58 protein-coding genes and 2 pseudogenes (1 of these 60 only partly in view) are annotated in these 50,892 nt (G+C 57.8%); 27 read left to right on the top strand and 33 right to left on the bottom strand.

Annotation, left to right across the window (positions count from 1 at the left end; translation table 11 throughout):
* The 5 genes from QD409_RS13705 to QD409_RS13685 all read left to right on the top strand — a co-directional run.
* Positions 1-306 (top strand): hypothetical protein (locus QD409_RS13705; protein ID WP_430762910.1); only part of this gene is annotated, 306 nt, incomplete at its 5' end.
* A 423-nt stretch (positions 307-729) separates the two neighbouring features.
* On the top strand, positions 730-1,260 hold the full coding sequence (locus QD409_RS13700) for a phage tail protein (protein ID WP_092852198.1): 531 nt from the start codon (positions 730-732) through the stop codon (positions 1,258-1,260).
* Between the two features lie 36 nt (positions 1,261-1,296).
* Entirely contained in the window at positions 1,297-1,827 is a 531-nt protein-coding gene (locus QD409_RS13695; RefSeq protein WP_092852196.1) for a phage tail protein, read from the top strand.
* 29 nt (positions 1,828-1,856) lie between these two features.
* The gene (locus tag QD409_RS13690; RefSeq protein WP_092852194.1) at positions 1,857-2,390 is read left to right on the top strand and encodes a phage tail protein; all 534 of its coding nucleotides are present in this window, start codon (positions 1,857-1,859) and stop codon (positions 2,388-2,390) included.
* Positions 2,391-2,395: 5 nt separating this feature from the next.
* Complete coding sequence (locus tag QD409_RS13685; RefSeq protein WP_280949831.1) at positions 2,396-2,974, top strand: GNAT family N-acetyltransferase; 579 nt, start codon at positions 2,396-2,398, stop codon at positions 2,972-2,974.
* Here the strand turns inward: QD409_RS13685 and QD409_RS13680 are convergent.
* The 5 genes from QD409_RS13680 to QD409_RS13660 form a co-directional block, all read right to left on the bottom strand.
* Positions 2,967-3,260: a DUF6916 family protein gene (locus QD409_RS13680; RefSeq protein WP_092852191.1), complete on the bottom strand. Its 294-nt coding sequence runs from the start codon at positions 3,258-3,260 to the stop codon at positions 2,967-2,969. The two genes, QD409_RS13685 and QD409_RS13680, sit on opposite strands and share 8 nt — an antisense overlap.
* Before the next feature lie 867 nt (positions 3,261-4,127).
* The gene (locus QD409_RS13675; RefSeq protein ID WP_425348548.1) at positions 4,128-5,312 is read right to left on the bottom strand and encodes an alpha/beta hydrolase; all 1,185 of its coding nucleotides are present in this window, start codon (positions 5,310-5,312) and stop codon (positions 4,128-4,130) included.
* A gap of 120 nt (positions 5,313-5,432) precedes the next feature.
* Positions 5,433-8,483: an efflux RND transporter permease subunit gene (locus QD409_RS13670; RefSeq protein WP_092852187.1), complete on the bottom strand. Its 3,051-nt coding sequence runs from the start codon at positions 8,481-8,483 to the stop codon at positions 5,433-5,435.
* 12 nt (positions 8,484-8,495) lie between these two features.
* Positions 8,496-9,566 (bottom strand): efflux RND transporter periplasmic adaptor subunit, encoded by a 1,071-nt coding sequence (locus QD409_RS13665; RefSeq protein ID WP_430762909.1) that lies wholly within the window; start codon positions 9,564-9,566, stop codon positions 8,496-8,498.
* A complete protein-coding gene (locus QD409_RS13660; protein WP_092852183.1) occupies positions 9,563-10,639 on the bottom strand; it encodes an efflux RND transporter periplasmic adaptor subunit in 1,077 nt (358 codons plus the stop codon). The genes QD409_RS13665 and QD409_RS13660 overlap by 4 nt, the downstream gene beginning before the upstream one ends.
* A 106-nt stretch (positions 10,640-10,745) precedes the next feature.
* On the opposite strand from QD409_RS13660, the gene QD409_RS13655 reads away from it, so the two are divergent.
* Complete coding sequence (locus QD409_RS13655; protein ID WP_092852181.1) at positions 10,746-11,387, top strand: TetR/AcrR family transcriptional regulator; 642 nt, start codon at positions 10,746-10,748, stop codon at positions 11,385-11,387.
* A 469-nt stretch (positions 11,388-11,856) separates the two neighbouring features.
* On the opposite strand, the gene rpsU is transcribed toward QD409_RS13655, so the two are convergent.
* On the bottom strand, positions 11,857-12,099 hold the full coding sequence (rpsU, locus tag QD409_RS13650) for a 30S ribosomal protein S21 (protein WP_092852179.1): 243 nt from the start codon (positions 12,097-12,099) through the stop codon (positions 11,857-11,859).
* 120 nt (positions 12,100-12,219) lie between these two features.
* Here rpsU and QD409_RS13645 point away from each other — a divergent pair, with 120 nt between their 5' ends.
* Complete coding sequence (locus QD409_RS13645; RefSeq protein WP_092852177.1) at positions 12,220-12,447, top strand: hypothetical protein; 228 nt, start codon at positions 12,220-12,222, stop codon at positions 12,445-12,447.
* Positions 12,448-12,454: 7 nt separating this feature from the next.
* On the opposite strand, the pseudogene QD409_RS13640 reads toward QD409_RS13645, so the two are convergent.
* Positions 12,455-12,663, bottom strand: a pseudogene (locus QD409_RS13640) (cold-shock protein).
* A 422-nt stretch (positions 12,664-13,085) separates the two neighbouring features.
* Positions 13,086-13,970: a LysR family transcriptional regulator gene (locus QD409_RS13635; RefSeq protein WP_430762908.1), complete on the bottom strand. Its 885-nt coding sequence runs from the start codon at positions 13,968-13,970 to the stop codon at positions 13,086-13,088.
* 164 nt (positions 13,971-14,134) lie between these two features.
* Between QD409_RS13635 and QD409_RS13630 the strand changes: the two genes are divergently transcribed.
* From QD409_RS13630 to QD409_RS13615, 4 genes are all read left to right on the top strand, one after another.
* The gene (locus QD409_RS13630) at positions 14,135-15,679 is read left to right on the top strand and encodes an MFS transporter (RefSeq protein ID WP_092852224.1); all 1,545 of its coding nucleotides are present in this window, start codon (positions 14,135-14,137) and stop codon (positions 15,677-15,679) included.
* A gap of 262 nt (positions 15,680-15,941) precedes the next feature.
* Positions 15,942-16,571 carry a GntR family transcriptional regulator gene (locus tag QD409_RS13625; protein WP_092852175.1) on the top strand — a complete coding sequence of 210 codons (630 nt, stop codon included), beginning with the start codon at positions 15,942-15,944 and terminating at the stop codon, positions 16,569-16,571.
* A complete protein-coding gene (locus tag QD409_RS13620) occupies positions 16,568-17,026 on the top strand; it encodes an OsmC family protein (protein ID WP_092852173.1) in 459 nt (152 codons plus the stop codon). Before QD409_RS13625 ends, QD409_RS13620 begins: the two co-directional genes overlap by 4 nt.
* 201 nt (positions 17,027-17,227) lie before the next feature.
* A complete protein-coding gene (locus QD409_RS13615) occupies positions 17,228-18,202 on the top strand; it encodes a magnesium transporter CorA family protein (RefSeq protein WP_092852171.1) in 975 nt (324 codons plus the stop codon).
* Positions 18,203-18,271: 69 nt separating this feature from the next.
* On the opposite strand, the gene QD409_RS13610 is transcribed toward QD409_RS13615, so the two are convergent.
* Entirely contained in the window at positions 18,272-19,156 is an 885-nt protein-coding gene (locus QD409_RS13610) for a hypothetical protein (protein WP_092852169.1), read from the bottom strand.
* A 162-nt stretch (positions 19,157-19,318) separates the two neighbouring features.
* Between QD409_RS13610 and QD409_RS13605 the strand changes: the two genes are divergently transcribed.
* Positions 19,319-19,501 (top strand): hypothetical protein, encoded by a 183-nt coding sequence (locus tag QD409_RS13605; protein WP_430762907.1) that lies wholly within the window; start codon positions 19,319-19,321, stop codon positions 19,499-19,501.
* A gap of 178 nt (positions 19,502-19,679) precedes the next feature.
* On the opposite strand, the gene QD409_RS13600 is transcribed toward QD409_RS13605, so the two are convergent.
* Both QD409_RS13600 and QD409_RS13595 read right to left on the bottom strand, forming a co-directional pair.
* Entirely contained in the window at positions 19,680-19,829 is a 150-nt protein-coding gene (locus QD409_RS13600; protein ID WP_092852167.1) for a LuxR C-terminal-related transcriptional regulator, read from the bottom strand.
* A gap of 42 nt (positions 19,830-19,871) precedes the next feature.
* Positions 19,872-20,168 carry an adenylate cyclase gene (locus tag QD409_RS13595; protein ID WP_092852165.1) on the bottom strand — a complete coding sequence of 99 codons (297 nt, stop codon included), beginning with the start codon at positions 20,166-20,168 and terminating at the stop codon, positions 19,872-19,874.
* A gap of 332 nt (positions 20,169-20,500) precedes the next feature.
* Here QD409_RS13595 and QD409_RS13590 point away from each other — a divergent pair, with 332 nt between their 5' ends.
* The 7 genes from QD409_RS13590 (at position 20,501) to QD409_RS13560 (ending at position 26,475) form a co-directional block, all read left to right on the top strand.
* Complete coding sequence (locus QD409_RS13590; protein WP_092852163.1) at positions 20,501-21,316, top strand: DUF2189 domain-containing protein; 816 nt, start codon at positions 20,501-20,503, stop codon at positions 21,314-21,316.
* 103 nt (positions 21,317-21,419) lie between these two features.
* Positions 21,420-21,806, top strand: a complete 387-nt coding sequence (locus QD409_RS13585) for a c-type cytochrome (RefSeq protein ID WP_092852161.1) — start codon at positions 21,420-21,422, stop codon at positions 21,804-21,806.
* A gap of 233 nt (positions 21,807-22,039) precedes the next feature.
* Positions 22,040-22,855: a cytochrome c oxidase subunit II gene (locus tag QD409_RS13580; protein ID WP_092852159.1), complete on the top strand. Its 816-nt coding sequence runs from the start codon at positions 22,040-22,042 to the stop codon at positions 22,853-22,855.
* 56 nt (positions 22,856-22,911) lie between these two features.
* A complete protein-coding gene (locus tag QD409_RS13575; RefSeq protein WP_092852157.1) occupies positions 22,912-24,690 on the top strand; it encodes a cytochrome c oxidase subunit I in 1,779 nt (592 codons plus the stop codon).
* The gene (locus QD409_RS13570; protein ID WP_092852155.1) at positions 24,687-25,391 is read left to right on the top strand and encodes a cytochrome c oxidase subunit 3; all 705 of its coding nucleotides are present in this window, start codon (positions 24,687-24,689) and stop codon (positions 25,389-25,391) included. Before QD409_RS13575 ends, QD409_RS13570 begins: the two co-directional genes overlap by 4 nt.
* 12 nt (positions 25,392-25,403) lie before the next feature.
* Positions 25,404-26,126: a heme-copper oxidase subunit III family protein gene (locus QD409_RS13565; protein WP_092852222.1), complete on the top strand. Its 723-nt coding sequence runs from the start codon at positions 25,404-25,406 to the stop codon at positions 26,124-26,126.
* Between the two features lie 10 nt (positions 26,127-26,136).
* Positions 26,137-26,475 (top strand): cytochrome C oxidase subunit IV family protein, encoded by a 339-nt coding sequence (locus QD409_RS13560; protein WP_092852153.1) that lies wholly within the window; start codon positions 26,137-26,139, stop codon positions 26,473-26,475.
* 130 nt (positions 26,476-26,605) lie between these two features.
* Here QD409_RS13560 and QD409_RS13555 read toward each other — a convergent pair.
* The 11 genes and pseudogenes from QD409_RS13555 to QD409_RS13505 all read right to left on the bottom strand — a co-directional run.
* Positions 26,606-26,907 (bottom strand): annotated as a pseudogene (locus QD409_RS13555) (ISL3 family transposase); the annotation flags it as partial.
* A gap of 67 nt (positions 26,908-26,974) precedes the next feature.
* Complete coding sequence (bigR, locus tag QD409_RS13550; protein WP_092852151.1) at positions 26,975-27,310, bottom strand: sulfite-sensing transcriptional repressor BigR; 336 nt, start codon at positions 27,308-27,310, stop codon at positions 26,975-26,977.
* The gene (gene blh, locus QD409_RS13545; protein WP_092852149.1) at positions 27,304-28,599 is read right to left on the bottom strand and encodes a bifunctional sulfur transferase/dioxygenase Blh; all 1,296 of its coding nucleotides are present in this window, start codon (positions 28,597-28,599) and stop codon (positions 27,304-27,306) included. Before blh ends, bigR begins: the two co-directional genes overlap by 7 nt.
* 191 nt (positions 28,600-28,790) lie before the next feature.
* Complete coding sequence (locus QD409_RS13540; RefSeq protein ID WP_425348546.1) at positions 28,791-28,985, bottom strand: 3-keto-5-aminohexanoate cleavage protein; 195 nt, start codon at positions 28,983-28,985, stop codon at positions 28,791-28,793.
* A gap of 18 nt (positions 28,986-29,003) precedes the next feature.
* Positions 29,004-29,447 carry an MFS transporter gene (locus QD409_RS13535; RefSeq protein ID WP_245298064.1) on the bottom strand — a complete coding sequence of 148 codons (444 nt, stop codon included), beginning with the start codon at positions 29,445-29,447 and terminating at the stop codon, positions 29,004-29,006.
* A 34-nt stretch (positions 29,448-29,481) separates the two neighbouring features.
* Positions 29,482-30,012: a hypothetical protein gene (locus QD409_RS13530; protein WP_092852145.1), complete on the bottom strand. Its 531-nt coding sequence runs from the start codon at positions 30,010-30,012 to the stop codon at positions 29,482-29,484.
* Positions 30,013-30,062: 50 nt separating this feature from the next.
* Positions 30,063-30,935 carry an NmrA/HSCARG family protein gene (locus tag QD409_RS13525; protein WP_092852143.1) on the bottom strand — a complete coding sequence of 291 codons (873 nt, stop codon included), beginning with the start codon at positions 30,933-30,935 and terminating at the stop codon, positions 30,063-30,065.
* Between the two features lie 80 nt (positions 30,936-31,015).
* Positions 31,016-31,603, bottom strand: a complete 588-nt coding sequence (locus QD409_RS13520) for a YceI family protein (RefSeq protein WP_092852141.1) — start codon at positions 31,601-31,603, stop codon at positions 31,016-31,018.
* Positions 31,600-32,214: a cytochrome b gene (locus QD409_RS13515; RefSeq protein WP_092852139.1), complete on the bottom strand. Its 615-nt coding sequence runs from the start codon at positions 32,212-32,214 to the stop codon at positions 31,600-31,602. The genes QD409_RS13520 and QD409_RS13515 overlap by 4 nt, the downstream gene beginning before the upstream one ends.
* A gap of 4 nt (positions 32,215-32,218) precedes the next feature.
* Entirely contained in the window at positions 32,219-32,851 is a 633-nt protein-coding gene (locus tag QD409_RS13510; protein WP_245298063.1) for a YceI family protein, read from the bottom strand.
* 75 nt (positions 32,852-32,926) lie between these two features.
* Positions 32,927-33,538, bottom strand: coding sequence for an FMN-dependent NADH-azoreductase (locus QD409_RS13505; protein WP_092852220.1), 612 nt, complete (start codon positions 33,536-33,538; stop codon positions 32,927-32,929).
* A 168-nt stretch (positions 33,539-33,706) separates the two neighbouring features.
* On the opposite strand from QD409_RS13505, the gene QD409_RS13500 reads away from it, so the two are divergent.
* The 6 genes from QD409_RS13500 (at position 33,707) to QD409_RS13475 (ending at position 38,582) form a co-directional block, all read left to right on the top strand.
* Positions 33,707-34,654 (top strand): LysR family transcriptional regulator, encoded by a 948-nt coding sequence (locus tag QD409_RS13500; RefSeq protein ID WP_092852135.1) that lies wholly within the window; start codon positions 33,707-33,709, stop codon positions 34,652-34,654.
* A gap of 300 nt (positions 34,655-34,954) precedes the next feature.
* Positions 34,955-35,440, top strand: coding sequence for a nuclear transport factor 2 family protein (locus tag QD409_RS13495; RefSeq protein ID WP_092852133.1), 486 nt, complete (start codon positions 34,955-34,957; stop codon positions 35,438-35,440).
* A gap of 20 nt (positions 35,441-35,460) precedes the next feature.
* Positions 35,461-36,354: a LysR substrate-binding domain-containing protein gene (locus QD409_RS13490; RefSeq protein ID WP_208858666.1), complete on the top strand. Its 894-nt coding sequence runs from the start codon at positions 35,461-35,463 to the stop codon at positions 36,352-36,354.
* A 126-nt stretch (positions 36,355-36,480) separates the two neighbouring features.
* Positions 36,481-37,179 carry a pirin family protein gene (locus QD409_RS13485; protein ID WP_092852129.1) on the top strand — a complete coding sequence of 233 codons (699 nt, stop codon included), beginning with the start codon at positions 36,481-36,483 and terminating at the stop codon, positions 37,177-37,179.
* Between the two features lie 61 nt (positions 37,180-37,240).
* Complete coding sequence (locus tag QD409_RS13480; protein WP_092852127.1) at positions 37,241-37,672, top strand: DoxX family protein; 432 nt, start codon at positions 37,241-37,243, stop codon at positions 37,670-37,672.
* Between the two features lie 88 nt (positions 37,673-37,760).
* On the top strand, positions 37,761-38,582 hold the full coding sequence (locus QD409_RS13475; protein WP_430762911.1) for an aldo/keto reductase: 822 nt from the start codon (positions 37,761-37,763) through the stop codon (positions 38,580-38,582).
* A 203-nt stretch (positions 38,583-38,785) separates the two neighbouring features.
* Here the strand turns inward: QD409_RS13475 and QD409_RS13470 are convergent, their stop codons facing one another.
* The 5 genes from QD409_RS13470 to QD409_RS13450 all read right to left on the bottom strand — a co-directional run bounded on the left by QD409_RS13470 (position 38,786) and on the right by QD409_RS13450 (position 44,169).
* Complete coding sequence (locus tag QD409_RS13470; RefSeq protein ID WP_092852123.1) at positions 38,786-39,850, bottom strand: ABC transporter ATP-binding protein; 1,065 nt, start codon at positions 39,848-39,850, stop codon at positions 38,786-38,788.
* A 19-nt stretch (positions 39,851-39,869) separates the two neighbouring features.
* Entirely contained in the window at positions 39,870-40,670 is an 801-nt protein-coding gene (locus QD409_RS13465) for an ABC transporter permease (protein WP_092852218.1), read from the bottom strand.
* A gap of 10 nt (positions 40,671-40,680) precedes the next feature.
* Complete coding sequence (locus QD409_RS13460) at positions 40,681-41,565, bottom strand: ABC transporter permease (protein ID WP_430762906.1); 885 nt, start codon at positions 41,563-41,565, stop codon at positions 40,681-40,683.
* A gap of 5 nt (positions 41,566-41,570) precedes the next feature.
* Positions 41,571-42,611 carry an ABC transporter substrate-binding protein gene (locus QD409_RS13455; protein ID WP_092852121.1) on the bottom strand — a complete coding sequence of 347 codons (1,041 nt, stop codon included), beginning with the start codon at positions 42,609-42,611 and terminating at the stop codon, positions 41,571-41,573.
* An 88-nt stretch (positions 42,612-42,699) separates the two neighbouring features.
* Positions 42,700-44,169: an aromatic amino acid lyase gene (locus QD409_RS13450; protein WP_159432177.1), complete on the bottom strand. Its 1,470-nt coding sequence runs from the start codon at positions 44,167-44,169 to the stop codon at positions 42,700-42,702.
* Positions 44,170-44,454: 285 nt separating this feature from the next.
* On the opposite strand from QD409_RS13450, the gene QD409_RS13445 reads away from it, so the two are divergent.
* Positions 44,455-45,219 (top strand): DNA-binding transcriptional regulator, encoded by a 765-nt coding sequence (locus QD409_RS13445; protein WP_159432176.1) that lies wholly within the window; start codon positions 44,455-44,457, stop codon positions 45,217-45,219.
* Between the two features lie 12 nt (positions 45,220-45,231).
* Here the strand turns inward: QD409_RS13445 and QD409_RS13440 are convergent, their stop codons facing one another.
* From QD409_RS13440 to QD409_RS13430, 3 genes are all read right to left on the bottom strand, one after another.
* On the bottom strand, positions 45,232-46,110 hold the full coding sequence (locus QD409_RS13440) for an amidohydrolase family protein (RefSeq protein ID WP_092852115.1): 879 nt from the start codon (positions 46,108-46,110) through the stop codon (positions 45,232-45,234).
* 82 nt (positions 46,111-46,192) lie between these two features.
* The gene (locus tag QD409_RS13435) at positions 46,193-47,002 is read right to left on the bottom strand and encodes a hypothetical protein (protein WP_092852113.1); all 810 of its coding nucleotides are present in this window, start codon (positions 47,000-47,002) and stop codon (positions 46,193-46,195) included.
* A 10-nt stretch (positions 47,003-47,012) separates the two neighbouring features.
* A complete protein-coding gene (locus tag QD409_RS13430) occupies positions 47,013-47,663 on the bottom strand; it encodes a flavin reductase family protein (RefSeq protein ID WP_092852111.1) in 651 nt (216 codons plus the stop codon).
* 255 nt (positions 47,664-47,918) lie between these two features.
* On the opposite strand from QD409_RS13430, the gene QD409_RS13425 reads away from it, so the two are divergent.
* Complete coding sequence (locus QD409_RS13425; RefSeq protein ID WP_092852109.1) at positions 47,919-48,704, top strand: HpcH/HpaI aldolase family protein; 786 nt, start codon at positions 47,919-47,921, stop codon at positions 48,702-48,704.
* A gap of 66 nt (positions 48,705-48,770) precedes the next feature.
* Here the strand turns inward: QD409_RS13425 and QD409_RS13420 are convergent, their stop codons facing one another.
* The 3 genes in view from QD409_RS13420 to QD409_RS13410 are tightly spaced (at most 18 nt apart) and all read right to left on the bottom strand, a layout consistent with a single transcriptional unit that may run on beyond the window.
* On the bottom strand, positions 48,771-49,853 hold the full coding sequence (locus QD409_RS13420; protein ID WP_092852107.1) for an ABC transporter ATP-binding protein: 1,083 nt from the start codon (positions 49,851-49,853) through the stop codon (positions 48,771-48,773).
* Between the two features lie 18 nt (positions 49,854-49,871).
* Positions 49,872-50,756: a carbohydrate ABC transporter permease gene (locus tag QD409_RS13415; protein ID WP_208858664.1), complete on the bottom strand. Its 885-nt coding sequence runs from the start codon at positions 50,754-50,756 to the stop codon at positions 49,872-49,874.
* On the bottom strand, positions 50,753-50,892 hold the end of the coding sequence (locus QD409_RS13410) for a carbohydrate ABC transporter permease (protein WP_092852212.1). Its footprint extends 763 nt past the window's final position; the window shows 140 of its 903 coding nt (coding positions 764-903); its start codon lies beyond the right edge, outside the window — the gene reads right to left on this strand; the stop codon is at positions 50,753-50,755. Before QD409_RS13410 ends, QD409_RS13415 begins: the two co-directional genes overlap by 4 nt.

Genomic DNA, 50,892 nt, shown 5'->3' with positions numbered 1-50,892 from the left:
GTCAAGAACGGCGCCGGCGATGCCATCACCATCAACGGCTTCGACGAGGAGCAGTTCCGCGTCAGCCTCGGCGCCGAGATCGCCCGGTCCTTCCTGCTCGAAAGCGGCGCCAAGCTGACGCCGAAGCTCGGCATCACCGGCGGCTTCTCCGGCCTCGACGGCTCCGGCGCCTTCGGTGCCCTCACCGCCGGCTTCACGCTGCAGACCGCCAACTTCTGGATGCTCGACACCAGCATCCTCCTCAACATCGAGGGCGACGGCCAGAAATCCGTCGGCGCAAAAGTCGCCGCTGCCAAGAAGTTTTAGAAGATGACCCAGAGCTCCGCCAGGGTCGATCAATCCTGGCGGATCCTATCGGGGAACCTTTGGTTCCATCGCAGTATCGTATCCCGCCGAGGAAGCGTTCGGCCAGCTCCGATCGAATACGCTTCTTCCCGATGGGAATAATCGGTCGATCCGCAGGCGACCGGCCATCTCTTATTGCACTACCCGATTACATCGAAGGATTTTGGGAGAGCTCTCAAGTCTATACTTAATTTATTTCAACCATTTAACTGCATGATAATCATAGTCTTTCATTTCCATCGCGCCGAAGACAACTATAAGTATAAAAAACACAAAGAACTGCACCAAAATATTACACTTAAGATAGTCAAATTATTCTTGCATTTATCGCATGGATTGAGTGATGATGGTGGCGAATATAAATAGAATATTCAGGGGTATGGTATGTCAAATGTCTTCCTCGGCCAGATTATGCTTGCAGGGTTTCCGTTTGCGCCTAAGGGCTTCGCCCAGTGCAGCGGCCAGCTCATTGCCATCAACCAGAACCAGGCCTTGTTCTCACTATTGGGCACTTTTTACGGCGGCGATGGAGTAAGGACGTTCGCCCTGCCCAATATGCAGGGCCGCACGCCAGTCGGATTTGGGCCATCTGTCGATCCGGCTTGGCAGCCCACAGCTTACGAAATCGGTGAAATTGGCGGCGCCGAAAGTGTGACTTTGCTCCAGTCGCAACTGCCTCAGCACGTCCACGTAGCGACCGGAACGACAAGCGCCGGTACCCTGCGCAATCCGAACAATGCACTCTATGGCACTGACACGGCCAATATCTACGGCCCTTCTTCCGGTGCTCAGGTTACGCTGTCGAGCCAGACCGTAACGCCAGCCGGTAATGGCCAGCCTCACGATAATCGGCAGCCTTACGACGTCATAAATTATTGCATTGCCCTGTCGGGAACATTTCCGTCCCGCAACTGATCAACTCTTGTCAACCTATTGCTTGGAGGATCAACGATGAGCACTCCCTATGTCGGAGAAATCCGGCTTTTTGGTTTTTCCCGAGTGCCAACCGGCTGGCTGCCCTGCGACAACTCTCTGCAATCCATCTCCGACTATGAAGCGCTGTACACGCTGATCGGGACGACGTATGGCGGCAATGGACAGACAACGTTTGCGACGCCCAATCTTTCCGGGCGCGTACCAATACATCAGGGTACCGGCCTGGGCTTATCGACATATGTCATTGGTCAGATGGGAGGCACCGAGAATGTCACGCTTCTGCCCACACAAATGCCAATACACTCGCATCCGTATCTTGCCACCAACGGTTTGGCGAATACGAAGTCGGTCGGATCGACGGCCGAGCTCGGAGCAATCGCCGGCGACACGATGTATGTCACCGATGTAACCGGGGCCACTCCAATCAAGACATCACCAGCGGCCACTCAAACAAGCGGATCGAACGGTACGCATGAGAATACAATGCCAACGCTAACGGCGCAGTATTGCATCGCATGGGCCGGTATCTTTCCCCCACAGAACTGAACCAGGGATTACCCAACAAGGACATTGCTATGACACAACCTTTTATCGGCGAGATCCAACTGTTCGGTTTCAACTTTCCTCCCTATAAATGGGCATTCTGCAACGGTGCGACGCTTCCGATCCAACAGAACACGGCACTTTTTTCCCTGCTTGGCACCCAGTACGGCGGCAACGGCACCAGCACATACCAACTCCCCAACTTTACCAACCGTGCGGGCTGCAACCAAGGCCAGGGGATAGGCTTGACGGAACACTCCATCGGGGAGCCCTTTGGCGACAACAGCATAACGCTGACCCAGGCGGAGATGCCGGCACACACGCATTCTTTGACCATCTATAGTCAAAGCGATACTTCCAAGCGCGCCGCCTCGCCCAGCGAAGGTAACGCCTTGAGCGTGCCGAGTTCGAGCAGTCCGTTTCTCCCCAATGCCCAGCCGAACACGCAGTTTGCACAGAACCTCATCGGCATTACAGGCAGCAATCTGCCGCATGAAAACCGCCAGCCCTATCTGGCGGTCAACTTCAGCATCTCGCTGGCCGGCGCATTTCCGTCCTTTGGTTGACGATCGTGACACAGCCTGACCAGTTGCCGGAGTTTCCTGCGCGAACTGTTGGTAATAGGCTATTTGCTACAACATGTATCCTGCGACCGGCGGGGCTAGATGACTTGGCGTTTTTACGCCAGCTTTATCACTCGTTTCGCGCCGATGAACTGGCGCGGGTGCCGTGGCCTCCGCAAGACAAGCAGGCCTTTTTGAACCAGCAGTTTGATCTCCAGCATCGATATTACATCGCCGCGTTCCCGCAAACGGACTTCCTGATCATCGAAAAGGAAGGCGTTCGCATCGGCCGCCTTTACATCGATCTTAGCGCTGATATCTGGCACATCATCGATGTTGGCCTGCTGCCCGAATGGCGCAATCGGGGAATAGGGCTGGAAATGTTGAATGAAATAAAGGCTGCAGCAATTACGCGGGAAAGCCTAGGCATTATCCTGCATGTGGACAAAGCCAATGGGCGTGCACAGAAGCTTTATCAGGCGTCGGGATTTGAGGTCATCGACGCCACCGAAACACACACACGCATGCAATGGCTATCGCGCCAAGTCTTGCCGAAAACCGTCGACGGGCGTTCAGGCGTCAATTGAAGATAGCCTGATAGACGATGCCGTCCTTGTCCCTGGCGACGGGTACCAGGAAAATGTCGAGAATACCAAGCCTGGCGTTGTTCAGCCTGTAAATCTGTTGTGGCAACAGAACCTTTGAGCCACTGCGAAACAGCAGTGAAAATGGCGCCCTCATCATTCCTGCAAAACCCCGTTCGGGCAGAGGCCGCGCCTCGGTCAGCGTGAAAACAAGGGACCCTGTCCCCATATCGATTTCGAACCCTTCCCCGACACAACGGGCGAAGTGCTCCAGCGTCACAATCCCCATCCCAACCCCAATTGTTGTTCGCGCCGTGATTGCAGCGGCCTATATTTCATGTCTTTAATTGAAGTCTATCAAGAGATTAGGGAGAAGCAAGCAGTTCCCCAAGACTTGTCCTCCCAGAGGAGGCATTAGAATTTCTTGCGCCCTCGCTAAAGATAAATGCGCCAATGGAACGGAAGATGGTCGCGACCATCGCGCCTTGTCCGTCAGCCATCCCGTGGACCTTGAAAACCGATATCGTCGCAGTTGGGCGCATTCCTTTTGGACCTAATACCTCAAAGGACACGAAAGATGTAAACTAGCCGATCACCTCGGGGCCCGCGAAGGTCCACATGCATCGAACCTTCCCCTGCCTCCGCCGTCTGCTGCGGGCAGCATAGGTAATATTCGCATCAAGGAAGCTGCCGAAGAGTGGCTTGCAGCGTGCAGCAACATGGGGTGACCGAAGGTTTCTATGACCCAAGCAAGTGACAGCCTCTACTATCCCGATAGCTTCGTCAGCGATGATGAGGCCGTGCGTCATGTCGTCATCGGGCTGGTTCGCGGCGCCGAACCATTAACAACTGGATAATGGCCGAACGGACCGTTCAGCAAGGACGATCGAAAGTCTAGTCGGGCCTGGATTGGGACGTCATCCAGACAGGAGGACTCTATTCTGCTCTTTGAGGTACCCACTCTCGGAACAGGTCTTCTCCTGAAGAGGGAGATATCCGCTTTACAACGTTTCCCAATACTTCAATTTGACGCCCGTTCTGTTGTCGAGAACATGCCTATATGAGCTGTCCACCCCCGTTGTGACCCGCGCACAGCGGGTGGATGATCGGACCTAAGCGGGCGCAACGCGCGCCGATAGCCACCGTGACCGGCAGCTCAGTAGGAAATACGTCCATCGACGATAGGCGATGAGCCCGAGGAAAGCTGCTGTTTCAGCACCTGCCTCGCATCATCGCTGATAATCGACATGGGAGCTGCGACAGCGACTTTCGCTGCGGAGCCCGCCAAGTCCGCGGTTCGCACGGCAGCCATGCCCACTCGATCCGCAAGCGAGACTTGTCTGGTGTCCAGCGACTGTCCTGCCAGCCGCTGTCCTAGCAGTTGGACCATATCCCGATTATCCGCAAACGTATTGTGACCCAGCGCGTCGTCCGGTTTGACGGAACTTGTATCGATGACCGTGATCCCGAGCTTGGCCAAATCCGCGGCATAGGGCGTCGAATCGAAACCACCGACGCGATTGACGCCACCGGAGAGCCATCGCGAAACCTGCAGCGCCTTATCCCTTGTCGACGAAAAGATCGTGAAGTGCGGACGTTGCGGCCCCATCTCGATCATCTGTCGGCGAAATACGTCGATATCGATGTCGGGCGATGCCAAAATGACATTCTTCACTTTCGCCGGAATTGTCTTGTTGCGCATGGCAACGCCACGCAACGCTTCCGCGGTCAGCCAGGAGCCCATGGAATGGGCGAGGATCGTCACCTCCCCGACATCTGGGCTTTTGGCGGATTGCAGGATCAGATCCTCCAGCGCTCGCCGGGAGAAATTTGTACTCTCCTTATCGTAGAGATAGTCGAAGACGTTGCCGCGCGAAGGCCAGGTAAAGAGGATCGGCGCAGCATCCGTTCCCGAATCATGAATGATCTGCGCGAAGCGAAAGACTGCGTCGGAATAGGTATTGTTGAAGCCGTGCACGAAAATGACGACCTGCCGCTTGGCGTTGCGGTTCTTGCTGAACCATTCGAAAATGTCGCGCTCGGATGCCACTCTTCCAACCTTCAGGACAGCGAACTCCTTTTCGGGATTGGCCGGCACATGCGACGGCCATTGCACTTCGCCGATTTTGCGATTTCGATCCGGAGGAATGGAAACGACGATATCGTTGAGAGAAATCGCCGTTCCCCGCTCGCCGGAGTAAAGTTCGCCGGGTTTGTTGGTCGGCTGGCGGGTCGTCGCCACCATCATGTCCACGGCGCTCGTGCCTGGTCCCGCCGCCGCGAGCGGCAGGAGAACATTCTCCAGCCGTCCCGCACATCCTCCCAATACCGAGAGAACCATCAGGACTGAAAGACACGATCGCTTGAGAGCGAGGGAAGTCAAACTGCGCGGCAAGCGGGCAATCAGGTAACCGCCATCGGCAAAGGCCGTTTTTCCAACCCGAGGCATCGGATCACCTCGTCAGTGTTGCAGGCCGTCGCGGGGAATGCGAAACCAGGCAACATACAAGGCGGGAAGGAAGAGCAGCGTCAGAACCGTACCGACGACAATGCCGCCCATCATCGCATAGGCCATCGGCCCCCAGAATATCTCCCTGGAGATCGGGATGAGCGCAAGCGTTGCTGCCGCCGCCGTCAGCATGATGGGCCGCATTCGATGCTCCGTCGCTTCGATGACGGCTTGCCAAGGCGGCATGCCCTCGCTTCGAAGGTGCTCGATCTGCACGACGAGGATCACCGAGTTGCGGATCAGAATGCCGATCAGCGCCAAGACACCCAGGATGGCGACAAACCCCAGAGGCGCATTGCTGAGCAACAGGGCTGCAACAACGCCGATCAGCGCCAGCGGAGCGACGGCGAAGACCAGAAAGAGCCTGCTGAAACTCTGCAACTGGATCATCAGGATCGTTGCCATGATGAACAGCATCAGCGGCGCTACCGCCACGATCGGTCCCTGCGCTTTCGCGCTTTCCTCGACCGAACCGCCGTCGACGATATGGTAGCCGCTAGGAAGAGCCTTGCTGAACTCGTCGACCTTCGGCCGCAATTCGTTGACGATCGTCGCCGGCTGCGTCGATCCGACGACGGCAGCCTTGATGGTGATCGTCGGTATACGTGTCCGCCGCCAAATCGTTGGCTGTTCCAGCTCATAGTGGAAATTGGCGACCGCCGAAAGAGGCACGGACTTGCCGTTGGAGCCTGCCAGTTGAAGGTTCTGCAGCGTCTCGATCGAGCCACGCTCGGCTGTCTGGGCTCTGCCAATCACATCGATCAGATAGATGTCATCTCGAATATTTGTCGCCGCCGTTCCCTCGACTATGCCATTGAGAGCCGTTGCGATATCTTGCGACGAGACGCCCAGCTGCCGCGCCTTGTCCTGAAGAACGTCAACTTTGACGACGCGCGAAGGTTCGTTCCAGTCGAAGGTCATGTTGGATAGCGAAGGATGCTGACCGACGATGCCCGCAAATTGCTGGGCGATGTCCCGGACCTTCTGGATATCGGGGCCACTGATCCGGTATTGCACCGGCTTGCCGACCGGGGGGCCGATGTCGAGCAGCTTCACGAATGCGTCCGTTCCGGGGAAGGTCTTCGTCAGATAATCCTGCAGCTCGGCTTTGACCTTGTCACGGACATCAAGCCCCTTGGTGACGATCACGGTCTGGCCGAACGAGACGTCGGGTGTCTGGACATCGAAGGATAGGATGAAGCGAGGAGCGCCTTGTCCGACATAGCTCGTCCAGTGATCGATGTCCTTGTTGTTCGCCAGAATCTCGCGTTCGAACCTGGCCATTTGCTTGTTCGTCTCCGAAATCGAGCTGTTCTGCGGCAGGTTCCAGTCGACGATCAGCTCGGGTCTGTCGGAAGAAGGGAAAAACTGTTGCTGCACCAGGCTCATCCCGCCGATGGAGAGGGCAAACGCGGCCGCAGTCGCACCGATGGTTATCCAGCGCCAACGCAGGGCCACGTTCAAAAGCCATGCAAAGGCCCGCGCAAAGCGACCTTTCTGATCATGATGGGATTTCATGCTCTTCGGAAGGATCGTCACGCCCAGCAGCGGCGTGAACAACACCGCGACGATCCATGAAACCAGCAGCGAAACGGCAATCACCACGAAAAGAGTGAAGGTAAATTCGCCGGCCGCACTGGTGTTGAGACCGACGGGGATAAAACCCGCGACCGTCACAAGTGTGCCTGTCAACATCGGGAAGGCCGTCGAGGTATAGACGTATGTCGCAGCCTTTCTCAGGTCATCGCCCACCTCCAATCGGGCAACCATCATTTCGACGGCGATCATTGCGTCGTCAACGAGAAGACCAAGCGCGATGATCAATGCCCCAAGCGAAATACGCTGCATGGAAATGCCGCTGTAGGCCATGACGAGGAAGGTGATCGCCAGCACGAGCGGAATAGAGATGGCAACCACGAGCCCTGCCCGAACGCCGAGGCTGATGAAACTGATCGCAAGCACGATGACGATCGCCTCGAACAGCGCCCGCGTGAAGCCAGATACCGCGTCGTCGACGACGGCGGGCTGATCGGAAACGCGCTGGACATCCACGCCGATGGGAAGATCGGCAGTGACCTGCTCAATTTCCTTGTCGAGCGCTTTGCCGAATTCAAGCAGATTTGCCCCGGTCTTCATGCCGATGGCGAGCCCGATGGCGGGCTGGCCATTATATCTGAACAGGGATGACGGAGGATCGACGTAGCCGCGTTTGATCGTTGCGACGTCGGTCAACGGAAAAAAGCGGTCGTTGACGCGAAGATTGATCGATTTTAGGCTTTCCTCGGATGTGAATTGGCCACTCACCCGCAAGGCGATGCGCTCAGGGCCGGCGTCGACAAAACCGGACTGAGTCACGGCATTCTGTGCCTGAAGCGTATTGATGACGGATTGCTGGTTAAGCCCGAGAGCTGCTATCTTTCGCGTGGAGAATTCGAGATAGATGGCCTCATCCTGCGCCCCGATGATGTCGACCTTGCCGACATTGGGAACCGTCAGCACTTTCGCACGCGCATCCTCGACCAGATCACGAAGCTGGCGCTGTGTCAGTCCGTCGCTGGTAAATGCGTAGATATTGCCGAAGACGTCACCGAAGCTATCGTTGAAAAACGGTCCGACGACACCGCTTGGAAAATCTCCCTTGATGTCGCCAATCATATTGCGGACCCGCATCCAGATGGCATTGACATCCTTGGCCTTGGTCGTCGGCAGTAGCTCCACAAAAACGGTCGTCTGACCGGCAACCGTCTCGCTCTTCGTATGATCGAGCGAATCCAGTTCCTCGAGCTTCTTTTCGATACGGTCGGTGACCTGCTTGGTCACTTCCTCGGCCGACGCGCCAGGCCACTGCGCCTGAATGATCATGGTTTTGATGGTGAAGGCGGGGTCTTCCTCGCGACCGAGACCAATATAGGAAAACGCGCCGGCCAGAATGAAGACGATCATGAAGTACCAGACGAGCGAACGATGTTCGAGCGCCCAGTCGGACAGGTTGAATTTTTTCACGGGGGTCTTTCCTTAATCTACCCTGACGGCCTGGCCGTCGGCAAGCTTGTGAACTCCGGCAACGACGATGCGTTCGCCAGGGCTGATGCCTTCGGTGATCTTCGCGGAACCGCCCTCGACGAGGTCTCCATCGATCTTGATCGCGCGAATGAAGACCTTGCGAGCTGCGGTATCGACTACCCAAACATTCGGCTTTCCGTCCTTCATCAGGACGGATGAGGACGGCAGCAGGATCATCGGATCTGCAACAACGGTCGCGGTTGCGGTGACGACAGAGCCCAGGCGAAAGACTGCCGGTGGATCGATGAGCGTGATTTTCGTGCGTCGAGTGCGGGTCGTAGCCTCTGCTTCGGGGGCGATCTCTCTGACAACACCGCTCGCGCGGATGGTCGGATCCAGCTGGAGAGCGATTTCAAAGGGCGACCCCACCTTGAGACCGTCGAAGCTTGCCACGGGGATATCGATGATGGCATCGCGCTGGTCAGGGCGGGCGACGGTGGCAATGCTTTGGCCCGCGGCTACAACCTGGCCCACTTCGGCCGAAGTCGCTGTCACGACGCCGTCGAATTCCGCACGAAGCTGCGCGTAGCCCAGTTGTTCTTCGGCCTTGTCCAAATTGGCCTGCGCTTTGGCAACCGAAGCACTCGCACTCCTGCGCCCAAGTTCCGCCTCTTCGTAGGCCGCTTCACTTCCCGATCGGCTCTCAAGCAAGGTCCGTTGGCGTTGCTCGGTGGATGCGGCATTTGTCAACTGCGCCTGGGCATTCGAAAGCTCGGACTGCGAACTTTTAACGGCAAGCTCCAGCGACAGCGGATCGATGGCAGCAACGACATCACCCTTCTTGACGATGTCGCCAACGCTGACCTTGCGCGCTGTAATCCGTCCCAGCACTCGAAATGCAAGCTGTGTCTCGATCTTCGCCTCGACCGTCCCCGGCAGGGTCAGCGCGGAAGCCTCGGTGGACTTGACGACAACGGAAAGCACGGGGCGCGGGGGCTCCGCATGGGCTTCATCCTGCTTCTGGCAAGACGTCAGCAGCAATGAGCCAAGGATCGCAAGGCCGGCTGTGGTACGGATATTCATTTCGCAGCTCCCTTGTCGTATGTGACGGCTTGGCCCGACCGCAGGAATTTCGTGCCGTCGACGACGACGATCTCGCCCGACGACACCCCCGCCCGTACTGCAAAGCGGCCGGTTTCATAGCCAGACACATCGACCAGGCGGAGGGATACGCTTGATGAAGCGGGATCGATGATCCAAACGGCCGGCTTCCCGCTTTTTGAGGTCATTGCCGACCAGGGCAATTCGATTGCATCCCGCGCGACTGACCGAAACAAGCCGACGACCGGAGCGCCAAGCTGCATGTTCGGCGCCCCTTCGAGCCCCACCTTGACCCTGATCGTCCCGGTCGACGAGTCGATCGTGGGCGAGATTTCGCGCACCGAAGCCTCGATCTTGTGAGACGGCGTCGAAAGGAGGCTGACGGCAACCTTGTTTTCAAGGTTGCGCCCCAGATAAAGCGACTCGAAGACGTTGAAGACAGCGTCCCGAGGGCCATCATGCGCAAGCGTAAAGACCAGTTGCGCCGCTTGCGCGACCTGCCCTACCTCGGCGCTTCTGGCGGTGATGACGCCGTCGGCATCGGCGCGCAGTTCCGTATAGGAGAGCGCGTCCTGGGCTGTGTCGAGTTGAGCTTGCGCCGATTTCACGCTTCCCTGGGCAGTCAACAGCGCTTCTTGGGCCTGGTCGAGTGCGGCGCGTGTCGTAACCTGTGTCTTGAACAGGCTCTGTTGCCGGTCAAAGGCCAGCTGCGCCTGTGTTTGCTGCGCGAGCGCCGACTGCAGAGTTGCGGTTGCAACGTCAAGATCGGCTTTCTGTTCTTCGGCGTCCATGCGCGCCAGCACCTGCCCGGCCTTCACAGATGTCCCGACGTCAACCAGGCGTTCAACGATACGTCCGCTCACCCTGAAAGAGAGATCGCTTTCGACGCGCGCACTCACCTCGCCGGTGATGGCATTATTTTCGACAACCGGTGTGACCTTAGCCACGACGGTCTCCACGTTCTTTGGCTTTGCCTCACTCGCGCTTTGCTTTTCGCATGAGGCAAGCGCGACGACACTGACGCCGAGCCAGGCCGCGACAAGGACAGTTTTCATGATTTGACCTCTTGCATCCGTTTGGCAGACGAATATTATTGACTAACCCGATAGTCAATAGAAATTGTCTTGACGGTAACCCGCCGATAGCGCTCAAGGTGAAGACATGGATGATCAAAAAAAGCTCACACGTGCAGAGCAAAAGGCCCGCCGACCCGTTCAGATCCTGGATGCTGCGTTTGAAGAGTTCGTCGAGCGCGGCTATGTCGCCACACGTGTTGAAGATATTGCCAGCAGGGTCGGAGTTACGAAGGGAACTATTTATGTTTACTTCGAAACCAAAGAGCAGCTTTTTGAAGCAATGATCCGGCACATTTCGGCGCCCTTCGAGGATCTTCTATCGAGTGTAAACGAGCTGAAAGGGACTGCCACAGAGAGGCTTCAGAAACAAATTGAGCAAATCTACGATCTCATAATCAACGATCGCAAATTGCGGGAATTGATGAGGTTCGTTATCGCCGAGGGCTCACGGTTTCCTCAGATCGTCGATCGGCACCACGACGCATTTATTTATCCTCTTGAGCAACAAATGGCATCCCTCATCGAGGACGGTGTAAAGTGCGGCGAGTTCCGAGCCGCACCGGCTGCATTCGCGGATGTGGTAATCGCGCCTGCAATCGCGTTTCTTGTATTCAAGCTCACTTTTGAAGATCGACGAATTTTGGATAGGGACACGTACCTGAAGGCTCACGTCGATCTTATCTTGCACGGATTGTGCGAACCCGCATTCGCTAGCGGATGTTTGTAAGGTACTGAACACAGCCTCTAGTATCTGATCCGCAAATGGCTGCTCTTGAAAGGGATTTGAGCTTCCAACCCCGTGAAATCAATGAGCCGACGAATTTTCCGGTGGGAATCGCAAACTCGATGATCCGAACGCCCCGGTTCCGATCTGCGCTACAATGGCGGACGTTGACGACGACGACCACCGGCTGATCTTGTCACGTCCGAACCCTACGCCCACCAGCCCAGCCGAAAGGCAGTGCCATCTAGAGCGGTTCTGTTCTTCACGGAATCTGAGAACCGCTCCAACTTATTGTTTTTACGCAATTCCAGGAAAACTGCTCTCGAACCTTCGGATCGACTCGTTCACCAGCCGTCGTGGTCCTGGCCGGCTTGAAAAATGGTCTTTTGTCGCTGGCATGCCCTACCTTTGTCTAGCAATAGAGGTAGTGGGCAGGCTGGCGCGTGGACAGACCTTTGCCGAATCGGAGAGCTCAGCGCGCCCGTCCGATCACCTTCTTTTTGGCCGCGGGGAGAAGTCCCTCCCGCTGTGCCTGCTTACGGGCAAGCTTACGTGCGCGACGAATAGCCTCGGCCTTTTCACGCGCACGTTTTTCCGAGGGCTTCTCATAGGCAGTGCGGGCCTTCATCTCGCGGAAGATGCCTTCGCGCTGCAGCTTTTTCTTTAAAGCACGAAGCGCTTGATCAATGTTGTTATCCCGTACAAATACCTGCAAAATATCTCCTGACGCGGCAAAGCCGCTATTTCCTAATCTTGACGGCACCAATGCGGACCCACGAACTGCCAGCATTTGCGGCGGTGGCGGGCTGTCTTTCGCCTACGCCTCGGAAGCACCATGGTCTATATCCGCTTCCGGCAGGGCGGATACAACACGACAACGCTGGTCCCTTTCACCATTCCGGATGGCCCTGCCATTCAAAACGAGCGTTTCCCCATGGTGATAGCGATGCTTGGGCATTGCAACCTCCATGCGACCAAAGACAAAAGGCCGGGTTTGACGCCCGACCTTCCACCATCGTCAGTCTTTGCGCGCCAGTTCATCCGTGGTCGCGCAAGGCGATGACGAAGTTTCACGCAGCCTGCAGGTTGTCTGCCGAGCTTTTGCCTGAACGCTTGTCTTTGACGATGTCGTAGCTGATCTTTTGACCCTCTACGAGGCTGCGCAGACCGGCGCGCTCAACGGCCGAAATATGGACAAAAGGTCGTCGCTGCCGTTATCGGGCTGGATGAAGCCAAAAGCCTTGGTGCTATTGAACCACCGCACGGTGCCAATATTCATACCGATTTCCTTTCAATCGTTGGAGGAGCCGGCAAAAAATGCCGGTAGCAATCGACGATGAAAGTAAATCCAGGAGAGCCGCCGTGGCAGCCCGACGATAGTCGCTAACAAGGTTCGATAACAACCCCAACTAGCGTTCCAGGGCTGTAAAACAAGGCAAACCGCGAGATATTCATCCGAGAAGGCGACGCAGACAACCACTGCGATACTGATTGTTGCTGAATATGTCGCCTTTCTGGGCTGCTCTCGAGACAAAGCAGGCACCAATCTCAGCAATGATGGAAAAAGCGGATGGCATCCGATATCAGCTGCCGTCTGTACAGCGCCTCATTTTTCGTTCGCTGCAAGTTCGTTGGCTACTGTTTCTTCTCAAATCCGGACATGGCTGCCACCTGGCAATTCTTCGGCAGCGCTGCGCAATGCTAGAGCTGCCGGCACTCGGCAAGCGGAAACTGTTTCTTGCTCGGCTTACGATGTTCACGGAAGGCGGCAGTGATGGCGCGCAGGCTGTCCCTGGACTTCGGATCAGACAAGGAGGAATGCAGCACGAGCGACAAGGATGGAAGCGGCGGCAAGCCGAGCGTATCACCGACATCGATGACATCGCTCGGGGCAAGGCGGCGCGGAAACGGCGAAACCGCGAGCCCGGCCGATAGGGCAGCCGCGATCGCCGCCGTCCCGCCGACGAAGACCTCCGTCCACGGAATCGAGGATCGATCAAGCAGCCGGATTGCCATATCGCGCACGGCGCAGGTCGGAGACAGGGCCGCCAACGGCAGGGGTTCCCCCGTTCGATACTCGAAATCCGGTGAAGCAAACCAGCCGAAATGCTCCGGCCCGAGGATCTCGCCATCACGTCTGTCGTCGTCGCTGCGAATGATAACGGCATCGAGCTTGCCCTCCTCGAAAGCCTCGAGCAGCGATCGGGAGACGTCCAGCCGCACTTCTATGGTGAGCACCGGATCAACCGCTTTCAGACGCGCCAGCAAGGTCGGCACTTCAGGCCCCATGACATGGCTGGCAATTCCCAGCCTGAAGCGCCTGCGCGTTACCGAAAGCCCTGCGACGGCACGTTCATGTGCGGCAAGAAACTCCCGGGCGGAGGGAAGGAATGTTTCGCCCTGGGCGGACAGACGGACATGGCGCGGCGTTCGCTCGATGAGCTTCTTGCCGACCCGCTCCTCCAGGCGTTTCAGCTTGACGCTGACTGTGGCCTGCGTGGTGCCAAGCGCCTCCGCCGCGCGCGTGAAGCTTTGGAAATCGGCAATGGCTACAAAGACCTGAACGGCGTCGACATCGAGCGACATCACATAAATCCAAATTTGTTATCACTGATATAGATAGTCATACCATTCAAACATGATCAAGCGCCGGATACAGATTTGAGGATCGACGGCGCTTCGTGTTCAAGAATGCACGAGTAGCGGCACTGACGCCTGAGGGCATGCCGACGCCGATCGACGAAGATTTCATGTCGAAAGGCGAAACTATGAGCAATACCCGGCGTCAAAACACAAGGCTTGCCCTGGCGGCTGTCTGTCTTTCATCGATGATGTTCGGTCTTGAAATCTCCAGCGTCCCGGCAATACTGCCGAGGCTGGAGCGGGCGCTGCATGCCGACTTCCAGCAGCTTCAATGGACCATGAATGCCTATACGCTCGCAGTTGCGACCGTGTTGATGGCAGCTGGTACGCTCGCCGACCGTTATGGCCGCAAACGGCTCTTCGTAGCAAGCATGATTGCCTTCGGCGTCAGTTCGCTCGTCTGCGGTATCGCGCCCAACATCACAATCCTCATCGCCGGCCGCGCGCTACAAGGTGCGACCGGAGGCGCAATGCTCATCTCCCAGATTGCCGTATTATCTCAGCAATATGGCGATGCCGGCGAGCGCGCCAAGGCTTTTGGCTGGTGGGGAATCGTCTTCGGCTTTGGCCTCGGCTTCGGGCCGGTCATCGGAAACGGCATCTCCACGCTCATGGGCTGGGAATGGGTGTTCCTCGTGCACGTCCTGATCACGATCCTGACGGTCTTGCTGGCAATTGCCGGCGTGCGGGAAACACAAGATCCCAACGCCCAGCATCTCGACATTGCCGGCGTCGTTTCGCTATCCGCCGCAGTCTTCTGCCTGGTCTTTTACATCACGCAAAGTTCGCAGCTCGGATTTATCAATCCTGTTTCGCTCACCGTCGCTGCCATTGCGGTCGTCAGCTTCACAGTCTTCATCGTCATCGAGCTGTCCAAAAGCCACCCCATGTTCGACTTTACGGTCTTCAGGATCAGGCGCTTCTCGGGCGCAATCTTCGGGTCGATGGGGATGAATTTCAGCTTCTGGCCCTTCATGATCTACATTCCCATCTGGTTCGAAGCAGGCCTTGGCTTAAACGGGGTGGCCGCCGGTATTGCGTTGCTGGCCTATACACTGCCGACATTGATCGTGCCGCCTTTTGCCGAACGACTTCTGCTTCGCCGTGGCCCCGGCCTCGTCATTCCCGCCGGTCTGTTCACAATCGGGCTCGGCTTTCTGGTCATGAAATTCGGTGCGGCTGCAGGTGAGGCGATCCTGCCGATAACATTGTTCGGAGCGCTCATCGCGGGCGTCGGCCTCGGAGTGACGAACACAACTGTCACGAACACGACGACGGGCTCTGTTTCGAGCGACCGGGCCGGCATGGCCTCGGGCATCGACATGAGCGCACGAATGATCTCGCTTGCCATCAACATAGCCGTGATGGGGTTCGTTCTCGTGAGCGGCATTCTCGCAAACCTACAGACCGTGCTTTCGGTATCGCCCGATGCGGGCTCTTTGCCTCGGCTGGCGGAGCGGATCGCATCCGGCAATGCCAGTGTCGTGGACGGGTCCATGACAAAACTATCAAGCGAAATCGTGCGCGCAGCGCTGACCCAAGGCTTTGATTGGGTGATGCTCTACGGCGCCCTGAGCGTTTGGGCACTCGCTTTCCTGAGCCTCCTCACCTTCGGAACGAGAGCGCATGCCAATGTGGCCGCATCGGAATGAGGTCACGCGCGCTCGCAAGATTGTCGTTGCCGTTTTTGGACAGGGCCGGGCGTCGAGCATCGATTGCGCACGCGGTTGAGCAATAGGGCAGAGAATTCCCATCTGGCTGCGCGACAAGGAGAGCGCATAGTGGTGCGATTCAAGTCGGGTGGGGCAATGCCAGCACTTTGTTTCAATCCTTGGTCCGATCGCCCACGCAAAGGAACCGATCTTCATGTCATGCGGCCTTGACCGGATGGACTTGAGTGATTAGTTTGGATCCATGGATCCAAACATCATTTTCAGCACGCTGCGGGACGAAATCGAATCGGGGACTCTGGCCCCCGGCTCCGTCCTGAAGCAGGAACTCATCGCAGAACGCTTCGAGGTAAGCCGGCAGCCGGTCCGGCATGCGCTCACTCAGTTGCTTGGGAGTGGTCTGGTTGTTCGGCGGCCGGACCGAAGCGTAGCAGTTGCGGCCATCTCCGAACGAGAGGCCGCCGAACTATCCGAGTTGCGCGCGATCCTGGAAACTGCCGCGCTGCATCGCTCAGCACCGACACTCACGGCAGCGGCTCTCAGAAGAGCCGAACGCCTGAATGTGGAACTAAGCGAGGAAGATGATCCCGTTCGGATAGAAGACCTCGACCGCCAATTCCATCGCGTGCTCTACGGCGGCTGCGAAAACGTTCGTCTTCTGACAATCGTGGACGGGCTACGGCGGGAGGCGCGCCGCGCCCACCATCTTCAAGGGCAAGGTACTCGCGCGCGCGTAGATTTCTTCAACGAGCACGCCGCCATCGTTTCGGCGTGCGCCGCGGGCGATTTCGAGGCCGCAGCCGACCACCTTCGCCGCCATCTGACCGAAACAACGGCGAAACTCCTATCGACCCCAACCAAGGAGCCGTCATGAAGATGACCGCGGAAATTGCCTGGCAGCGCCAAGGCGCCGTCTTTACCGACAAGCGCTACAGCCGAGGGCACAGCTGGCGCTTCGACGGCGGCGCTGTGGTGCCGGCCTCCTCTTCCCCGCACATCGTTCCGCTTCCCTATTCGGTGGCGGCGAATGTTGATCCGGAGGAGGCCTATATCGCAGCGCTGTCGAGCTGCCATATGCTGTTTTTCCTGTCGCTCGCCGCTGCCAAAGGGCTTGTGGTTGAGAGTTACACCGATAAGGCCACCGGAATAATGGAAAAGGTCGATGGAAGGATGATCGTCAGCCGCGTCGAACTCAATCCGCTTGTCATCTATGCCGGCGAACAACCCACTGCCGTGACCCAGACAGCCCTACACCATGCCGCGCATGAACAGTGTTTCCTGGCCAATTCGGTCAAGACTGAAGTTCGGGTTCTCGAATGGGTAGATTGATGGCAGGACGCGTGAAAGTCGGTTTGTTTCTCGTCTCAGGGGATTGAGGCAATGACGAAACGCAGTTCATCCACCGCGCTTGCCAAAAGAAGCGGACCCAGGTCTTAAGCGACCACACCTACATGGCTGACCGGCCGAAGCTTGCTTTCTCGGAGAGACTGATAACTATAGCCGCGTTCAATCGAGGAGCATCTTCATACAATGCTGAAAGAATTTACGGTTCAGAGCGGCGACCAGACGACAAAACCCGAAGATGCCGCCAGCCGCATCATCTGGATAGATCTCCTGGATCCTACGCCCGCCGAAGTGATTGATGTCGAGACGCTCATCGGAGCCAAGCTGCCATCCTTGGGAGCGCTCAGTGAAATCGAATCATCCAGCCGACTGAAGAACGAAAACGGCGTGATGTATTTGAGCACGCCATCGGCAGCACGACGGCCCGAGGGTGCGCCCGTGACACCTCCGTTAGGGTTTGTCCTGTCGGCTGATCGACTGGTCACGGTGCGATTCATGCAACTGCCTGCGTTCGATACGGTTGCCAAGCAATTTGCAGACAATCATCAAGCTCCCAAATCGGGGGTCGAGGTCTTCGTAACGCTCTGCGAGGAGATCGTCGATCGTGTCGCCGACGCCCTCGAACATATAGCGGCCGAATTGAACGGTCTGTCGATGGAAACATTTCATGCCGATGATACTCGTGGTCGTCACGCTGCCAAAGCCAACCGCATCCTGCGGATCCAGTTGCGCCAAGTAGGGCGCCTGGGTGATCGCCTCTCCCAATTGCGTGACGGGCTTCAAGGATTGGGGCGCGTCATAGCCTATGCCGACGAGAATGCTTGCAATTGGTCGGGTGGAGCCCTCACGCAGCAGGTCGCCAGATTACGCCAGGATATCCATTCCCTTTCCGATTATGAGGAACAACTCGCAAACAAGGTGCAATTCGTTCTCGACGCGCTGGTCGGCCTTATCGGCATAGCTCAAAATGATGTCTTCAAAGTTTTGACGATCGTTTCGATCGTCGGCATTCCGCCCACCCTAATGGCGGGTGTCTATGGCATGAACTTTAAAAACATGCCGGAATATGATTGGGCGTGGGGATATCAATATGGCTGGGCGGTGATCCTGATCAGCGCCATCATACCGTTGATCTGGTTCAAGGTGAAAGGCTGGTTTTAGAATCGCAACGCTGCGAGGATTTCCCCATGGATCTTGCAGAGACAGGGCTTCTTCACAAGCGCCGTGTCTTCATTCAGACCTCCGCGGCTTTGCCATAGTCACGACCCCGAACGGATTGAATTTGTATTCATCCTCCTCGTATCGCGTGTCGTCGGATAGAGCGGCATGGCGATCCGTCAGGGCCGCTTCGACGCCGTCCCGTATCATTTGATCGGCGATCTCATCAATCAGGGCGGCGATTTTGAGCTGTTCGGTGTTGGTTGACGGTTGCCGATCATCTTTCCGACCAACAGGGATCAACACGTCGGGCAAGCCAACCAGATGAAACCCGACGCTCGCCATCCCCTCGGCATCGTCGCCGATGGGTCGGCGCGCGAAGGCGAGACGGCAACTCCTCGCAAGTACCAGCAAATCATGGGAGTCCGCCGCACTGCGCGCCTGCTCAGAAAGCTCCTTCCATCGTCGCACCCCGTGGGCTACACCCGCACTTTCCCCTTTTGCGGCGACGGCGCCATGATCAAGCATGTATTGTACGAACATCAGGGCTTTTGCCGATGTCGTTACGGCAGTTTCCGCCGTCATTAGCGGGCCGAGCACGTACAGGACCGACCTGTGCCCGGCGACAGCATCTTCGTCGGTCTCCTCATAGGCATTGGGATCGACGCGATCCCAACAAATATTGAAGGATCGTACCATCCGATCGTCAGGCTTATCCTGCGAGAAATCTTCATCAACGACAAAGCCGCCGCCAAACATGCCGATGGCCGCGCGAGCGCTCTGCTGGAGCGCCGCAAGACCATTTTCTCCGCCAAGAAAACAAAGCACGTGACGCGGTTTATAACTGGAACGAGGCTTGGCAAATGCCGGAGATTTGCTCGATGCTATGCTGGAGGACGGTCTGCCCAAGATAAGACCGCCCAAAAACGCGAGAACGCCACGACGCATCGAATCCATTCCGGTGTCTCTACTGTTTCAATCAATGGGAATATGCGTTTTCGCAATAGGATATCCGAGCCGCGCCATGTCCCACGCACCCTATTTCCCCAGCGACTCCATTTCAACTCACTGCAATCGTTTGATTGTCCCCTGCGCCAGCAGATAGGACGACGGACTACCTTGGACGGAATTGAATCGTCGACCTACAATTTGTTTGGCGTGATCATGCACCCGCGGGCGCGGGTGAATGTCCTCGCTAGGCATCGCGAGATACCGTCTGTAATTCAGGCGCCCGATGTGGCGGACCAATTGTGGCGGATGAGCCAAAAACTCGCCGACGCATCGATTGCCCGGCGCGATTGATCGTTCCACAGAACTACGGGATCGCGTTGGCTTCGTTGCACGATTCCGCCGGCCCATCGGGATACACCGACGATACCACCACCGAAGAAGGCTGGCGACATTACCGATCCCTGAGCTGGCCGCAGAACATCATCGCCCGATGTCTAGGCACGGCCACCCACGCCGAGTCTCGCAGCCATCATGGCCACCTCCGCGATGGAATGGCCGACATCTTGCGCATAACCTGGCCGCGGTAAGCCTTGACCGCAATCTCGCTGATGCCGAGTTCACAGCCGATCTTGCGGTTCCGTTTGTCAGCCAGCCCGGCCGTACCGGCTGCCAGATCCATTACCCAAGAATGACTTTCCCACGCAGGATTCGCTCAATTAGGCTAATGGGACTGCTGGAAACCCGCCACGTCGTACTGAGATACACTCTTCGGATTCTTAGAGTTCTGCGGCTGGTTACCTGCATAATGTGTTCCTGCGTTTCCGCTTGGGTTGAAGGCAGAACCCGGCGCATTTCTGGCGTTGCCCGGTGTGACGTTCCCTGTCTGAGGAGTACCAATTGTTTGGCTAGGCTGACCTTTCGTCCCCGTTACTGCGTGGACGTTGGCCGCAGAAGCGATCATAGCGGGAGCAACAGCGAGAATAACACCCGCGATCAGTGGAAGATAAATACGGGACATTGCAACCTCCTACCATTAAAGCCCATGCGGCTTCTCTGCCGGACGTGCGGTCCAGCCTTTGCATACAACACGCGAAGGTTGGCTTTTATTCGCGACGATTTTGACCATCGTCTGGTGCAATGAGTGAACGGCCTGTCATGGCCTCGTTGGAAGTCGCCGACCAACTCAACATGAAATTGAATATTATCTAATTTTCTAATTTTAAGGATAGGCGACAAAAGCGATAAGATTTGGTAGATTTATGGAAGCCCGTCGCGGTTTGACGTTCAGATAAGAACTTGCCGGGCGTCTTTGCACCGCCAGCCGGAATACGGCGCAGGAGGAGAGATGCTATGGTGGTATTCCATGTCATGACGGGCGCAAGCGGCGAATTTGCGCGCCCCGAAGTCCGCAAGATTGGCATCACGGATCTTATGGATGCACTGAGGTCGGGGCTTGATGACTTTGGAGAGAAACCATCCCATTACGTTTTTCTCTGTCTTATGTATCCGATCGCGGGCATTTTTTTGGTCATGTGGAGTTCCGGCGCTGACCTGCTGCCGCTGCTTTACCCCTTGATGTCGGGCTTTGCGCTGATTGGTCCGATCGCAGCTCTTGGCCTTTATGAAATCAGTCGACGCCGTGAACAGGGATTGGATAGCTCATGGCATCACGCGCTGGAGATCCGTCACTCTCCGGCGCTGCCGTCGATCATTGCAGTGGGCTTCATGCTGTTCGCGCTTTTCATCGCTTGGCTAATCGTCGCACAGCGCATCTATACCATGACTTTCGGCGAGGCCGGTCTGACCTCGATCTCGACCTTTCTGTCGGATGTGCTGACGACCCAGCGAGGCCTCTCGCTTATGCTTTGGGGAAACTTGGCCGGTTTCGTCTTCGCAATAATTGTGCTTGCGACGACGTTGGTGACCTTCCCGCTGCTGCTGGATCGGGATGTCGGCGCAGTCGCAGCAGTGGATGCGAGCATACGCGCCACGCTTGCCAATCCGGGACCAGTTGCGCTTTGGGGATTGATCGTCGCGGCGCTGCTAGTCGTCGGCACGGTCCCGATCTTCGCCGGCCTTGCAGTCGTCATGCCTATCCTCGGGCATTCGACCTGGCACTTGTATCGAAAATTGATTGTTCCCGCCTACCCGAACCGTGCGCCTTGAATCCGTAAAGGAAATTTACCCCCGAATCATCCTCCAAGCCGTTGCGAACTGCCAGATGACCGTCGCCTTGGTTCGGATAGCGATGAAGAGAATGAGGAGTACCATGTCTTACCGTTTTCTTCCGGTCTGTCTGCTTTTCGCCATTGCTCTCCCACTTGGCGCTCTCGCGCAGGAGGGTGATGCCGCGGCAGGCGCTACCGTCTTCAAGAAATGCGCCATTTGCCACATAGCCGAAACGGACCAGAACAAGATCGGCCCTTCCCTGAACGGCCTGTTCGGCAGAACAGCTGGAACACACCCGAATTTCGCCTATTCGCCGGCCATGCAACAGGCGGGCAAGGATGGCCTCGTGTGGAACGAGACGTCGCTGCGCGACTATTTGCACGACCCCAAGGCGAAGGTGAAGGGCACGAAGATGACCTTCATCGGGCTGAAGGACGATACCGAGATTACCAATCTGATCGCCTATCTGAAGCAATACTCCAAATAGCGAGATGCCTGATGTGGACGAGATGCTCTTTGTGTCGCCGGTCGGATCGGCTGGGGTTCGGTTCAATGATAGACGCCGCTGGTCCGGTCTGCGGCGTTGGGATGCCCCGTGCGGTTTGCCGGGATGAACTCCTGCCGTTGCTGCAATTGCCCGTGTGATTTGTTCATGAGATAATACTAAAACGTTTCGCGATGGGATTGTGGAAACGTTCGCGGCCGGTCAGGGAGGAGACGATGGCTGTCGTATTGGTTCTCGTTCTACTGGTAGTGGGATCGATTGCGTTCCATCTGCTGAGCCCTTGGTGGTGGACGCCGATCGCTTCCAATTGGAGCTATATCGACAACACGATTGTCATCACGTTCTGGATCACCGGCTTCGTTTTCACGGCGGTCGTGTTGTTCATAGCTTATTGCGTCCTCCGCTTCAGGCACCGCGCCGGAAACCAGGCGGCATACCAGCCGGAAAACAAGAGGTTGGAATGGTGGCTTGCGGGGGGAACCGCGATCGGCGTGGCTGCGATGCTAGCGCCTGGCCTAATCGTTTGGAAACAGTTCGTGACGGTCCCAGCCGATGCCAGCGCGGTCGAAGTCGTCGGGCAGCAATGGCAATGGAGTTTCCGGCTGCCGGGCGCGGACGGGCGCCTCGGGCGGGCTGACACGCGCGATGTTACCGCGGACAACCCGCTCGGTTTGGACAAGAATGATCCCGCAGGAATGGACGATGTCATCGTTCAAGGCGGCGAGTTGCACTTGCCCATCGGCAAGCCGGTCAAATTGCTTCTGCGCTCGATCGACGTCGTACACGATTTCTACGTGCCCGAATTCCGGGGCAAGATGGACATGATCCCCGGTACGGTCACTTACTATTGGTTCACGCCGACGCGGACAGGAACATTCGAAGTTCTCTGCTCGGAACTTTGCGGCGTCGGTCATCCGCAGATGCGCGGCACGGTCGTCGTCGATACCGAGACCGCCTATCAAGCCTGGCTGCAGCAACAGCCGACTTTCTCGCAACCGCTGGCGTCGGCAGAAAAGTCGGCGGCCAAGTAAGTGCCGTGCGTACTTGAAGGGAAAAGCCACATCGGTGGGAATAGGGAGAATGTGATATGGTCGACATTGGATCCGGCACCGAGCAGGTCATCCAGCCCGCTGAAGTCGAGGATGTGGAGCTTTATCACCCGAAAAGCTGGTGGACGAGATATGTCTTCAGCCAGGATGCCAAGATCATCGCCATTCAGTATGCGCTAACCGCCATCTCCATCGGGATGGTGGCGCTGGTACTGTCCTGGCTGATGCGCCTACAGCTTGGATTTCCAGGTTACTTCTCCTTCATCGATGCGGAGCATTACTATCAGTTCATCACCATGCACGGCATGATTATGGTGATCTACCTGCTGACGGCGCTGTTCCTCGGCGGCTTTGGCAACTATTTGATCCCCTTGATGCTCGGCGCCCGTGATATGGTATTCCCTTATGCGAACATGCTGAGCTACTGGCTCTATCTGCTCGCGGTCATCGTGCTGGTCTTTGGCTTTTTCGCGCCTGGCGGGCCAACGGGCGCCGGCTGGACACTATATCCGCCGCAGGCTCTTCTGTCGGGCACGCCGGGAGGGCGCGATTGGGGCATCATTCTGATGCTGTCATCGCTGATTCTGTTCATCATCGGCTTCACGATGGGTGGGTTGAATTATGTCGTCACCGTGCTGCAGGGACGCGCTCGCGGCATGACGCTGATGCGAATGCCCTTGACGGTATGGGGTATATTCACTGCGACCGTCATGGCGCTGCTCGCCTTCCCGGCACTCTTCGTCGCCGCTGTCATGATGCTGTTTGACCGGTTGCTCGGCACGAGTTTCTTCATGCCCGCCATCGTCGAGATGGGCGAGCAACTGAAGCAAGGGGGCGGCAGCCCCATCCTGTTCCAGCATCTGTTCTGGTTCTTCGGTCACCCGGAGGTCTATATCGTCGCACTTCCCGCCTTCGGCATCGTCTCGGATCTGATCAGCACCCATGCGCGCAAAAACATCTTCGGCTACCGGATGATGGTCTGGGCGATCGTCATCATCGCAGCGCTAAGCTTCGTTGTATGGGCGCACCATATGTATGTGAGCGGCATGAATCCGAACTTCGGGTTCTTTTTCGCGACCACGACGTTGATCATTGCCATCCCGACGGCGATCAAGGTCTATAATTGGGTTCTGACGCTTTGGCGGGGCGATATTCACCTGACATTGCCGATGCTGTTTGCCCTGGCCTTCATCATTACATTCATCAACGGCGGATTGACGGGCCTCTTTCTCGGCAATGTCGTTGTCGACGTGCCGCTCTCGGATACCATGTTTGTTGTTGCCCATTTCCATATGGTGATGGGAGTCGCACCGATCCTGGTCATCTTCGGCGCGATCCACCATTGGTATCCGAAAGTCACAGGTCGGATGCTGAATGTGGTGATGGGTCATATCCACTTCTGGATTACCTTTCTCGGTGCCTATGCCATCTTCTTCCCGATGCACTATCTCGGCCTGATGGGCGTGCCGCGCCGCTATTACGAGCTGGGCGAAATCGCTTTCATTCCACCGTCGGCACATACGCTGAATATGTTCATCTCCGTCGCCGCGCTGGTCGTCGGCGCCGCTCAGATTCTGTTCCTGTTCAATCTCGCCTGGAGCCTTCGTTGGGGCAGGCAAGCGGGCGGCAACCCGTGGCGGGCAACGACATTGGAATGGCAAACGCCACAAACGCCGCCAGTTCATGGAAATTGGGGCAAAGAGCTGCCGGTCGTCTATCGTTGGCCCTATGATTACAGCGTTCCCGGAGCGGACCAGGACTTCCTGCCGCAGAACCAGCCGGCTTCGGGCGGGCCGTCCGAGAGGGCGCTGTCATGAGCGTCATTCTCATTTTCATGGGCGGGATCGCCAGCATCATTGCCTGGTGGATGGCCAGGCAGCGACTAACCTCAAAACCCTGGCTGGAAGTGGGTCTGGCAAGCGATGCACCGGGGATGCGGGGATCATCGGTGACAATAGCGAAGCTCGGGCTCGGTATTTTTCTTGCGGTCGTCGGCGCGCTGTTCGCGCTGCTCATCAGCGCCTATCTCAGCCGCATGGGCGGCGCCGACTGGTGGGGTATCCCAATCCCGCGGCTGCTATGGGTGAATACCGCGGCCCTCGCCGCCAGCAGCGTGGCGCTGCAGTGGGCGAAAACCGAAGCCCGTCTTGATCGCCGCGACATGCTGAATACGGCTCTTACATTGGCGTTTGCGATGGCCGTTCTCTTTGTTGCCGGGCAGGTTCTTGCGTGGCGGCAACTGATGTCAGCAGGCTATGTGCTGGCGGATAACCCATCAAACAGCTTCTTCTACATGATCACCGGCCTGCATGGCCTGCACATATTGGGCGGACTTTTCGTGCTTGGACGGACCGCAATCCGCGCGCGGATCGGCCTTGCGCCGGCAAGAGTTTGCCTGAGCGTGGATCTTTGCGCCATCTACTGGCATTTCATGCTCGTTGTCTGGCTGATCCTTTTTGCGCTCTTCGCCGGCTGGGCAAACAGTTTCGTCGATCTCTGCCGTCAATTGGTCACCTGAGGAGTTTCGATGATGACCGAATCCATAGAAAGACCGACAACTGATCCACTTCTGCGGCCCGTGGGACTGCGCGGCGTCGCGGCCGATCTGTCCTCGGACCAGCGGGCGTTCAAGAACGTCTCCTGGGGCAAGGCGATGATGTGGATCTTTCTCCTGAGCGACACCTTCATTTTCGGGTGTTTTCTGCTGGCCTATATGACGGCGCGCATGTCGACCACCGTCGCATGGCCCAATCCGAGCGAGGTTTTCGCCCTGACAATCGGAGGCAAGGAGATTCCGCTGATCCTGATCGCCATTATGACCTTCACCCTCATCAGCAGCAGCGGCACGATGGCCATGGCCGTCAATTTCGGATACCGCCGCGATCGCCGCAAGACCGCCGCACTGATGTTGGCGACGGCGGCCCTCGGCGCGACATTCGTCGGAATGCAGGCATTCGAATGGACCAAACTGATCACGGAAGGAGTCCGCCCCTGGGAAAACCCGTGGGGTGCGGCGCAGTTCGGCTCCTCCTTTTTCATGATCACCGGTTTTCACGGCACCCATGTCTCGATCGGCGTTCTGTTCCTTCTGATCATGGCACGCAAGGTATGGCGGGGAGACTTCGATGAGGAAAGACGTGGATTTTTCACCAGTCGAAAAGGCCACTACGAGATCGTCGAGATAACGGGGCTTTACTGGCACTTCGTGGACCTGGTCTGGGTATTCATCTTTGCATTCTTCTATTTGTGGTGAGGATGGCATCATGGCGCAAGAACAGACGCATTCCGGACAACAGAAACAGCATCCGATAAGACTCTATATGGTGGTCTGGGGACTGCTTTTCGTCCTTAGCACCTTCTCCTACCTCGTCGATTACCTCGGCATCCAGAGCTATCTCAGATGGTCCTTGATCCTCCTCTTCATGGTTCTGAAGGCGGGACTGATCGTTGCGATTTTTATGCACATGGCCTGGGAGCGACTGGCATTGATTTACGCCATCCTGCTTCCTCCAGTCCTCGTGCTTGTCTTCACTGCTTTGATGGTGTCGGAATCGCACTATACAGCCCTGACCCGACTGGCCTTTTTCGGGACAGGTCAATAAAAGCCGGCGCTATTTGCGCAAAAGAAATGCAACTTTTTTGACTATGACCAGCTTGACCTTATTCGCGATCAGCCACGTCGATGCATAAATCCCCTGTGATCCTGGAGTCCATTATCACCGGCCCGGACTGCGGCTCATCCGTTGCAGGCCCGTCAGCCCTGCGCCGTGCCCCAAGCAGCCTCTCCACATTTGAGAAACCGCCTGTATATCCGCGCTGTCTGACATCATGGAAGAGATGACGGCCGACGCGATTTCCGTCCTTCCAGCATTGTGCGAGGAGCGCCTCGAAATACCAAAGCGATGTCGGATTCAAGGCCGCTCGACGCCTATCCGGCGGCGTCTTGAATGTGAGCCATTGGCCATGGTGCGGCGTTCGTAGCCGGTCCGGTGTGTAATCTCGCTATAGGTGAATCCCTTGTCGCGCAACGCATGGTTCCCGAGAGCCCGATCAACAGACCACCGACCAGCGATGGGAGATAGGCCATCATTTCACCTCTGCCTAGGCACAGAAGATAGTGTAGAGGGCACCGACCAGTTTGGCCGCCTTCTCCTCCGTCAGGCGGTAATAGATCTGCTTGCCGTCGCGGCGCGTTTCGACGATCTCCGCCTCCCGCAGCACGCTCAGTTGCTGGGATAGGCTGGGCTGGTGGATGTCGAGCTTCTCTTCGAGTTCGCTGACGGAATATTCGCCCTTGACCAGCGTACAGACGAGCATCAGTCGTATGGGATGCGCAAGCGTTCTCAGGAGTTCCGAAACTTCGCCCGCCTTTTCGTGCAAGGCCGCGGGATCGGCGTCAACCCGTATCAGATCCAGGATATCCTGGCTCTTCACCATGCCGCACCGTCCAACGCGTCGAGAGGAATCTTGAGATAGCGCCTGCCATTGTCTTCAGGCTCCGGTAGCCGCCCGCCGCGGACATTGACCTGCAGCGCATGCAGGATCAGCTTTGGCATCGCTAGCGTCTTGTCGCGTCCGGTGCGGAGGGTGACGAATTTCTCCTCGTCGGTATCGACGATATGGGCGTTACGGCGCTTCTGCTCGCCAACCGTACTCTCCCATTGCGGTGCCCGGCCGCCCGGCTGATAGTCGTGGCCGGTGAACAGCCTGACGTCGTCGGGCAGCGACAGGATCGCCTGGATCGAGCGCCACAGCATATGCGCATCGCCGCCGGGAAAATCGGCGCGCGCCGTCCCGCTGTCGGGCTGGAAGAGCGTATCATGCACGAAGGCGGCATCACCGATCACATAGGTGATCGAGGCGAGCGTATGACCGGGCGAAAACATCACGCTGCCCTCGATCGAGCCGACGGAAAACGTCTCGCCATCGGCAAACAACCTGTCCCATTGCGAACCGTCGGCCGGCAGCGCGGGCCAGTTGTAGATGCCCTTCCAGAGTTTTTGGACATCGACCACCTTCTCGCCGATCACTGTCGGTGCACCGGTCTTCGATTTCAAATAATGCGCGGCGGAGAAATGATCGGCATGCGGATGGGTATCGAGGATCCATTCCACCGTCAGCTCGTTGTCCTCGATATATTTGAGGATGGTATCGGCATTCGTTGTCGCCGTCGCGCCGGATTTCTCATCGAAATCCAGCACCGGATCGATGATCGCGCAACGGCCGGTCGCGGGGTCGGAGACGACATATTGCACGCTCGAGCTGCGGGGATCGAAGAAGCCCTTCACCTGCGGCCGCTGCGCATTGTGCCTGGCAAGCCACGCCTCACCGGCAGAGAGATCAAAGCCGTATTTCCTGCCGAAGGCTGCCAGTTCGAAGGCCTGCATCCGCCCCGCTTCCACCAGCGCAAGAGCGTGGAGTAGCATCGCGCGAATGCCTGATTTGCAATGCGCAAATACCTTTCCGTTCGATTTTCCAATTGCAGTGGCGAAAGCTTCAACGTCGGCGACAGTGATTGCATCCATGCCGACGGGGATGAACTGATAATGGAGACCCGCGCGTTTCGCCGCTTCGGCTTCCGCCTGACTACCCGGCTGGGTAGCGTCTTCGTTATCGCGCCGCACGTTGATTATCGTATCGAATCCGCCTCGCTTGAGTTCGTCAAACTCCCTCAAGTCCAATTGCGGCCCGATCCATATGCAGTCAGTGACTTCGATCGCCATCATGATACCTCCCGCACAACAACATTATACAATTTCATATAATATATAGTACTTACATGTCAAGGCGCGTTTCACGGACGGTCGCCTCTATCGCCCATGCGGGCAGCGAGTCGCGGACATGGGTGGCTTCCCGGAACCTGTACTTGACGATCTCGGTGAAGCTCCAGGACTAGAGACAGTCTATTGTTGGTTGTTCATCCCCAGATGTCGAAGCGCGAACTCGACGTTACGCACCAGATCCGCGTTTGATGACGCCAAACTCCGTCCGCGCCGTAAGGATTGTTCTCGAAACCGACACGGACGTACCCTCCAAGAAGCGCTCCCGTGGTGGCACATGCCGCCTCGCTGCGGCCGAATGCGCGGACTCTCCAATGGGAAAAACGCGGCATTTCCGGCGGGCTTGTTTCTCACCAACCATTGGAGCTGGCACGCATATGCACCTGGAACAAGTCGGTGATAATGGCGAGCACGACCGAGCCGATCACGCCGCCAAACAGCCCCGTCAAAATTCGGCCGAGCAGCAGAGCGTGGTAGTCCTGCGCCGTCGCGCAAAGCATGGTTCCGAGCACGAAGCCAACGTAGAAGAACAGGAGCAGGTGCTTACGATCGAAACGATCGGCAAAACCGGCAGCAAGGATGCCCGCAATTCCCGCGCTAAAGGCGTAGGCCGAAACCGCGGCGCCGAGCGGCAACATGATGGTGAAATCCATAATGATCGCGAACTGCGTGAACGCCAGCAATGCAATTAGGAGCAACTGATGCCGCGAAAAGCCGGCCTGGCGTTCCTGTGTGTCAACCAGCGTCGACAAAGTTTGACCTGTCATTTCATTCACTTCGGTGGTTTGCGGCACGCGATTCGACGGCGGCGCGGAGCAGTGGATGGAGTCAAATGTCCATGTCGGTTTGCGCGTAATTGAGGAAGTACGCGGTGAACACGGTCGCTCCCAGATAGGCAAACGCGTCAGCAAGTTGCTCATCATTCCAGCCAGCTTGCCGGGCAGCCGTCCAGGTGACGTCGGGGACGTTTGCAGAATTGGCAGCCGCCTCCCTGACGAGTCCGACCAGCGTGTCGCACTTGGCGTCGCTTGTCGGCGTGCCCCTCTGTAGCGCTGCGACCTCCGCTTCGGTCCAGCCGTTCATTTGGGCGAGCCGGCCTGCGATGCGGATCATATAGTCGTTGCCGACCCCAGCCGCAGCAGCAAGGGTCAGTGCCGCACCTACCTTCGGGTCGAAGCGAGTGTGCTCGGCAAGCACCGCACGCAGCGAGGTATATGCCGTCAGGACCGCGGGAGAATGCGCCATCTGGGCGTGCAGGTTTGCGGGCCGTCCCATCGGGGTGGATTGGACGATCTTTTGCAGGAGCGGGCGCGATGCAGCGGGAGCGTCATCGACCGTATGGGTAGGTATTCTGCTCATTGGTATCACCTCATCCGTGTGTTGTTGAATGCATCGGCCCCACGGACGGCCTATGCGTCTTTGAGAAGCGCGTCCCAGTTCTGTGCCTTCGCCCAGGACTCGAAGTCGTGAAAAGTGACGTCCGGAAACTCGCGGCGGAGCTCTGCGCGGTCGAAGGTGAAGCCAACGCGATCGAACCACTCGTACATCTTGGCGCCGTCCTCACCCATGCGTTGGCGAATGACGTCCAGCGGCACCTGGAAATAGGTGAATGGGCGACCGGTGACACGCGACAGGATGGCAATGGCATCGTTGCTCGTGAGCTCGTCGCCCCCGAGATCGAAGCGCTTACCTGCGAAACGGCCCGGCTCCTCAAGGACGCGAACGGCAACGGCGCCAATGTCTGCAACGGTGATTTGGGCTAGCTGCCTTGTCGGCGGAAGCGGCGTCGCGAAAACACCCTTGGCGAGCTGCTCCATGCCAAAATAGAGGTTCTCCATGAAATAGACGGGCGCCAGGATCGTGGCGCGTACGCCGATCTTGCCGATGTGCTTTTCGACCTCGTACTTGCTGTCGAAGTGCGGGATGCCAGTCTGTCGATTGCCGGAACCCGCCGAGTTGAAGACGAGGTGCACGCCTGCCGCATTGGCCGCGTTCGCGGCCGAGATACCCTGTTGCGTCTCGGCTTTCGGCCCGCCTTCGAATGGTGTTGTCATCGCGAAGAGAGAGGTCGCGCCCTCAAGCGCCTTCGTCAGCGCGGCCGTGTCCTCGAGCGAGGCACGGACCAGCGTGACGCCTGCCTTGGCGAGTCCCTGCGCCTTCGCGGACTCGGGATTGCGCGTGACGGCGCGAACCTTGTGACCGCGCTCAAGCAGATTTGTCACGACAGCGCTGCCCTGTTTACCTGTGGCACCCGTGACGACGACAGTAAGTTTATCACTCATGACCGGTCTCCTTTCCTTTGCGATAGCGATATTCGTTCCGATGTCGGGATGATCGCGCTGCTGCCTTGTGGTTCAGCGCCTCAGTTCCCTCGTGTTGCGGTGAGGTCGATGTCGACGGCGACGGCGAAGGACACCCACTGGTCGGTGCTCCAGGAGCCCTGACCGATGCCGAAAGCACTGCGGTCCAACTCGGCGTGCCCCGTCACGTGGGCGGATGGTCCGTTCATTTCCAACGTGAACGGGAGCGTGATTGGCTTGGTGACGCCGCGAAGCGTCAGATTACCCACTGCTTCATAGGTGCCTGCGTCCTTCCGGCGGATGGCGCTAGTCTCGAACTTCGCTGCAGGAAATTGCGGGACGTCGAACCAATCCTTGCCCGGCAGCGCCGTGTCGCGTTGCTTGTCGTTTGTTGTGGCGCTCGCAAGATCGATCGAGACAGTGATATGGGAGGCTTCAAGATGATCCGGATCGAATTCGATGGCCGCGTCGTAGCGGCTGAAGCCGCCTTGAAATTTCGCTCCGGTCTGCATGCCTGAAAAGCCCAATTTGCTTTTGCCGGGATCGAGCTTCCAGCTTGGGGCGCCGGCCGCCGAAGAGGTCGATACGAATGCCGTCATCAGGAGAGCAGATGCGGCGAGCCGACCCGCCGCCATTCGGAATGGCGTCATGACGAATGTTCCTTTGTAGAAGGTGAAGCGACTGGCAGCGGACGGGAAATGGGAAGCATCCGCTTCAAGACGTCATCACGGATGATGAAGTGGTGGCGAAGCGCAGCCGCGGCATGGACCGCGACAAGGCCAATCAGGACATATGCGCCATAGGCATGGACGAGCTTTGCGAGAGCTTCTGCGGGCGCCTTGTCGTCAAGCATTGATAGCAGCGGCAGATCGGGCCATGGCAGAACTCCGTAGAGAACCGTAGGAATGTTGAGCACCGACACCGAGACCAATGCCCAGCCGGTGATCGGCAGGGCAAACAGGAATGCGTAGAGCAAGAGATGACCGCCCGTAGCAGCTGCCTTTTCGACCGAGGGCATCGCCTCGGGCAAATTCGGAGGGCGATGGGTCAACCGCCAGGCGAGACGCAGGAAAGCCGCGAGGAAGACGGTGATACCGATCGACTTATGGAGCTGATAAAGCTCGAACAATTGCATCGGTGCCAGCTTGAGATGCGTCATCGCAAGACCAATCAACGCGAGCGCGGCGATCCCCAGTGCCATCATCCAATGAAGGATGATGGCGACCAGTGTATAGCGATGGGCGGAGCGATCCGGGCGCATGGTGCTACTGCTGAAGAACGAAGGCGCCGGCGATCTTGAGAGTGACGTCGTCGCCTACGAGTGGCAGATATTGCTTGATGCCGAAATCGCCGCGCTTGATCGTTCCGACCGCCTCGAAGCCGACGTTGAACGATTTGCTGAGCGGGTCGGTACCCGAGCCTACGAGATGGGTCTTCAACGTAACCGGTTTCGTGACCCCGTGAAGCGTGAGGTTGCCGGTGATGGTCGCGCCGTCTTTCCCGGCTGGGGTGACCTTCGTCGATGTGAAAGTGGCGTTGGGATATTTCGCCACGTCAAACCATTGGCCCTGCTTAAGTTGATCGTCCAGGGGCTGAGCCGTCGTCAGGATCGAGCTTACGGGAATCGAGACGTCAAGCTTGGACGCCGAAACAGCCATGGGATCAAGCTTCAAGGTGCCGGATGCGCCGGACAAGAAACCGGAGAAATTTGTAAAGCCGAAATGGGAGAGCGAGAAGCTGACCTGGGTGTGGTAGGGCTCGATCTGATAGGTTCCTGCTTTCACCGCCTTGGGATCGGGCGATGAGATCTGCTGCGCGGCCGCAGGAAATGTTGTTGTGGTCATTGCCAGGAGAGCGACCACGGCCACCGTGGTAGGCAAGTCAATTTTCATAGGCATGGAACACCTTTTGATTTTGATAGGGGCATCGAGCGCTTGTTGTGCGCCCGACGCCTTGGATCGATTGCGTCTCGGTCAGGCAACTAGGGCGGCAATCTCGGCTTTCGCCTTGGTGATCGAAGCTGCTTTGGTTTCATCCCCGAGGTTCAGGCCCTCGGCGCGAATGACGGTAACGTCCGTAAGGCCGATGAAAGCCAGCACGCCTCGCAGGTAGGTTTCGTGATGTTCAAGAGCTGACGCCGGGCCGCCGTCCGTGTAGACCCCGCCGCGAGACGAGGCGATGAAGACCTTCTTGCCCTTGGGAAGCAGACTTTCGGGGCCATTCGCACCGTACCGGAACGTCCGGCCGGCAACGACGACGCGATCGATCCAGCCCTTGAGCTGCGAGGGGATCGAGAAATTATACATCGGTACGCCGATGACAATGATATCGGCTGCGAAGAAATCGTCTATGTAGGCGCTTCCGGTCGCAAGATCGGCGCCCAGTGCCGGATCGGTAACGGCGCTCCCTTGGAAGACCGCCATGTGGCGGTCGGAAAGATGCAGGGCCGCATCGGCGACCAGATCGCGATAGATAACTTTCGTACCTGGATGAAGCGCCTGCTGCTTTGCAGCAATTTCGGCGGACAATGAACGACTGACGGAATACCCGCCAAGAATGCTGGAATCGATATGTAAGATCGTCATGAGGGCGCCCTCCGAGGACTGCGCGGATGGTGTTGATATTTGGCGTGACAGAAGTTTCTTGAGATGGTCAAACATGATGTCATCATCATTCACCCTTGGCTTATCCTTGAATAGCCGTTATATTCCGGAATTATCCATCTGATATTCCGATAGATCGGGTGACTTACGATGTTGGACGGCGTCTCTCTGGATCAACTGCGAAGCTTCATCGCTGCCGTCGACGAGGGCAGCTTCTCAGCTGCCGCGCGCAAGGTTCGACGGGCGCAATCCGTCGTCAGTGAATTGGTCGGCAACCTCGAGGCTCAGATCGGCGTCGTCCTTTTTGATCGATCCGGTCGCTATCCAAAGCTCACGCCGGAGGGCGTTGTATTGCTGGCGGACGCTCGTGGTATTGTCGCCAGCGTCGATAATATGAAAGCGCGAGCGAAAGGCATGTCGGCGGGCCTGGAGCCCGAGCTCTCCGTCGTGGTCGACGTCTTTTATCCCATCGATGCGATAACCCAGGCTGCCCAGGAGTTTCGGCGGCAATATCCGGGTGTTGCGCTGCGCATCTATGTCGAGGCGCTCGGCGCCGCTATTCAACCGGTGCTGGATGGAAAGTGCAGCGTCGGCATCGTCGGCTCTCTGCCTGTCATCCCTGCCACGCTGACCAGCGAACGCTTGTCCAATGTTTCGTTTCTAATGGTGGCGGCGCTCGAGCATCCACTCGCCTCATACAAGGGGAAGATTCCAAAGGAGGTGCTCGGTAAACACACTCAAATCGTGCTTACCGACAGATCGGATCTATCGGCTGGTCGGGAAGTCGGCGTGATGTCGCCGGCCACATGGCGTCTTGCCGATTTGTTTGCAAAACATCAGTTCATCCTCAATGGCCTGGGATGGGGTGGCATGCCGCTGCATGCAGTGCGTAAGGATCTGGAAGAAGGACGTCTTATGGCGCTCACCATCGAAGATATACCGCCCGGTGGTCTGAATGTGCCGATGTCTGCGGTTTGGCAAACGAAATCACCTCCTGGTCCTGCCGGACGGTGGTTCATCGAGCGCCTCCAGGAAATACCGATAGCCACTTCCGACGCCTCCAGATCAGGTGCCGCGGAAATGTCTGTCACACCGTAGAAGCTGGCCGGAAGCTGCGATCCGATCGCACCGGTTATCTGGATTGGCGGCCGGCGCACTTTCTGGAGAGCCGCAACTTCGAAAGCGGCAGCTCATACATAGTGCGTGGTCACACGCCGCCATCAAGTTGAGACGAGCTCGGAGCGTGCCAGCCCGAAGGGCCGCGCAGTCCTTGCGGGCAACGCGCTCGAGCTATTTCCGTGGTTCGTCGCGCACAGCAATGTCTAAGAAGACTTCCAGAAACCGTAGATCACATCCTATATGGTAATCCGGAGCGACCACCAAGCGGAGGACCAGCCTATGACCCATCCCGTGCAACGATCCAACCATGACGACATGACCCAGCAGGAAATTGGCGATCGACTTGCAATTCGCGAACTTGTCGACGCCTACGCCCATTGCGCCGATCGGCGGGACGCCGAAGGCCAGATGTCTCTCTTCACGCCGGATACCGAGTTTCTCGTTTTCATGGACAGCCGAAACTCTGCTCCGACACAGGAAATTCGCGGCCGCGACGGCTTGCGGCCCGTATTCGAGGCCCTGAACGCATATGAAGCGACGACACACTTCAACGGCCAGAGCACCGTGGCATGGACGCCGGTTTCGGCTACAGGGGTTACCTATTGCCTCGCACATCATGTCAAGGTCGATGGTATCAATCGCAGCCTGATGGTCGCTTCAATCCGATATCTTGATCGCTTCGTAAAAGCGGATGGCCGTTGGTATTTCGAGCAGCGAAAGCTGATGGTCGACTGGATCGAAAGCCGTCTCCTGGCCGGCAGCTAGCGCGGTGATCGATGCTTGACTTGAACGACCTTCGTTTCTTCGCCGCCGTGGTCGACAATGGTGGATTCTCGGCCGCGGCACGAAGTCTCCGACTGCCGAAATCAAGGCTGAGCAGACGCATTACGATCTTGGAGGATCATCTTGGCGTGCGGCTGCTGGAGCGCAGTACGCGACATTTGGTCCTGACCGAAGTGGGGCGCCAAGTATATGAGCATGCGCGGGCAGCCGTCATCGAGAGCGAGGCCATCGAGGAGACGGCCCTGCGCACGCATTCGGAACCGCGTGGTCTCGTCCGGGTGAGCTGTCCGCTTGGCCTTCAGCATCTCATTGCCGCTCGGCTTCCGGCCTTCCTTGCCAAGCATCCCAAGCTGCGCATGCTGATCACCGTAAGCGACCGTCGCATCGACCTCGTGCATGAAGGGGTGGATGTTGCCATTCGTGTCCGCGAGCGTCTGGACACGGATGCCGATCTGCAGGTGAGGAAGATCGGCATGAGCCGGCGCATACTCGTCGCCTCCCCTCATTTCATCCGGCAACACGGTCCGTTGGAAAGTCTCGCTGACTTGGCGCGTATACCGCTGCTGAGCCAGCAGGAACACGCCGGCGTCTGCACCTGGAACCTTCTTGCTGGCGACGACGGTTCTTCGAACATCGTCAGCTTCGAACCCAAGCTTGCGACAGGAGGCTTCGAACTGCTCCTCGCCGCCGCGTGCGCGGGCATCGGCGTTGCTCTTCTTCCCGCTGCCAATTGCGAAACTGAACTTACCGCCGGTCGTCTCACGCGCGTGCTGCCGCACTGGTCGGGGACAGACGGTATTTTGCACATCATCTTTACATCGCGTCGCGGAATGCTTCCCGGCGTGCGTGCCGTCGTGGACTTTGTTTGCGATGTGTTGAAGGAAGCGGTCGATTGACGCCTTCTTCGTTCCACTGATGGAACGAGACGTTATGAAATAGGTAGATTATCAGCATCAGCGAAACGCGGCATGTTAGCTCCATAAGCGGTGGCCACACGGACCACATAGTTTCAGGAGACGAAAATGCTGCAACTCAGACCGAGCCACACATTGGATGGCGGCGACCGCGGCTGGCTGAAAGCCCGGCACCATTTCATCGTGTCGCACAACGGCAATCCGGCCAATCATTCGCTTGGCGCCCTGATCGTCTGGAACGACGATGAAATCGCTCCCGGCAAGGGGTTCGGGCGGCACCCGCATTCGGACATGGAAATCATCACCTATGTTCGCGAAGGTGCCGTCACCCATGAGGATAGCGTGGGCAATGTCGGGCGCACGGAAGCCGGCGACGTCCAAGTGATGAGCGCTGGAACCGGAATAACGCATGCCGAGCGCAACGACGGCGACGAACCGCTCAAGCTTTTTCAAATCTGGCTGCGCCCACGCCGACCCGGGGGCACCCCGCGCTGGGGTACCAAGCGTTTCCCGAAGCGCGAACGCGCCGGCCGCCTCGTCACTCTGGCAAGCGGGATCGTGGGTGATGGCGAGGCACTGTCGATCGGCGCCGACGCCCGGGTCCTCGCTGCAACGCTTCTTTCGGGACAGGTCGTCGAATATCGGATCCATCCGTCCCGCAATGCATATCTTGCCCCATCGCGAGGCGCCGTCACAGTGAACGGCCAGCGAGTCGCGACGGGCGATGGCATCGCAGCCATTGCCGAGAACAATCTGACGATTGAAGCCACCGAAGACGCGGAGTTCATCCTCGTCGATGCAGCCTGAAAACAAGCCACGCCAACCTATCGGAACCTTCCACCCAATATCGAAATCAAGGAGATATATCATGGACAATACACGCGTTCTTCCCTTGCTCGGTCGCCTTATGATCGGCCTTCCCTTCATGATGAGCGGCCTCGGCAAGATTGCCGCATACGGACCGACGATTGCCTTGATCCAGGCGGTCGGCCTGCCGATACCGCCCCTCGCCTATGCTTGCTCGATCGCGGTCGAGCTCGGTGGCGGCCTGCTCCTGGTCTTGGGTTATCGGGTCAAGCCCGTTGCCGCCGTCATGTCCTTGTTCGCATTGGCGACAGCCGTGTTCTTCCACAGCAACTTCGCCGACCAGAACCAGATGATCCACTTCCTGAAGAACGTCATGATGGCCGGCGGCCTTCTGCAGATTACCTACTTCGGAGCGGGTGCCTTTAGCCTCGACAATCGCCGTCTGCGCGGAGCCGCTCCCGCGACAGATCCTCAACTGGTGCTCAACGCTTAAGCCACGCAATCGAAGCAAAGAGGCCGCGACCCTATCCACCCCGGGGGTTGCGGCCAATTTGTATCAATCCCCGAGGGAGGGCTATCAAATGCAATATGTTATCGCAAACGAAGCCAAGATTCCGGCGCTAGGCTTCGGCACCTATGGCATGCGCGGAACGGCGCTTGTCCAGCTCATCAGTGAAGCGCTCCGCGCCGGTTTCCGCCACGTAGACACCGCTCAGATCTATGGCAACGAGACGGAGGTGGGAGAAGGGATCCTTCGCTCCGGTTTGCGGCGCGCTGATGTCTTCGTTACCACCAAAGTCTGGGTCGCAAACTATTCCAACGACAACTTCGCCCAATCGGTCGATGAAAGCCTGAAAAAGCTGAACACCGACTATGTCGACTTGCTTTTGTTGCATTGGCCGAACGCCGCCACTCCCCTGGCCGATCAGATCGGACTGCTGAACGAAACGGTGAAGCAGGGAAAAGCCCGGCACATCGGCGTCAGCAACTTCAATCGCTCCCTGATAGCACAGGCCGTCACACTGTCTGACCGGCCGCTTGTGGCAAACCAGTTCGAATTTCATCCTTTTCTTGATCAAGACCTTATGATGACCGCAACCAGAGGCGTCGGCATGACCATCATCGCCTATTGCGCAATGGCCGTCGGGCGGGTCTTTCATGACCCGACGCTCATGCGAATTGCTGAATCTCATGGGCGCTCCATATCGCAAATCGTCCTGCGGTGGCTTGTACAGCAAGGCGTCGTGGCCCTATCCAGGTCGTCGAGGGCAGATCGAATCCGCGACAACGTGGAAGTATTTGATTTCGAACTCACCAGCGCTGAAATGAGCGAGATCGCAAAATTAGCGACACCCGGAAGCCGAATTGTAAATCCTCCCGGCCTTGCTCCAGCTTGGGACTGAGGTCGACCTATACGGCTTATTGCGATCGTCGCCATGACGTGATCCAAGCCAACGCTCCGAGGCACGTCCCTACAGCAATTGCCGGTAACACTGGCTCTCCACACCAACGAACTCCTGTCGTCGTCGCGGAATTCTCAAATTAACTGCTAAAACGAGCCAAAACTGCCGCGTTCTCATATTAAGGGTCAAGCGACAGCATAGACCTACCGAACTTCACTAAGATGATTTCGAAGGCTATCAGTGGAATCGGCGGTGAGGTCTTCGTTCGCAACGATGTGCTGGTTTGCCTTGTTCCACACAGCGAGGACTTCTTCGCCACGCTGGAAATGCAATGGGTTGCCAGCCGTGATCAAGGATGAACCGGTGACGCCGTCAGAGAACGCCAGTCCCACCTTGAGGTGGGCGCCAGCGAAGGCGACATCGGTTATTCTTGCGGCCTTCGAAACCTCATCTTCGCAGCACTTATTGGCCGGCATCTTCAGATGAACATGCTCAGGACGAACAACGATATTTGTTCCCCGACTTGATCCTTCCATGATGTTGGACTCTCCAAGGAACTTTGCAACGAACAGCGAATTCGGGTTGCGGTACAGTTCCGTCGGCGTTCCGACCTGCACGATCTTCCCGCTGTTAAAAACGGCGATACGATCAGACAGCGTTAGGGCTTCCTCCTGATCATGCGTCACGAAAACGAATGTCATTCCGAGCTCGCGATGCATGCGGGCGATCTCGAGCTGCAGCCGGTCACGCAGGCGCTTGTCGAGCGCTCCGAGCGGCTCGTCGAGCAGCAGCGCCCTGGGTTCGTAGACGACGGCGCGGGCGAGCGCGACGCGCTGCTGCTGGCCGCCCGAAAGCTGCCGGGGCAATCGATGCGCGAAATCGCCGAGCTGCACGAGGTCGAGAACATGCCTCACCTTCGCTTCGATCTCCGCCTTCGGGATGCCTCTTTGCCGAAGCGGATAGGCGATGTTCTGGAGCACTGTCATGTGCGGGAAAAGCGCATATTGCTGGAAGACCACGCCGAGGTCGCGCTTATGCGGTTTGAGATTGGTGATATCCTTGCCGTCGATTTCCACCGAGCCGGTGTTGAGCGTGACAAAGCCGGCGATGATGGACAGCAGGGTTGTCTTGCCGGAACCACTCGGACCGAGAAACGTCATGAATTCGCCCGGTGCGATATCCAGCGAAATATCGTCGATTGCCGGCCGTGTGGCGCCCGGATAGTAGCGGGTTGCGTTCGAGATTTTGATCGAGTGCTTTTTCATCATTCTTGCGGAACCGCGTTTTCTAAATCTTGTTGCCGGCTCTGAGCGAGACGAGCAGGAAGACGATCGTTGTGGCGACAACAATGACACTGGAGGCCGCCGATATGGTGGGATCCATGTCCAGAACGATCGAGTTGTACATCTGGACCGGCAGCGTCCTGAGTTTTGGCGTCTGCAGAAAGAGCGCGACGACGAACTCGTCAAACGAACTGACGAAGGCGAAAAGGAACCCTGAGATAACGCCGGGCGCAAGCAGCGGAATCTTGATCCGCAAAAGCGTCGTGATGCCACCGGCACCCAGGCTCGATGAGGCGAGATCGAGCGTGTTGTCATAGCCCGTGAGGCTGGCGGCGACGGTCGTAATCACAAAGGGGATGGCAAGCGCCGTATGCGCGAGAACGAGGCCGGACAAGGTGCCGGCAAGATGCCATTTGAGGAATACGGCATACACCGCGATTCCGATCACCACGCTCGGAACGGTCAGCGGGAGCGAGAAGAAGAGCCTCAACACCGCGCCCGTCCTGCGCGGAATGCGGGTGAGCCCAATGGCCGTGCTGATACCGAGAACGGTGGCAAGGACGGCGGTGAGCGACGCAATCTGCAGCGACTGCAGCAGAGACGAAAGCCACATACGCGACGTGAAAAAATTCTCATACCAACGCAAGGACCATTCCCGTGGCGGGAATTGAAATGTCTCTCCGGCGGTGAAGCTTGCCGGGATCACGACGAAAGTGGGCAGAACAATCAGGATCGCCGTCAGCAGGGTCATTAGCCGCAAAAGGGCGCCAGGTCCGCCTTCACGGCGCGTCGAGAAAAAGGACATCGCGCTCACCTCATTTTCCAGCCATATTGGATTGCAGATCGAGGCGAGCATTCAGCCTGCCGATCAGCGCCATCAAGGCCGCGGCGACCAGCAGAACGATGACGGCAAGCGCACCGGCCCCACCAAAATCGAGCAATGTGTCGACGCGTGTAGCGATCAGTTGCGAAACGAGTGCCTCCTGCGGCGAGCCGAGGATTGCCGGGGTGACGTAGAAACCGAGAGAGATGACAAAAACGAGAGACAGGCCAGCCAGCATGCCGGGTAACGAAAGCGGCAGATAGATTTCCAGAAAGGCTCGCCATCTCGGGGACCCCATGGAAGCTGCCGCGTCCAGCAGGCGCTGGTCGATCCCGCGCATATTGCTGTAGAGCGGCAGGATCATGTAGGGCAACAGGACTTGCGCCATCGCGATCGTCACGCCGGTCGACGTGCGCACCAGCACCACACCCGGCAAGCCGATCCAGGAGAAGGCCGTTTCGATTAAGCCGCCGCGCTGCATCAGCAATGTCCAGGCGAAGCTTCGAGCAATAGCCGAGGTCCAGAACGGCAAAAGGGCTATCGTCATGAGCACGGCGCGCATCCGTGGCGTGACGAGCGTCAGCGTATAGGCATAGGGGAAACCTATGATCAGCGTCACGACTGCGACGATCGCAGCGATACGGAGAGTACGCAGAATAATGACGATCGAGATGTCATCGGTCAGAAGCGATGCGTAATTCTGCAATCCGAACTCGGGATCGGTGAAACTTCGCATCGCGATGGAAAGCAGTGGATAGAGAAAGGTGCCGAGCAATAGAACGGTCGATGGAAGCGGCAGCCAGACCGCGATGTTGATTGGCGCCGTTTTGGTTTTCCGCCCTTCGGAGGCGCGGTTGTTGATAACTGCTTCCATCATTGGGCCTATCGAGACATCCAGGGAGTAACCTTGGCGATGACGGTATTGAGGTTTGCCGCCCACCATTTCACGTTGGAAAGCAGGACCTTGTTTCCGGTCTCATCATGCAGGCGCGGATTGAACGTCTTGTTCAGGTCTGAATAGTCCGGCGCCGCCTTGTTCGTTGCGGCGATGACGCCCGCAAGCTCGGCAAAACGCTTGTTCTGATCGGGATGGGAGACGAACTGAACGAAATCCATCGCCGTCGTCAGGTTTGCCGTGCCCTTCGGGATCATCAGCGCGTCCCAGCCGAGGATCGTCTTGTCCCAAACCGGAGCGATCGGAGCGCCGGCCTTGGCCGATGCGATCACGCGCCCGGTCACGGCAAAGCCCATGTCGGCCTGACCATCGACGAGCGCCTGCTGAAGCGCGCCGTTCGTCTTGGTGAAAATGATCGATGATTTGATCGTATCGAGCTTCTTGAGGGCACGATCGACATCGATCGGATAGAGGCTCTTGGCGTCGACGCCATCCGCCATGAGGGCGTATTCCAGCGTGCCGAGGCTGATATCCGGCGGCAAAACGCGCGTTCCCGGGAAATTCTTGAGATCAAAGAAATCCGCAAGTTTCGTCGGCGGATGATCCTTATATTTCTCGGTATTGTATACGAAGGTCAGGGCGAAGAAATAGACAGGCATGCCGCAATCGCTGACGGAACCCTCGGGAAACTGCGAGGTGTCAATCTTGGAAAAATCCAGCTTTTCAAGGAGCTTGCCGCAATTCTGCTCGGCGAAGGCGGCTCCCTGGTCAACAACGTCCCAGGAGGCGGCTCCAGCCTCGACCATCGCCTTCAGCTTGGCGCCGTCGGGCGGTGAATCGTTTTCGAACTGGACATTCTGGCTGGCCGTATAGGGCTGCTGCCAGGCCTTGATCTGCGAATCCTGCAGGGTGCCCTGATAGGAGACGAAAGTTAGCGACTTTTCCTCCGACCGTGCCTGGCCAACGGCCACCAAAGCGCTCGTGGCGCTGATCATGACGGCCAGTATGGAGCTGCCTATTTTCAACATAAGTTCCTCCTCATTTTGTTCGTTCCGGATCGTTTCCCGCGCAACCTTGCTGAGCGTGCGCTCCCTCCGGTCGCACGGATGTATCCGCCTAGTTTTGTGATGCAATCATGCTGTCGACAGCGTCCCGGTTGCGTTCGAGCTGCTCCAGCAGAGGCTGCACATTGGGCGGCCTTTCCCCTGCGGCAGCGAAGGCTATTGCTTGCCGTGCAAAGGCGAATAATTGACTGGTGACTTTGCCGAGTGGCTTTCTTGCTCGAAGTTCCGCGGCCTGCGCCGCGACCATCAACTCCATGGCAACGATCGACTTGCCTATATCGGCTAGTTCCAGACCGCGCCGGCCGCCGAGCGCGGCAAGCGATGCTCGATCCATGACCCCGTTGGAATGGCTCGAGCTTGCCAACTCGCCGGCCAGGGGAGCAGTCAGTAGCCGCGCTTCCGATGTGATCGACTTGTGGAACAGCGCAACGCCATTGAAGCCCGGGGCGCCAATGCCGTCCTCTTCGATCAGGCCGATCGCAAGGCCGGACCACGTCGTATCGACGAGTTTCGCAAGCCGCTCGGTCGAGCTGGTGACGACCGGCGCGAAAGCAAGCCGCATCACGTCGAGCGCCATGCAGAGCGTGACCATATCGAAGTTCGCTACCGCAGCGAGACCGCCATGCTCCAGCGATATTACAGGGTTGCCCTGGCTTGCGTTCAGCTCACGCTCGATTTGTTGTCTCGAAAAGGAAAGACCGTCCTCAGCCGCACCATGGATCAGCGCCATGGAGCGAAAGCAGAGCGGGTCCTGCAGATTTCTCGGACCGCCTTGCGAAAGGATATAACTACCCTCGATATATTTTTGGATCGCCACGCCATGCCGGTGGAGGCCGCTAAAGGGCCGGGACTGGAGCGCGATATCGGAAACGATTGAAGGATTGGCGGCGTAGCCTTCCATGCTGAGCGCGCCGACCAGCGTCGAAAACTGCAGCAGGCGATGAAGATCGACGAAGGACAGAACCGCGACGGCCGTCGACATGGCGCTGGAATTCAAGAGGGCAAGGGCTTCGCCGGCCTCGAGCTCGATATCATCGAACAGCGCCAATGCGACATCGGCCATAGCAGACATGTCGCTCTGTCCCATAGAGCCCCAGAGATGCATAGCGATCGGTCGATCCGCATTCAGGGCATCCACCAGCCGTTCCGCCAGGACCGGCCGTGCGCCGGTGGTGCCGCTTGCCAGCGAATTGAGAAGGTGCAGAACGGTAGCGCGCGTCACATCCTTGCCGGCGACCGGTCCATGTCCGGCATTGTGCGTCCGCAGCAGACGCCGGCTGAATTCGGCAGTGTTTGCCTGGCTGATGCTGGCCGTGGTCTTCGGACCCACGCTTGTGGTCGCGCCATAGATCCGCTCGCCGCGGCTGATCGCCTCTTCCAATATGCGGCGGCCGCGCGACATGCGTTCGATGGCATCGGAGCTTAGGGCCACTTTGGCGCCACGCCGGGACACGGAAACAGCCTGTTCGATGCTCAGGCTTTGACCGGTGATCTCGACGACATGTTGCTGCGATGATTGCATCTGGAGCGGTCCGCCTGGCCTACCGAAAAATGATGTGTGTGGGACTTTCGACCCGCTCTGCGCAGCCGAGACTGATCTCATGCGCTATCGTGGTCGATGGGTAGGGCATTCAACGTCTGCGAACAACACCATAATCAGCCCGTTTCATTGGATGAAACGAACTGCGGACCTGCAGACACTGCTCTTGCGCGGGATTGGCATAACGATCTAATCGGAAGTGGGAGACCGATCCCGCCTGGTTTGCGTCCGGTGCGGCCCGGTGTTTTCGGCTGTTGGAGGTTTCTGATGACATTCGCGCCTGTTCAAGCGGTGACCAAGGCTCTTGCGGTCCTTGCCGCCGTGAACCAGGGTGGCCTCGTGACGGTGAGGGAAATACATTCGCGTACCGGCATTCCGAAGCCGACGGTCGTGCGGTTTCTGCAGACGCTGATCGCCGCCGGATATGTCAATCAAGATGAGAAAACACGCGGCTACCATGTCACTTCGGCAATCGCCAACCTGAGTTCCGGATTTCATGGCGCTCCGAAAGTCATCGAGGTGGCGCGGTCCTTCGCCGATAAGCTGACGAAGGAGATATTGTGGCCTTGCGCGATATGCACGTTGGATATCGATGCGGTCGTCATCAACTACAGCACGATCCCCGACAGTCCGATTTCGCCCTTTCATGCGTCGCTCGGGCGACGCCTGAGTTTGGGCGGCCGTGCGCTGGGCCGAGCCTATGTCTGCTTTTGCCCGCCCGAGGAACAGCGAATTTTGCGGGATGTCATGCGGGCCTCCCAGGACCCGGAAAACAATCAGATGAGCGAGGGTACGTTCGAAAGAATGGTCACTCGCACGAGAGCGAAGGGGTTTGCGGAACGAAACCCCGAGCTTGAGCCGAAAAGCTCCGGCACGATCGCATTTCCGATCCGCTCAGGCGAGCGGGTCCTTGCGACATTCGGCGTCACTTACTTCAGGTCCGCCTTGCGCGGAAATCAAAACCGGAAAGCCATTATCGAAGCGTTGCGCGAGAATGTCGCGGCCATCGAAGCGCAGTTGCAGGCTTCATGAAGCACCACCAGATCATTGATCGCGCAAGGACGGTTGAAAACCGTATCGTTTGGTCGGGTTACCAGAGAGAATTCGCTCTATCAAGACGCTATCCGAAACCCACATTTTGAAGAGATCCAGCAGATAGGGGATCGTCGGTGGTGTTCCGGGAAACCGCACGAAAGGAAAATCGGTTGCCCACAACAGGCGGTGGCTGTTGGCCTCCACCAAGGCATCGTGGAAGGGCCTGATGGCATCGTAACCGACACCGATCGCGCGCCGGCAGACGGCGAGCTTGACCCAGACGGCATCGTCCCGCACCAATGCGAGGAGGCGCTGGAAATGTGGGTGCTCCAGTCCGAGTTGCGGATCAAAGCCGCCCATATGGTCGAGCACGATCGGAACCCGCGTCTTTTCCAGTTCCGGCCACCGTTCGAGCGTCGTCGATAATGGCGCCCAGATCTCCGCATGCATACCAGCCTCCGCCAAATCGGGCGCGAGTTTCTGGAACAGAGTGTCGAGCGGCACGGTCCCAGGCATGCGGCTGCCGTCAGGCAGCAAGTTTTCGACGAACCGCAGCCCGGCGATGCCCTCCCCTTTGAGAGCCGTAAAACCATCGGCACCGATCGATGCGTCGGCCACGCCGATGCCTCTGGCCTGCGCACCCAGTTTCTTAAGCGTTGCCCTCAACAGATCAAGATTTCGCCCATAGGGGGTCGGCTGGACGAGGACGACATGCGACACGCCCACTCGAGTGGCTTCCGCCACAAGGCTGCTCGCCGGCGAAAATGGCGGCGCGTAGGCCGGGGTATTTTCGAACGGAAACGTCTCCGGGTCGTCAAACACGTGAACGTGGCAATCGCAAACGCCATGTTTGAAGGGAAGCGGATTTGTCCGCGTTTCGGGTCGCATGACGGCATCTCCGTTCGAACGAAATTCGTTGACTGGGTTGAGATCGACGGCCTTTCGGCAATCCAGGGAACTTACCGTCTAATCACGCCCGGTAATCGCTGGCATTGAACACCCAGCCTTTAGCGATGAAGTCCGTTCTCGGCGGCGCGAACACGTCGATGAGAATATGCTGCCCGGTGCCGACGCCCTCCGTCGTGTGAATAAGCTCGGGCGGAATGATCAGCATGCTTTCCGCCGACGCCTTTATGTGCTGATCATCGCGCCAGTGTTCTGCATTGGACGCCCATGGGGTGCGGATATGGTGCATGAAGTCGCCTGCGATCGCGAGGGATCCTTGTTCGAAATCCTCATGCGCATGTGGCGACAGCTTCGTTCGGTCCCTTTGCCCGTCGTATTCGACCCAATTGATACTCATCGTCTCGCTTTGAAAGAACTTCAGTCTCGGGTTGCCGTCCGGGAACGGGACCTCATCCACCTGGTAGGTATGGACGCGCTTGGCATCCTTCGCGAGCCGCTCCATGGGCTTTACGACAGGCAGGACACGTTCATCGAGCGTGTCGTAATCGCTCGCATTGATGATATCGCGAGGGTCGATGTCGGTGCGGCCAGTCGTCAAGACGAAGCATCTTGCAGCTTGCGGCAGGCGAAGCCTGAGCGTGCCGGCCGGTGCGATGGCTATAGAACGGGACGCGACATCCACCGTCTCGAAATCCGTTATCAGCGTCGCGGCGCTTTCGGCAAGGATGAGGATTGTCTCCCGATCGCTATGGATCATATGCTCCGTGGCGTTTGCGCCTCTGACGCATTCGACGGAGAAATTCTGGCCGCGAATGACGGAGCGTCTGGCAGGGTCCTTGGAAAAGTAGGAAAGCGAAACCGGGCGTAAAATCATCGTTCAGACCTCAATAGGTGCTTTCATCGGCGCGCGTGAACTGCCGCTGCAGCTCGAAGCTTGGCTGGGAGATAGCGTATTCGGCGCCGCCCAGGCGCGTGACGGGTTGGGCAAGGGCGGTGTTGAAATATCCGCCGTCTTCAAGGAAGTCGGGCTGGATATGCATGCCGACGACTTTTCCAAAAGTGACGTTTACGTTTGCGCCGCCCAATTCGTTGGTCAACCGGACGATCTCGACGACCTTGCATTCCAGTGCAGCAGGAGACCGAGCGACACGTGGCGCCTTCACATAGATGCATTCCGCCTTTTCCAGTCCGGCATATTCGAATTCATCCATCCCGGCGGGGAGTGGCGCAGAGGTCATGTTCATCTCTTTGACCAGGTCGTAACTGACCAGGTTGAACACGAACTCGCCGGTTTCCCGGACGTTTTTCAGCGTGTCCTTGGTAGGGCGATCTTCTGGCGTGTTGCACGAAAATGCCAGGATCGGCGGCTCATTGGACATGATGTTGAAATAGGAATAAGGGGCCAGATTGGCATTCCCTTTGCTATCCACCGTACTCATCCAGCCTATCGGTCTTGGGGCGATGATCGCGTTCAAGATGCCTCTTTTGTAGGTCTTTAGCGCGATGTCGACAAAGACGGGCTCGGTATTGGGCATAAGAAACTCTCCAGCTGACACGGTGCCCGAGTTGCGCGGCGATCTCACGAAGATCGGAGCGCATGCCGCGATTGGATCGATCGACGTTCTGCACCGTTTCGCCGGACGCTATGCAAGACGAAATTTCGGGACAAGTTCAGAATCCAATCGTTTCAGCTACTGAAACGCGACCAGAAACCGAAACGATGCGTGGCCGGGAGATGTATTGCTGCCCTCCAAGAGATCGTAGGCCTGACGCCATATAGGAGAGCGAGAATGGGTGAACGTAACCCTCATCTTCCTCTAAGGAAGCGAGTTGCGGACCGTCAAAGACTGACGGGCAGCTTCGTAAAAATCCCCAGCCCGTCATCGATCGAAATACTGGCGAGCGCGGGCTTCGATTTCGTCGTGATCGATCAGGAACATGGCGTGTTCGATCGCATGGCCACCGACATAGCCCTGCTCGCCTGTAAAGCCTCAGCCATATCGGGGATTGTCAGGGTGCCCGCCTTGACCCCCGACGGCATACTTTCGGCACTCGACTGCGGAGCTACAGGCATTCTTGCGCCGCATATCGACAGCGTGGATCGAGCAGAAAAGCTGGTCGAAGCGTGTCGCTATAGAGGTGGCCGCCGTGGGTTCTCCGCCGTCACGCGCGCTGGCGACTATGGTGCAAAATCCATGTGGAAACATATTGATGAAGCCGATGGCGGCGTCGCGGCGATCGCCATGATCGAGGATCCTGCCGGGGTCGAGAATATCGAGGATATCGTCGCCGTCGAAGGGTTGGATGCAGTGTTCATCGGGCGAGGCGATCTGACCGTCGCATTCGGCGCGGCCACAAGAGACGATCCGGCGATCGTCAGCGCAGTCGACACGATCATCGATGCTGCCCGCAAGACCAATACGTCCGTGTGGATGATGGTCGATAGCGTGGAGGACATGGCGCCGCTGGCGGCAAAGGGCGTCTCCTCCTTCATCGTGTCTTCGGATCAGGGCATGCTTCGCAATGCGGCGCGTCAAATCATGCGTGGAGCCCAGGTTTTTGTTGAAGGGAAATAGGCATCGATTTGAACGCAAGTCTTATCCGCTGCGCTAACGGGGTCGGGAGCGAGGTCTGCCCGATCGCTAACCCGGCAATGACGTGCCAGTGCCGCCATTCAAAATGCAGCGGGTCTCTCTGTCGAAAAGGTGCAACTGCTCTAGATCGATGGCAAGGCTGACGGCTTGGCCGACGCGCAGCTGGACGTTGCCGGGCAGACGGACAGTCGTCAGTTGATTGCCGTCATGCGCGACATAGGCATAGGTGTCGGAGCCGAGCCGCTCTATGACGTCGATCCTGCCTTCGAGATTGCCCTGCCCCGACGCCAGGATGCCGATATGCTCCGGGCGCGCACCGAGTTTGGCAGCCTCGGAAGGCACCGAAGGCAGTTGCAACAGGCCACCGGAAGCGATCTTCAACCCTTCCGCCGTCGGCTCGACGTCGTAGACATTCATCTTCGGCGAACCGAGAAACTGTGCGACGAAGAGGTTGGCCGGCTTCTCGTAGAGTTCGATCGGCGAGCCGATTTGCTGGATCGCGCCGTCCTTGAGCACTACGATCTTGTCGGCAAGCGTCATCGCCTCAACCTGATCGTGGGTAACATAGATCATCGTTGCGCCAAGCCGCTGATGCAGCCGGGCGATTTCGATGCGCATTTCCGCACGCAGGGCGGCATCGAGGTTCGAAAGCGGCTCATCGAAGAGAAACGCCACCGGATCGCGGACGATGGCGCGGCCGATCGCGACACGCTGGCGTTGGCCGCCGGACAGTTCCTTCGGCTTGCGGTCGAGATAGTTTTCGAGACGCAAGGACGCTGCCGCCGCCTGGACACGACGCTCGATCTCGGCGCGTGGCGTCCGCGCGACCTCAAGGCCGAAGGCCATGTTGGCGCGCACAGTCTTATGCGGATAGAGAGCGTAGGATTGGAATACCATGGACAAGGCCCGGTCCGCCGGCCCAAGCTCGGTGACATCCTCGCCGCCGATCAGGATTTGGCCGGAGGTGACTTCCTCCAGACCGGCGACGAGGCGCAGCAGCGTTGATTTCCCGCTGCCGGAGGGGCCGACGAAGACGACGAACTCTCCATCTTCAATCCGCAGATCGAGCCCGCGGATGATGTCCAGTGCGCCAAAGGATTTTCTTACGTTTTTCAATTCGATAACGGCCATGTCGATCTCTCCGCAGCTTCAAGCCTTGACGCCGCCGGCACCGAGGCCGCCTTGCCAGAAACGCTGCATGACGATGAAAGCAATGATGACGGGAACGATGCTGATCAGCGCACCGGCCAGCACGAGGGTAAAGAGCGCAGCACCGCCGCCGGAGCCAACCGTCGCCGTCGCATACCATTGCGCCAGACCGACGGTGACCGGAAAATATTCGGCCGAACTCAGGACGACCAGCGGCAGGAAGTAATTGTTCCAGGTCGCAACGAAGGACAGGATGAGCACAGTGGCAAAGCCGGGCATCAGCAGGCGCAGCGCCAATGAGAAGAAAATATGCAGCTCGCCCGCACCATCGACTCGGCCGGCATCGATCAGCTCGTTCGGTATCGCATCATCGGCATAGACGCGCATCAGGAAAACGCCGGGCGGATAGACGAGAGACGGAAGAATGACGGCCCAGGGCGTATTGACGATACCGACCTTCGACATCAGCAGGAACAGCGGCACGACAAGGGCCGTTTGCGGGATCATGACTGCGCCGAGGATGATGGCGAAGATCAGGCGCTTGCCACGGAAGTCGTATTTGGCAAGCGCATATCCGGCCATCGTCGAAAACAGAGCGGCACCGATGCCGGCGGTTGTCGCATAGATGATGGTATTGAGCAGCCAACGGGCGAAGATGCCGCCCTGGAAGCTGAAGACCTGCCCGATATTTTCCACCAGTTTGAAGTCGCTTGTGAACCAGAGGCCGAATGTCGTGAACAGATCGTTATTGGATTTCGACGCCGATACCAGGACATAGAAGAGCGGCAAAGCCGTATAGAACCATATGACCAGCAGAATGGCGGACAGCATCCAGCGATTGCGCCGGAACGAGGGGGAGCGCTTGGACTTGCCGACGATGGTCATGCGTTGCCCCTGCGGTTGACGATCAGCATGAAGGCATAGGAAATCACGGCAGTCACTGCGCCTAAGACGAAGGAAACGGCAGCGGAATAATTATATTGCTGATTGGCGAAGGCGAGCGTGTAGGCATAGTAGTTCG

Source organism: Rhizobium sp. BR 315, from assembly GCF_050577975.1.
In the GTDB taxonomy this organism is placed as follows: Bacteria; Pseudomonadota; Alphaproteobacteria; order Rhizobiales; family Rhizobiaceae; genus Rhizobium; species Rhizobium miluonense.
The sequence above is the reverse complement of the archived record's forward strand: the minus strand, read 5'-3'. Positions and strand labels throughout refer to the sequence as shown.

Bases quoted from the DNA above. Each gene is read 5' to 3' on its own strand.
- QD409_RS13675 (WP_425348548.1), bottom strand. From the start codon at position 5,312: ATGGTTCTCTCGGTATTGGGAGGATGTGCGGGACGGCTGGAGAATGTT.
- QD409_RS13610 (WP_092852169.1), bottom strand. From the start codon at position 19,156: ATGGATTCGATGCGTCGTGGCGTTCTCGCGTTTTTGGGCGGTCTTATC.
- QD409_RS13425 (WP_092852109.1), top strand. From the start codon at position 47,919: ATGGGTGAACGTAACCCTCATCTTCCTCTAAGGAAGCGAGTTGCGGAC.
- QD409_RS13590 (WP_092852163.1), top strand. From the start codon at position 20,501: ATGGTGGTATTCCATGTCATGACGGGCGCAAGCGGCGAATTTGCGCGC.
- QD409_RS13520 (WP_092852141.1), bottom strand. From the start codon at position 31,603: ATGACGCCATTCCGAATGGCGGCGGGTCGGCTCGCCGCATCTGCTCTC.
- QD409_RS13565 (WP_092852222.1), top strand. From the start codon at position 25,404: ATGACCGAATCCATAGAAAGACCGACAACTGATCCACTTCTGCGGCCC.
- QD409_RS13695 (WP_092852196.1), top strand. From the start codon at position 1,297: ATGAGCACTCCCTATGTCGGAGAAATCCGGCTTTTTGGTTTTTCCCGA.
- QD409_RS13660 (WP_092852183.1), bottom strand. From the start codon at position 10,639: ATGAAAACTGTCCTTGTCGCGGCCTGGCTCGGCGTCAGTGTCGTCGCG.
- bigR (WP_092852151.1), bottom strand. From the start codon at position 27,310: ATGGTGAAGAGCCAGGATATCCTGGATCTGATACGGGTTGACGCCGAT.
- QD409_RS13635 (WP_430762908.1), bottom strand. From the start codon at position 13,970: ATGTCGCTCGATGTCGACGCCGTTCAGGTCTTTGTAGCCATTGCCGAT.
- QD409_RS13420 (WP_092852107.1), bottom strand. From the start codon at position 49,853: ATGGCCGTTATCGAATTGAAAAACGTAAGAAAATCCTTTGGCGCACTG.
- QD409_RS13485 (WP_092852129.1), top strand. From the start codon at position 36,481: ATGCTGCAACTCAGACCGAGCCACACATTGGATGGCGGCGACCGCGGC.
- QD409_RS13585 (WP_092852161.1), top strand. From the start codon at position 21,420: ATGTCTTACCGTTTTCTTCCGGTCTGTCTGCTTTTCGCCATTGCTCTC.
- QD409_RS13625 (WP_092852175.1), top strand. From the start codon at position 15,942: ATGGATCCAAACATCATTTTCAGCACGCTGCGGGACGAAATCGAATCG.
- QD409_RS13680 (WP_092852191.1), bottom strand. From the start codon at position 3,260: ATGGGGATTGTGACGCTGGAGCACTTCGCCCGTTGTGTCGGGGAAGGG.
- QD409_RS13510 (WP_245298063.1), bottom strand. From the start codon at position 32,851: ATGCCTATGAAAATTGACTTGCCTACCACGGTGGCCGTGGTCGCTCTC.
- blh (WP_092852149.1), bottom strand. From the start codon at position 28,599: ATGATGGCGATCGAAGTCACTGACTGCATATGGATCGGGCCGCAATTG.
- QD409_RS13560 (WP_092852153.1), top strand. From the start codon at position 26,137: ATGGCGCAAGAACAGACGCATTCCGGACAACAGAAACAGCATCCGATA.
- QD409_RS13540 (WP_425348546.1), bottom strand. From the start codon at position 28,985: ATGCCGCGTTTTTCCCATTGGAGAGTCCGCGCATTCGGCCGCAGCGAG.
- QD409_RS13580 (WP_092852159.1), top strand. From the start codon at position 22,040: ATGGCTGTCGTATTGGTTCTCGTTCTACTGGTAGTGGGATCGATTGCG.
- QD409_RS13415 (WP_208858664.1), bottom strand. From the start codon at position 50,756: ATGACCATCGTCGGCAAGTCCAAGCGCTCCCCCTCGTTCCGGCGCAAT.
- QD409_RS13500 (WP_092852135.1), top strand. From the start codon at position 33,707: ATGTTGGACGGCGTCTCTCTGGATCAACTGCGAAGCTTCATCGCTGCC.
- QD409_RS13495 (WP_092852133.1), top strand. From the start codon at position 34,955: ATGACCCATCCCGTGCAACGATCCAACCATGACGACATGACCCAGCAG.
- QD409_RS13435 (WP_092852113.1), bottom strand. From the start codon at position 47,002: ATGATTTTACGCCCGGTTTCGCTTTCCTACTTTTCCAAGGACCCTGCC.
- QD409_RS13465 (WP_092852218.1), bottom strand. From the start codon at position 40,670: ATGTCCTTTTTCTCGACGCGCCGTGAAGGCGGACCTGGCGCCCTTTTG.
- QD409_RS13470 (WP_092852123.1), bottom strand. From the start codon at position 39,850: ATGATGAAAAAGCACTCGATCAAAATCTCGAACGCAACCCGCTACTAT.
- QD409_RS13475 (WP_430762911.1), top strand. From the start codon at position 37,761: ATGCAATATGTTATCGCAAACGAAGCCAAGATTCCGGCGCTAGGCTTC.
- QD409_RS13595 (WP_092852165.1), bottom strand. From the start codon at position 20,168: ATGTCCCGTATTTATCTTCCACTGATCGCGGGTGTTATTCTCGCTGTT.
- QD409_RS13645 (WP_092852177.1), top strand. From the start codon at position 12,220: ATGGTCTATATCCGCTTCCGGCAGGGCGGATACAACACGACAACGCTG.
- QD409_RS13615 (WP_092852171.1), top strand. From the start codon at position 17,228: ATGCTGAAAGAATTTACGGTTCAGAGCGGCGACCAGACGACAAAACCC.
- QD409_RS13620 (WP_092852173.1), top strand. From the start codon at position 16,568: ATGAAGATGACCGCGGAAATTGCCTGGCAGCGCCAAGGCGCCGTCTTT.
- QD409_RS13460 (WP_430762906.1), bottom strand. From the start codon at position 41,565: ATGATGGAAGCAGTTATCAACAACCGCGCCTCCGAAGGGCGGAAAACC.
- QD409_RS13455 (WP_092852121.1), bottom strand. From the start codon at position 42,611: ATGTTGAAAATAGGCAGCTCCATACTGGCCGTCATGATCAGCGCCACG.
- QD409_RS13480 (WP_092852127.1), top strand. From the start codon at position 37,241: ATGGACAATACACGCGTTCTTCCCTTGCTCGGTCGCCTTATGATCGGC.
- QD409_RS13700 (WP_092852198.1), top strand. From the start codon at position 730: ATGTCAAATGTCTTCCTCGGCCAGATTATGCTTGCAGGGTTTCCGTTT.
- QD409_RS13690 (WP_092852194.1), top strand. From the start codon at position 1,857: ATGACACAACCTTTTATCGGCGAGATCCAACTGTTCGGTTTCAACTTT.
- QD409_RS13530 (WP_092852145.1), bottom strand. From the start codon at position 30,012: ATGAGCAGAATACCTACCCATACGGTCGATGACGCTCCCGCTGCATCG.
- QD409_RS13600 (WP_092852167.1), bottom strand. From the start codon at position 19,829: ATGGATCTGGCAGCCGGTACGGCCGGGCTGGCTGACAAACGGAACCGC.
- QD409_RS13665 (WP_430762909.1), bottom strand. From the start codon at position 9,566: ATGAATATCCGTACCACAGCCGGCCTTGCGATCCTTGGCTCATTGCTG.
- QD409_RS13630 (WP_092852224.1), top strand. From the start codon at position 14,135: ATGTCGAAAGGCGAAACTATGAGCAATACCCGGCGTCAAAACACAAGG.
- QD409_RS13570 (WP_092852155.1), top strand. From the start codon at position 24,687: ATGAGCGTCATTCTCATTTTCATGGGCGGGATCGCCAGCATCATTGCC.
- QD409_RS13655 (WP_092852181.1), top strand. From the start codon at position 10,746: ATGGATGATCAAAAAAAGCTCACACGTGCAGAGCAAAAGGCCCGCCGA.
- QD409_RS13430 (WP_092852111.1), bottom strand. From the start codon at position 47,663: ATGCCCAATACCGAGCCCGTCTTTGTCGACATCGCGCTAAAGACCTAC.
- QD409_RS13525 (WP_092852143.1), bottom strand. From the start codon at position 30,935: ATGAGTGATAAACTTACTGTCGTCGTCACGGGTGCCACAGGTAAACAG.
- QD409_RS13450 (WP_159432177.1), bottom strand. From the start codon at position 44,169: ATGCAATCATCGCAGCAACATGTCGTCGAGATCACCGGTCAAAGCCTG.
- QD409_RS13505 (WP_092852220.1), bottom strand. From the start codon at position 33,538: ATGACGATCTTACATATCGATTCCAGCATTCTTGGCGGGTATTCCGTC.
- QD409_RS13440 (WP_092852115.1), bottom strand. From the start codon at position 46,110: ATGCGACCCGAAACGCGGACAAATCCGCTTCCCTTCAAACATGGCGTT.
- QD409_RS13515 (WP_092852139.1), bottom strand. From the start codon at position 32,214: ATGCGCCCGGATCGCTCCGCCCATCGCTATACACTGGTCGCCATCATC.
- QD409_RS13445 (WP_159432176.1), top strand. From the start codon at position 44,455: ATGACATTCGCGCCTGTTCAAGCGGTGACCAAGGCTCTTGCGGTCCTT.
- QD409_RS13575 (WP_092852157.1), top strand. From the start codon at position 22,912: ATGGTCGACATTGGATCCGGCACCGAGCAGGTCATCCAGCCCGCTGAA.